Source organism: Stenotrophomonas sp. MMGLT7 (genome assembly GCF_021168555.1).
Taxonomy (GTDB): Bacteria; Pseudomonadota; Gammaproteobacteria; order Xanthomonadales; family Xanthomonadaceae; genus MMGLT7.
This window is the reverse complement of the sequence record NZ_JAJOZS010000006.1, coordinates 1-55,696: the sequence shown is the minus strand read 5'-3', so window position 1 is coordinate 55,696 and position 55,696 is coordinate 1. Positions and strand designations below refer to the sequence as shown.

The window sequence follows — 55,696 nt, the reverse complement described above, 5'->3', positions numbered from 1 at the left end:
TGCGCCTGCAACGCGGCGGCGCGGCGCACTACCGCATCGGTGCGGTAGATGGCTGCGGTCGCGGCCACTTCCAGGCCCTCGTCGCCGACGACAGGCCTGGCCGAGGCGGCCACGGCCACCTGGCGCGGCGCCAGCGTGCCGCGCAGGCCCGCCAGGTCGGTGAAGTCGAAGCCCGGCAGCTGCAGTTCGCCGCCCAGCGCACGCAGCACGCGCCAGCCCTCGCGGGCCTCGCCCGGCAGCTTGCCGGCGGCCCTGGCCGCCTGGTCGCGGCCGTCGAGGTTGGTCAGCGTGGCCTCGATCTCGGGCAGCGCGCCGACCGGCAGGATCACGTCGGCCACGTCGCGGGTGGAGGCACAGGCGAACTGGCTGAACGCCACCACGCGGGCACCGGCCAGCGCCTTGCGCGCGGCGGCGGTGTCGGCGAAGTCCAGGCCCGGCTCGATGCCGTACAGCACGTAGGCCTTGCGCGGGTCGGCCAGCATCGCGGCCGCGTCGCGCGCGCCCGGCAGCACGCCACGGCGTGCCAGGCCCAGCGCGTTGGCGCCCTGCGGGATACGGCACAGCGCGGCCCCGGTGGCGTCGGCGAAGCGGCGCGCGGCGGCGCGCAGCGCGGCGGCCTGCGGGTGGTTCTCGACCAGCGCGCCGACGATCAGCACCGCGCGACCGGCGCCCTTGACCGCCTCCAGCAATGCGGCATCGTCCAGCGCCTCGGCGTAGCGCGACGGCGGCACGATCTGCTTGCCGGCCTGGGCGAACGCGAAGTCGAAATCGACCGGGTTGATCGAATGGATCCTCGCCCCGTTGCGGGTCTGCGCCTTACGCAGCCGCGCATGCAGCAGCGGCAGCTCGTGGCGCAGGTTGCTGCCGAGTACGACGATCACGTCGGCCTGCTCGATCTCGGCCAGCGGCAGCGCGAACGGCTCGGCGACGGCGGCATCGGAGAAGTCGCGGCCGAGGATGCGGTGGTCCAGGTTGCCGCTGTCCAGCCCGGCGGCCAGGCGCGCCAGCAGCTCGCCTTCCTCGTTGGAAGTGGCCGGATGCGCCAGGACGCCGAGGTCGTCGCCGCGGTTGTCGCGCAGGATCTGCGCGGCGGTGGCCAGCGCCTCGGTCCAGGAGACCTCCTGCCACTGCCCGTCCACCTTCTGCAGCGGCTTGACCGCGCGGTCGGCGCTGTACAGGCCCTGGTGCGAGTAGCGGTCGCGGTCGGACAGCCAGCACTCGTTGACCGCCTCGTTGTCGCGCGGCACCGCGCGCAGCACTTCGCCGCGGCGCACGTGCAGGAACAGGTTGCTGCCCATGGCGTCGTGGTAACCCAGCGACTCGCGCGCCTGCAGCTCCCACGGACGGGCGCGGAACTGGAACACCTTGTTGGTCAGCGCGCCGACCGGGCACACGTCGATGACGTTGCCCGACAGTTCGGTGGTCAGCGGCTTGCCGTCGTAGGTGCCGATCTGCAGGTTCTCGCCGCGGTACATGCCGCCCAGCTCGTAGGTGCCGGCCACGTCCGCGGTGAAACGGATGCAGCGCGTGCACTGGATGCAGCGGGTCATCTCGGTGGCGACCAGCGGGCCGATGTCCTCGTCGGGCACCACGCGCTTGCGCTCGTTGAAGCGGCTGACCGAGCGGCCGTAGCCGAGCGAGACGTCCTGCAGTTCGCACTCGCCGCCCTGGTCGCAGATCGGGCAGTCCAGCGGGTGGTTGATCAGCAGGAATTCCATCACCGAGCGCTGGTACTTGAGCGCCTTTTCGTTGCGGGTCTGGATCTTCATGCCGTCCATCACCGGCGTGGCGCAGGCCGGCGACGGCTTGGGCGACTTCTCGACATCGACCAGGCACATGCGGCAGTTGGCCGCGATCGGCAGCTTCTCGTGGTAGCAGAAGCGCGGGATCGGGATGCCGGCCTTGTCGGCTGCCTGGATGATCATCGAGCCCTTGGGCACGACCAGGCTCTGGCCGTCGATCTCGATGGTGACGTGGTCGGGCGGCACGTTGGGGTTCACCGGTTGGGCGCTCATGCGGCCGCTCCCAGTTGCGCGTCGACGATCGAACGACCGTTGACGATGTAGTACTCGAACTCGTCCCAGAACTGGCGCAGGAAGCCCTGGATCGGCCACGACGCCGCCTCGCCGAAGGCGCAGATGGTGTGGCCCTCGATCTGTCCGGCGATGTTCTTCAGCTGGTGCAGGTCCTCCATCGTCGCCTTGCCGGCGACGATGCGCTCGAGCACGCGGTGCATCCAGCCGGTACCCTCGCGGCACGGGGTGCACTGGCCGCACGATTCCTTGTGGAAGAACTGCGAGATGCGGCAGGCGAAGCGCACGCAGCACACGGTGTCGTCCAGCACCACGATCGCGCCCGAGCCCAGGCCGGTGCCGAGCGCGCGCAGGGTGTCGTAGTCCATCTGCAGCCCCTTGAGCTGCTCGGCCTTGAGCACCGGCATCGACACGCCGCCCGGGATCGCCGCCTTCAGCGTGCGGCCCGGACGCAGGCCGCCGGCCATTTCCAGCAGTTCGTCGAAGGTGGTGCCCAGCGGCACCTCGAAGTTGCCCCCCTTCTGTACGCAGCCGGAGACCGAGAAGATCTTCGGGCCGCCGTTGGCGGTCTTGCTCAGGCCCTTGAACCACTCCGGGCCGTTGCGGATGATCGCCGGCACCGATGCGTAGGTCTCGGTGTTGTTGATGGTGCTGGGCTTGCCGTACAGGCCGAAGTTGGCCGGGAACGGCGGCTTGTAGCGCGGCTGGCCCTTCTTGCCTTCCAGCGACTCCATCAGCGCGGTCTCTTCGCCGCAGATGTAGGCGCCGGCGCCCAGCGCGGCGTAGATATCGATGTCCACGCCGCTGCCAAGCACGTCCTTGCCCAGCCAGCCGTTGGCGTAGGCGTCACGCAGCGCCTGCTCGAAGTGCTCGAACGGCTCGTGGTGAAACTCGCCGCGCAGGTAGTTGTAGGCCGTCTTCGAACCGGTGGCATAGCAGGCGATCGCCATGCCCTCGACCACCGCATGCGGGTTGTAGCGCAGGATGTCGCGGTCCTTGCAGGTGCCCGGCTCGGATTCGTCCGAGTTGCACAGGATGTACTTGACCGGCGCGTCCTTGGGCATGAACGACCACTTCAGCCCGGTCGGGAAGCCCGCGCCGCCGCGACCGCGCAGGCCGGACTGCTTGACCATCTCGACCACGTCGGCCGGCGCGATCTTCTCCTCGAGGATCTTGCGCAGCGCGGCGTAGCCGCCGGTCTTGAGATAGTTCTCGTACGACCACGGGGTGTCGTAGTGCAGCGTGGTGTAGACCACCTGGTGCGGCTGCGGTGCCGGCCCGACCGGCCCCTTGGTTTCTTGGTGATGTGCCATGCCGTTACTCCAGCCCGTCCAGCAGCTCGTCGACCTTCTCGACGGTCAGGTGCTCGTGGTAATGGCCGTTGATGACCATCATCGGCGCACCGGCGCAGCCGGCCAGGCACTCTTCCTCGCGCTTGAGGTAGACGCGGCCGTCGGCGGTGGACTGGCCCAGCTTGCAGCCGAGCTTCTTCTCCGCATGCGCGACCAGGCCCTCGGCGCCGTTGAGCCAGCAGCTGATGTTGGTGCAGAAGGCGACGTTGTTGCGCCCCACCCGCTCGGTCTCGAACATCGAGTAGAAGCTGGCGACCTCGTAGGCCCACACCGGCGGCAGGTCCAGGTACTTGGCCACCGCGGCGATCAGCTCGTCGCTGAGCCAGCCCTGGTTCTGTTCCTGCGCCGCATGCAGGCCCTGCAGCACCGCCGAGCGCTTGCGCTCGGGCGGGAACTTGCTGGCCCAGTGGTCGATGTGGGCGCGCGTCTGATCGCTCAGCACCACCATCGGATCGACGTCGCGCGCCGCTTCGAAATTGCCTGTCGCCTTCATCGGTCGACCTCACCGAACACCAGATCATAAGTACCGATCATCGCCACCACGTCGGCCAGCAGGTGCCCGCGCACCGTGACGTCGATCGACGACAGGTGGGCGAAGCCGGGCGCGCGCAGGTGCACGCGGAACGGCTTGTTGGCGCCGTCGGACATCAGGTAGCAGCCGAACTCGCCCTTGGGCGCCTCCACCGCGGCGTAGGTCTCGCCGGCCGGCACGCAGTAGCCCTCGCTGAACAGCTTGAAGTGGTGGATCAGCGCTTCCATGTCGTCCTTCATGTCCTCGCGGCTGGGCGGGGCGACCTTGAAGTTCTTGACCATGACCGGGCCGGGGTTGGCCTTGAGCCACTGCACGCACTGCCGGATGATGCGGTTGGACTCGCGCATCTCGGCGATGCGCACCAGATAGCGGTCGTAGCAGTCGCCTTCGCGGCCGACCGGGATGTCGAAATCGACCGCGTCGTACTTGGCGTAGGGCTGCTTCTTGCGCAGGTCCCACTCGATGCCCGAACCGCGCAGCATGACACCGGTCATGCCCCAGGCCTTGGCCAGCTCCGGGCTGATCACGCCGATGCCGACGGTGCGCTGCTTCCAGATGCGGTTGTCGGTGAGCAGGGTCTCGTACTCGTCCACCCGCCCCGGGAAGGTGTTGGTGAAGTCCTCGAGGAAGTCGAGCATCGAGCCCTCGCGCGCCTGGTTCAGGCGCTTGAGCGCGTTGCCCTTGTGCCAGCGCGACTCCTTGTACCTGGGCATGCGGTCGGGCAGGTCGCGGTAGACGCCGCCGGGACGGTAGTAGGTGGCGTGCATGCGCGCGCCGCTGACCGCCTCGTAGCAGTCCATCAGCTCCTCGCGCTCGCGGAAGGCGTACAGCATCACCGCCATCGCGCCCAGGTCGAGCGCGTTGGAGCCGACCCACATCAGGTGGTTCAGGATGCGGGTGATCTCGTCGAACATGGTGCGGATGTACTGCGCCCGCACCGGCGCCTCGATCCCCATCAGGGTCTCGATCGCGCGCACGTAGGCGTGCTCGTTGCACATCATCGACACGTAGTCCAGGCGGTCCATGTAGCCGATCGACTGGTTGAACGGCTTGGACTCGGCCAGCTTCTCGGTGCCCCGGTGCAGCAGGCCGATGTGCGGGTCGGCGCGGACCACGGTCTCGCCGTCCATCTCCAGGATCAGGCGCAGCACGCCGTGCGCGGCCGGATGCTGGGGGCCGAAGTTCATCGTGTAGTTGCGGATCTCCTGCCGGGCCTCGGCGGGATTGCTCGCAAAGGCCTGCCGGGCCTGGTGGAAATCGTGGGCCTGTTGCGCCTCGCTCACTTGCTGGCCTCCGTCTGTGCCGCTTCGCCGGCCGCGGTCTGGTAGCGCGCGTCGTCGCGGATCACCCGCGGCACGCCCACGCGCGGCTCGACCGAGGTCACCGGCTCGTAGATCACCCGCTTCTTCTCCTCGTCGTAGCGCACCTCGACGTTGCCGATCAGCGGGAAGTCCTTGCGGAACGGATGGCCGACGAAGCCGTAGTCGGTGAGGATGCGGCGCAGGTCCGGATGGCCGGCGAAGACGATGCCGTACAGGTCGAACGCCTCGCGCTCGAACCAGTTCGCGCCCGGCCAGATGCCGGTGACCGAGGCCACCACCGGCAGTTCGTCGTGCGGCGCGTGGCAGCGCACGCGCAGGCGCTGGTTGTGCTGCAGCGACAGCAGCTGCGCGACCACCGCGAAGCGGCGCTGCGGCACCGGTACCGGCTGCGTGCCCTCGGAGGTCTCGCCGCTGGGGAATTCGCCCCAGGCGAAGCGGCCCACCGCCTTGCCCTCGACGCCGCGGCTGAAGCCCTGCGATGACACGTCGGCGGTGTCCCACTCGTCGCTGCCGTAGCCGAGGTAGTCGAGCCCGCACAGGTCGCTGAGCTGCTCGAAGCCGAATTCGTCGCGCAACGCCAGGCAGGTGGCATGCCACTCGTCGGCCGCCACTTCCAGCGTCGCCTCGCCGCGCGGTTCGACCACGAGGACCTGCGCGCTGGCGAAGCGCGTGCGGAGCCGGTCGATGAAGGATGCTTGCTCTGCCATGGGGCTTGGCGTGCTCTGGGGTTGTCGGGGGGTCAGCGCGCGATGGTCTGGGTTCGCCAGATCTTCTTCTGCAGCTGCAGGATGCCGTAGACCAGCGCCTCGGCCGTCGGCGGGCAGCCGGGGACGTAGACGTCGACCGGCACCACGCGGTCGCAGCCGCGCACCACCGAGTAGGAATAGTGGTAGTAGCCGCCGCCGTTGGCGCAGCTGCCCATCGAGATCACCCACTTCGGGTCGGGCATCTGGTCGTAGACCTTGCGCAGCGCCGGGGCCATCTTGTTGACCAGGGTGCCGGCCACGATCATCACGTCCGACTGGCGCGGCGACGGGCGGAACACCACGCCGTAGCGGTCCAGGTCCAGGCGCGAGGCGCCGGCGTGCATCATCTCGACCGCGCAGCAGGCCAGGCCGAAGGTCATCGGCCACATCGAGCCGGTGCTGGCCCAGTTCAGCAGCGCATCCACGCTGGTGGTGACGTAGCCCTTCTCCAGCAGCGGGTTCTCGCCCTGCGGACGCAGGATATCGTCCACCCGCCCTTCCGGGATCGGGTTGGTCATCAGGCGATCCAGGGTCTGAATCACTCCCATTCCAGCGCTCCCTTCTTCCAGACGTAGATGAATCCGAGGAACAGCATGCCGACGAACAGGCCCATCGTGACCAGCGAACGCGGGCCGATCTCCATGAACACCTGGGTCCACGGCACGATGAAGATGATTTCCAGGTCGAAGACGATGAACTGGATGGCGATCAGGTAGTAGCGCACGTCGAACTTCATGCGCGCATCTTCGAATGCCTCGAAGCCGCACTCGTAGGGCGAGAGCTTTGCCGAATCGGGGCGGTGCGGGCCGAGGAAACGCCCGATCACCATGAGCGCGATACCGATGCCGGTGGCGACGATCAGGAACAACAGAGTCGGCAGATATTCGGCCAGCACAGCGTTTCTCTCTTGCCTTTGCCCACTGGCACGAGTGCAGTCGGCATGGGGGTGAGGCGAATCCCGCGCATCGGCGATGCACTGCACGGGTTCCGCAGCCTAGCAATGGTGCCCAAGAGGGGACTCGAACCCCTACGACCTAAGTCGCTACCACCTCAAGGTAGTGCGTCTACCAATTCCGCCACCTGGGCTTGCGTCGCGCACCGGCATTCCAGTGCGCGGCGTATTGTAACCGCCTTCAGTCTTTCTGCGATGCCTCGGGAGACTTTTCTTGCGGCGGTGCGGCCTGCGCGGGCGCACTGGGAATCTGCGAAGCGTCCGCGGCCGGAGCCTGCGGCAGCTCGCCGGCCGGCGCGGCCGGGACCGGCGCGGCGGGCAGCGACATCACGCCGAGGTCGGCCTGCGTCGTGGGACGGGCGCTGTGGGTGGCGTACCAGGCCATGAACAGGCTGATGCCGAAGAACACCACCGCCAGCCACTTGGTGGACTTGGAGAGGAAGTTCGAAGCGCCGCGGGAGCCGAACACGGTGCCGGAGGCACCGGCGCCGAAGCCGGAACCGGCGGCCGCGCCGGCGCCGCGCTGCATCAGGATCAACGCGATCATCGCGATGGCGACGAGCACATAGATCACATTGAGGATGGTCATCAACATTGCTTATCCGTCCCCGGACATTAACTGTTTGGGTTAGCGGCTGGCCGCCGCACGCGCGATGGCCAGGAAATCGGCGGCCACCAGCGAGGCGCCGCCCACCAGCCCTCCATCGACATCCGGCTGCGAGAACAGTTCCGCGGCGTTGTCGGGCTTGACGCTTCCGCCATAAAGGATCGGCAGCGAATCGGCGATTCTAGCATCGCGTGCGCGCACTTCGCCACGGATGAATGCATGGACCGCCTGCGCCTGGGCCGGCGCGGCCGTCAGCCCGGTGCCGATGGCCCATACCGGCTCGTAGGCCACCACGGCCTCTTCCCACTCGCCGGGGCCGACCAGGTCCAGCACCGGCTTCAGTTGCCCGGCGATCACGCTCTGCGTCTGCCCGGCCTCGCGCTGCTGCAGCGTCTCACCCACGCAGAGAATCGGCCGCAAACCGGCATGCACCGCCGCGGCGAACTTGCGGGCGACCAGTTCGCTGCTTTCCTGGTGGTACTCGCGGCGCTCGGAGTGGCCGACCAGGGCGTAGCGGGCGCCGACGTCGGCCACCATCGTCGCCGACACCTCGCCGGTGTAGGCGCCCTTCTCGTTGCTGCTGATGTCCTGGCTGCCGAAGGCGATCGGCACGCCCTCGAAATCCTCGACCAGATCGCCCAGGTAGGGCATCGGCGGCAGCACCACCACCTCCACGCCCGCCAGCGGCAGCCCGTCGGCCACCTGCCTGACCAGCGCGGTGGCGAAATCACGGCTGCCGTGCAGCTTCCAGTTGCCGGCGACGATTCTGCGACGCATGGACACCCCTCCAGGACAAAGGTTGCAAGGATAACCGATCGATTGCGCACGCCGTTCCCGGCCGCGGGACGACCTCGCCGGAGCACGCGGCGACTGGCGGCTACTTCAGCTTGATCTCGCGCAGGCGCTGTTCCAGGTAGCCGTGCGCGGTGATCGGCTCGGGATAGCGGCTGGGGTTGTCCGCGCTCACGCACGAAGGCAGCACGTCGATCAGGAAGTCCGGGTTCGGGTGCAGGAAGAACGGCACCGAGTAGCGCGGCTGGCGCGCCTGCTCCCCCGGAGGGTTGACCACGCGATGGGTGGTCGAGGGATACACGTGGTTGGTCAGGCGCTGCAGCATGTCGCCGATGTTGACCACGATGGTGTCGGCGTCGGCGGTGAACGGCACCCACTCGCCCTCGTGCGAGCGCACTTCCAGGCCGGCTGCGCTGGCGCCGACCAGCAGGGTGATCAGGTTGATGTCCTCGTGCGCGCCGGCGCGCACGTTGGGGATGTCGTCGGCGGTGATCGGCGGGTAGTGGATCGGGCGCAGGATCGAGTTGCCGCTGTCGGTCTTGTCGGCGAACCAGTGCTCCGGCAGGCCGATGTGCAGGGCCAGCGCCGCCAGCACGCTGGAGCCGAGCTGGTCCAGCGCCTGGTACAGGCCGTAGCCGTGCTCGCGGAACGCCGGCACTTCCTCCGGCCACAGGTTCGGCGGCATCACCCCGCGGTACTCACTGTCGTCGGCGATCTCGCGGCCGATGTGCCAGAACTCCTTGAGATCGAAGTGCTTGGAGTCCTTGGCGGTCTCCACGCCGAAGGCGGTGTAGCCGCGCGCGCCGCCGCCGCCGGGGACGTGGTACTTGCGCTTGACCTCCTCCGGCAGTGCGAAGAAGGCCTTGAACGCGTCGTAGGCGGCGTCGATGCGCGCCTGCGGGATGCCGTGGTTGCGGATGCCGGCGAAGCCCCATTCGCGGTAGGCCGCCCCGAGTTCGGCGACGAAGGCGTCGCGATCGCTGTCACTGGCCGGATCGATGAAGCGGGCGATATCGAGGGTGGGGATGCGGCTCACCGGCAAGCTCCTGCGGGAAACGGTAGGGACGAGGGCGCGCATTCTCCCACAGGCGCCTGCGACCCGACGAGACGCAGTGCGCCACGGCGGGCGGGCCGCAACCGCCCCGCCCGCCGGAAGCCGTTCACGCCTTGCCGTAGCAGCGACTTCAGTCGCGATGGGGCCTTGCCGGCAAGGCCCCATCGCGACTGAAGTCGCTCCTGCGGGGCCTCGCCCATCGGCAGCCCGGCGGATGGCGGCCGGCCCTCAGGCGACGGCGCGCACGGCTCCGGCCAGGGCATCGAGGGTGGATTGCAGCAGCGCCTCGTCGTCGGCCTCCACCGTCACCCGCACCACCGGCTCGGTGCCGGAGGGACGCAGGAACGCGCGGCCGCGGCCGGCGACCGCCGCCTGCGCCTGCTGCAGCGCCCGCTGCACGCCGGCGTCCTCCAGCACCGCCCTGGCGTTCCTGTCCAGGCGCAGGTTCAGGGTCTTCTGCGGCACCTTGGCCAGGCCGGCCAGGGCCTGCCGCAGGGTCCTGCCCTCATGCCTGAGCGCCTCCAGCACCTGCAGCGCGCTGACGATGGCATCGCCGGTGGTGGCGCGGTCCAGGCACAGGATGTGCCCGGAGGTCTCGCCGCCGAGCACGCCCCGGCCTTCGACCAGCGCCTGGTGCACGTAGCGGTCGCCCACCTTGACGCGCAGGAACGGGATCTCCAGCGCCGCCAGGGCCTGCTCCAGGCCGTAGTTGGTCATCAGCGTGCCGACCACCGCGCCCTGCAGCCGCCCGCGGGCCTTCCAGTCGCGCGCCAGCACGTACAGCAGGTCGTCGCCGTCCACCGGCGCGCCCTGGTCGTCGGCCATCAGCACGCGGTCGCCGTCGCCGTCGAAGGCGATGCCCAGGTCGGCCCCGGCCTGGCGCACCTTGGCGGCGAGGTTGTCGATGTGCATCGAGCCGACGCCATCGTTGATGTTGAGCCCGTCCGGGGCGGCGCCGATGGCGACCACCTCGGCCCCCAGCTCGCGGAACAGCAGCGGCGCGATGTGGTAGGTGGCGCCATGCGCGCAGTCGAGCACCACCTTCAGCCCGCGCAGGTCGAAGCCGCGCGGCACGCTGGCCTTGCAGAACTCGATGTAGCGGCCGACCGCGTCGCGGGCACGCACGGCCTTGCCGAGCCGCTCCGATTCGACCGTGGCGAACGGCTCGTCGATGGCGGCCTCGATGGCGGCCTCGGTGGCGTCGTCGAGCTTCTCGCCGTGGGCGGAGAAGAACTTGATGCCGTTGTCGTAGTGCGGGTTGTGCGAGGCGCTGATGACGATGCCGGCATCGGCGCCCAGCGTGCGGGTCAGGAACGCCACCGCGGGCGTGGGCATCGGCCCCAGCAGTTGCACGTCGGCGCCGGCGGCGACCAGGCCGGCCTCCAGCGCGGACTCGAACATGTAGCCGGAGATGCGCGTGTCCTTGCCGATCACCACCACCGGGCGGTGGCCGCCGCGGGCCAGGGTCCGCCCCAGCGCGTTGCCGAGCTTGAGCACGAAGTCGGCCGATATCACCCCCTGCCCGACGCGGCCACGGATGCCGTCGGTGCCGAAGTACCTGCGCTCGCTCATGCCGCGTCGGCCGCGGCGGCGGTCGCGGCCGGTTTCGCCTGGCGCATCATCATCGCCAGCAGGTCGGCCAGGCGGTCGCGCAGCTCGCGACGGTCGCAGATCTGGTCGATGGCGCCGTGCTCGAGCAGGAACTCCGAGCGCTGGAACCCTTCCGGCAGCTTCTCGCGCACGGTCTGCTCGATCACCCGCGGGCCGGCGAAGCCGATCAGCGCGTGCGGCTCGGCGATGTTGATGTCGCCGAGCATGGCGAAGCTGGCCGACACGCCGCCGGTGGTCGGATGGGTCAGCACCGAGATGTACGGCAGCCCGGCCTCGCGCATGCGCCCGAGCGCGGCCGAGGTCTTGGCCATCTGCATCAGCGAGAACAGCCCTTCCTGCATGCGCGCGCCGCCGCTGGAGGAGAAGCACACGAACGGGCTGCCGATCTCCAGCGCCAGCTCGGCCGCGCGGGCGAAGCGCTCGCCCACCACCGAGCCCATCGAGCCGCCCATGAAGGCGAAGTCGAACGAGGCGGCGACCAGCGGCTGGCCCTTGAGCAGCCCGCGCATGGCCACCAGCGCGTCGTACTCGCCGGTGGCCTTCTGGCTGGCCTTGATGCGGTCGCCGTACTTCTTCTGGTCCTTGAACTTGAGCACGTCCACCGGACCGAGGTTGGCGGCGATCTCGGAGGTGCTGCCGGGATCGAACAGCGCCGCCAGCCGGGCGCGGGCGCGGATGGCCATGTGGTGGCCGCACTTGGGGCACACCTCCAGGTTCTCCTCCAGCTCGGGGCGGTACAGCGCGGCACCACAGTTGCTGCACTTCTCCCACAGCCCCTCGGGGACGTTGCGCTTGCGGGTAGGGGTATGGTCGGTGCGAATGCCCGACGGCATCAATTTGCTGAGCCAGCTCATGCGGGATGCAGTTCCGTTCGCGCGGCCCGGGGGCCGCAAAGGCAAGCATTCTAGCGAAACCGCGATAGTGCATCGCGGCGCGGCGGGTCGCCGCAGCCCCGGCCAGCGGCGGCGGGGCCGTTCCGGCCGCGTCGGCCGGCCCCATGCGGCCGACGCGCGGAGTCCGAGGCATGGTTCCGAACTGCGGCGGGGCGCAACGGCGCTGCCCGGCGTCACCCAGCCCCGCCTGCCCCGGCCAGCGGCTTGCGCAGCACGTGTTGCGGGCCGGCCGGGCCGCCCAGGTAGAGTTCGCCGGCATCGGCGAAGCCCGCGGCCAGGTAGCAGCGATAGGCGCCGGGGTTGCGGCGGTTCACGGTCAGGCACAGCCCGCGCCAGCCCTCCTCCAGCAATGGCCCGGGCAGGGCACGCGCGGCGGCCACGCCAAGGCCGCGGCGCTGCCGGGCCGCGTCGATCAGCAGGCCGCGCACGCCCAATTCGCCGGGCGCGGCGAAGGAATGGGACAGGTGGTAGCTCCGGTCGAGCACGAGGAACCCCACCACCTCGTCCCCGTGTTCGACCAGGCAGGGCACCAGGCCGGCCCCTGCCCCGCGCCACCGCGACGGCGCCGCGGTGAACTCCCGCTGTGCGTCGGGCAGGCGCAATGCCTCGGCAAGATCCCAGTCCCGCCTGCTCGCCAGCGCGCGCAGGCGGACCCAGGGAGCCGGCTCAGGCGGCATCCAGGGCCGTGCGCAGCGGCGCCAGGAACGCCTTCGCACGCTCGCGGACGGCGCGGGTGTCGTCGGCCCCCGCCAGCGCGGCGACCAGCGCGCTGCCGACCACCACGCCATCGGCATCGACGGCCATGGCGGCGGCACTGGCGGCGTCCTTGATGCCGAAGCCGGCCACCACCGGCACCTTCGACTGCCGCCGCAGCTGGCGCAGGCGCTCGCCGGCGGCGCCGGTGTCGAGGCGGTCGGCGCCGGTGACGCCGGCGAAGCTGACGTAGTACAGGTAGCCGCGGGCGTCGTCGCACAGCAGCGGCAGGCGCGCGTCGGTGGTGGTCGGCGCGGCCAGCACGATCAGTGCCAGCCCGGCGCGATCGAAGATGGCGCGGGTCTCGCCGGCCTCTTCCGGCGGCAGGTCGACCAGCAGCACGCCATCGACGCCGGCGGCCACCGCCTGCTCGGCGAAACGGGCCACGCCGTGGATCTCGATCGGGTTGAGATAGCCCATCAGCACCACCGGGGTGGCGGCGTCGTCGCGACGGAACTCGTGCACTGCCTCCAGCACGTAGGCCAGCCCCGCGCCGCGGGCCAGCGCGCGCTCGGAACTGCGCTGGATGGTCGGGCCGTCGGCCATCGGGTCGGAGAACGGCACGCCCAGCTCGATGATGTCGGCACCGGCCTCGACCAGCGCGTGCATCGCCGGCACGGTGGCCTCCAGCGAGGGATCGCCGGCGGTGATGAAGGGGATCAGCGCCTTGCGCGAGGAAGCCCGCAGGCGGTGGAAGGTGTCGTCGATACGGCCCATGGCATGGAATCCGGCAGTGGAAATCGAATGGCCGGCACGCGCCGGCCGGCTGCGAGCGTGCGGCTCAGACCTGCACGCCCTCGCGCGCGGCGATCGTATGCACGTCCTTGTCGCCGCGGCCGGACAGGTTGCACAGCACCAGCTTGTCCTTCGGCAGCTCGCGCGCCAGCTTGATCGCCTGCGCCACCGCGTGGCTGGACTCGAGCGCGGCAAGGATGCCCTCGGTCTGCGCCAGCACGTGGAAGGCGGCCAGCGCCTCGTCGTCGGTGATGCCCACGTAGGTGGCGCGGCCGGCATCGGCCAGGAACGCATGCTCGGGGCCGACGCCGGGATAGTCCAGGCCGGCCGAGACCGAGTGGGTCTCGGTGATCTGGCCGTCGTCGTCGCAGATCACGTAGGTGCGGTTGCCGTGCAGCACGCCCGGACGGCCGGCGGCGATCGAGGCGGCATGGCGCCCGGTGGCGATGCCGTCGCCGGCGGCCTCGGCGCCGTAGATCGCCACACCGGGATCGTTGAGGAAGGCGTGGAACAGGCCGATGGCGTTGCTGCCGCCGCCGACGCAGGCGGTGAGGGCGTCGGGCAGGCGGCCGTAGTCCTCCAGCATCTGCACCCGCGCCTCGCGGCCGACGATGGCGTTGAAGTCGCGCACCATGCGCGGATACGGGTCGGGGCCGGCGACGGTGCCGATGATGTAGAAGGTGTCGGCGACATTGGTCACCCAGTCGCGCATGGCCTCGTTGAGCGCGTCCTTCAGCGTGGCCGAGCCGCTGGTCACCGGCACCACCCGGGCGCCGAGCAGCTTCATCCGGTAGACGTTGATCTTCTGCCGCTCGATGTCGGTGGCGCCCATGTAGACCACGCATTCCAAGCCCAGCCGCGCGGCCACGGTGGCCGAGGCCACGCCGTGCTGGCCGGCGCCGGTCTCGGCGATGATGCGGGTCTTGCCCATGCGGCTGGCCAGCAGCGCCTGGCCGATGGTGTTGTTGATCTTGTGCGCGCCGGTGTGGTTGAGGTCCTCGCGCTTGAGCAGGATCTGCGCCCCGCCCACTTCCCGGCTCAGCCGCTCGGCGTGGTAGATCGGGCTGGGCCGGCCGACGTAGTGCTTGAGGTCCTTGTCGTAGGCGGCGATGAAGGCGGGATCGGCGCGCGCCGTGTCGTAGGCGGCGGCCAGTTCCTGCAACGGGCCGATCAGCGTCTCGGCGACGAAGCGGCCGCCGTAGCGGCCGAAGTGGCCGGAGGCGTCCGGATAGGCATAAAAGTCACTGATCTTGGGGGCGTTCATGGCCTGGGCTTCCATCGGGTTCGCCGGTAGCGGCGAAATGGCGACATTTTAACGCACCCGCAGGCGGTGCATAATCGACAATCGTTCGCCGACACGTGACTTAATCTCACACATGGCCGCCCTGCCCCCGCTCAACGCCCTGCGCGCCTTCGAGGCCGTCGCCCGGCTCGGCAGTCTCACCCGCGCCGCGGCCGAGCTGCACGTCACCCACGGCGCCATCAGCCGCCATCTGCGCACGCTGGAACAGTCGCTGGGCCGGGCGCTGCTGCTGCGGCAGGGGCGCGGCGTGGCGCTGACCGACGCCGGCGAACGCCTGCGCCATGTCGCCGGCGACGCCTTCGCCCAGCTGCGCGAAGGCTGGCAGGCGCTGCAGCGCGAGGGCACCGGGGCACCGCTGGTGCTGGGCTGCTCGGGCAGCGTGCTGGCGCGCTGGATGATCCCGCGGATGGCGGACCTGGAACGCCAGCTGCCGGGACTGCAACTGCACCTGGCCGCGCAGGAGGGCATGCCCGACGCGGCGCTGGCCGGGCTCGACGCCGCGCTGCTGCTGGCCGCCCCGCCCTGGCCCGGGGCATGGCGCGTGCACGAACTGGCCGGCGAGCGCATCGGCCCGGTGCTGGCGGCGGGTCATCCGCTGGCGGCGGGCCTGGCCGGCACCGCCCCGCAGGCATTGCTGGAGCTGCCGCTGCTGCAGGTGGCGTCGCGGCCGCAGGCGTGGCCGCAATGGTCGCAGCGCATGGGCGTGGACCTGGCGACGGCCGACGTCGCGGCCAGCTTCGACCACCTGTACTACCTGCTGGAAGCGGCCAACGCCGGCCTCGGCGTCGCCATCGCCCCGCAGCAGCTGGTGGCCGGCGACCTGGCCGCCGGGCGGCTGGTGGCGCCATGGGGCTTCATCGACACCGGCGGCCACTGGATCCTGGCAACGCCCGCGCGGGTTGCCGATCCCAGGACGGAACGGCTGGCCGCCTGGCTGCGCAGCGAGCTGCAGGCGGCCCCATCTGGAGCGCTGTAGGAGCGACTTCAGTCGCGATGGGGCTCTGCCGGGAAAGCCCCATCGCGACTGAAGTCGCTCCTACGGGTCCTGGCTACGGCATGCGCGTGACCCTAGGAAAGTTCGTGGCAATCGGCGCGCCGCACTTCCTCGACGAAGCGGCGCATCTTGTTGCCGTCCTTGATGCCCGGCTCGGCCTCGATGCCGCTGGACACGTCCACGCCCCACGGCAGGGTGGCGATGATCGCGTCGAACACGTTCTCGGCCTTGATCCCGCCGGCCAGCAGGAACGGCCGGTGCAGGCCGGTCGGCAGGCGCGACCAGTCGAAGGCCTGGCCGGTGCCGCCGCCCTCGCCCGGCGCGTGGCTGTCGAACAGGAAGCCGGCGGCGTTGGGATACTGCAGTTGCAGCGTGCGCGCGTTGATCTCCTCGCGCCCGCCCATCGGCACCGCCTTCAGGTACGGCAGGTTGAAGCTGCGGCAGAAGGCATCTTCCTCCTCGCCGTGGAACTGCAGCAGGGTCGGGCGCACCGCGCGCAGCACCTCGCGCACCTCCTCGCGGGAGTTGTCGCGGAACAGCGCCACCACGTCCACCATCGGCGCGATCGCCTGGCGCATCGCCCGCGCCTCGGCCGGGGCCAGCCGCCGCGGGCTGCCGGCGGCGAACACGAAGCCGACCGCATCCACGCCCAGTTCGCCGGCCAGCCGCACGTCGCCGGCGCGGGTCATGCCACAGAACTTGATGCGGGTGCGGTAGAGCGTACGGTTCATAGCGTGACCTCGGCAGGCAGCTGCCAGTTGGGTGGATACAGCGGACCGACGAACACCAGCCCCTGCGGCGGCGCGGTCGGTCCGGCCACGGTACGGTCCCGGCCGGCAAGCAGTTCCGCGATCCACGCGTGCGGCCGTTCGCCGGTGCCGACCATGATCAGCGAGCCAACGATATTGCGCACCATGTGATGGAGGAATGCATTGGCCTGCACCGCCACCTCCACCACCTCGCCCTCGCGCCGCACCGAGATCGACTGCAGCTCGCGGCGGGCGTGCAGCGCCTGGCACTGTACGCTGCGGAACGCGCTGAAGTCGTTCTCGCCCAGCAGCGCCTGCGCGGCCCGATGCATCGTCTCGGCATCGAGCGGGCGCCGTTCCCAGCTCAGCGTGTGCCGCTCCAGCGCCGGCCGCACCAGGCGATTGAGCAGGCGGTAGCGGTAGCGGCGCGCGCGCGCGCTGAAGCGCGCATGGAAGTCGTCGGCCACCGGCACGCACCAGCGCACGCACACCGATGGCGGCAGGCGCGCGGTGGTGCCCAGCACCCAGCCGCGCGGCGTGCGCGCCGCCTCGCTGTCGAAATGCACCACCTGGCACTGCCCGTGCACGCCGGCGTCGGTACGGCCGGCGCAGACCACGCTCACCGGCGCATCGGCCACCGACGACAGCGCCTGCTGCAGCGCCGCCTGCACGCTGGGGCCGCCGCTCTCGCCCAGTTGCTGCCAGCCCTGGAACGGGCTGCCGTCGTATTCCACGCCCAGCGCGTAGCGCATGCTTGTTCCCGATCCTGTGAAGCGGCGCGGCCGCATCGTGTCTGCCGGCGCGCGCGTCGCGGCGTCGCGCCGGCGTTGCGGCTCAGCCGAGCCGGTTGAGCAGTTCGATCGCCTCGACCCGTGCCTGCGGGTCGCCGCTGGCGGCCACCTCCTGCAGCAGGCTGCGCGCGGTCTCGTTGTCGCCCAGGTCCATGTAGGCCACCGCCAGCTCCAGCCGCTCGCGGCCCGCGGGTGCCGGATTCAGCGGTGCGATCGAAGCGCCCGCGTCGGCCGGAGCCGGCTGTGGGTTCCAGTCCGGGCCGGTCGCATTTCCATCGGCGACCGCGGTGGTATCTGCGGCATGGCCGGCGGTATCGACGGAGGGCTCGTCCCGCGCCATCCACGCCGGCGCCGGCTCCGCCGCGATGTCCTCGTCGGCCGCCGCCTGCTCCTCGCGCTCGTCCAGCGCGGGCAGTTCGGGCGCATCCACGGCACGATCCATCGCCGGGACCGCGGCGGCCAACGCGGAGGCATCGTACTCGCGCGGCAGCGGCGGCAACGGCGAAGGCTTGCGCCGCCGCGCCAGCAGCCAGGCGGCGATCCCGGCGACCACCAGCACCACGCCGCCCCACAGCCACGCCGGCGTCGCCGATGCGTCGGAGGTCTCGGCCAGCCGCTTCTGCGCCGCGGCCAGCTCGCTGTCCTTCATCGCCACCAGCGCCTGCTGCTGTTGCTGCAGCTTTTCCAGCTCGCCGACGCGCGCGCGCAGCTCCTGCAGCTCCGCGTCGCGGGTGGCCAGGTCTTCGCGCGCCTGGCGCAGTTCTTCGTTTGCCGCCATGTCTCCCTCGCCTCCGGCTGCGGTGCCGGACGTGGTTGCTGCATTGTCGCCATCGGCCGCCACGGCGGGTGCGATCTCCAGCCGCGCATCGGCCGGCGTGTTGGCCGCGTTGCCTGCGGCGGCCGGCGCGGATGCGACACCCGCCTCGGCCGGTTGCGGGATGGCGGCACGCGCCTGGCGCCACTGCGCGGTCTGCTCGCGCACCATCGCGGTGGCTTCGGCCGCTCCCACGCGGGCCAGTTCGTCCTGTGCCGGCGTGCGCAGGATCGCACCGGCGCGCAGGCGATTGACGTTGCCGCCGATGAAGGCTTCCGGGTTGGCCCGCAGCAACGCCAGCATCGTCTGGTTGAGGCTGTAGCTGCTGTCGCGCGACATCCGGGCGGCGATGTGCGACAGCGTCTCGCCGGCACGCACCGGTGCGAGGGCGTCGCCGGACTGCGGCCGCTCCGTCTGCAGCGCCGCGGCCGCGACGGGCCCAGGCGCCGACGCCGCCGGCGACGAGGACGGCGCGGGCGTCGCCTCGGGTGCCGCCTCGGCAAGCGGCCGCGGGCGCCCGATCGCGTCGGCGGGGACGGGCCGCGGCGACTGTAGCTGCGGAGCGGCCGCGGCCACCGCGGCGTTGGGCGCATCCACCAGCGCCGAATACTCGCGCACCAGCCGTCCCTGGCCCCAGTCGACCTCGATCAGGAAGCTCAGCGAAGGCGCGTCCACCGGAACCGTGCTGGTGACGCGGATCACCGCGCGTCCCTGGCTGTCCTGGCCCAGCGCGAAATGCAGGTCGTCGACCAGCCCCTGCGGACGCTCCAGGCCCACCCGCGCGAACGTTTCCGCGCTGGCCAGGGCGACGCGGACATCGTCCAGTTCGCCCGGTTCGTTGGAGATGACCGGGATCTCGGCGAGCAACGGCTGCCCGGGCCTGGACAGCACCCGGATGTCGCCCAGCCCCAGCGCCGATGCCACGCCGCTGGCCAGGACCAGCCCGAGCAGCGCGATGGCTTTGAACGGGCGTGCCATGCCCCTGTAGCGTGATTTCATGGCGGCAATATAGCCGGGGTTGCCGCTTTCGAATACCGCGGCACCGGCGCGACGACGCCGGCTGCCGGACTGGCTGCAGGCCGCCGGCATCCTTGCGCATCGCTCCGGGCTGGCGGCCGGGCGCAAGGGCCAGGCCCTGTCCGCACCTGATACCGGCGCGCCGGATTGCCGGCGCGAATACATGGTCCGGACGCCGAAGTCGCGGGGGTCCCCGCTCGCGCGAGGACGAAGGGGGCAGGCCCCACCGGCAAGGAGTGCGCCCCCGAGCGCGCGAGGAAGCGATGGCCGCCCGGGATCGCGCCCGCCTCAGCCCTCCTGCGCCACCAGCTCGGCCAGTTGCACCGCGTTGAGCGCGGCGCCCTTGCGGATGTTGTCCGAGACGATCCACAGGTTGAGGCCGTGCGGATGCGAGAAGTCCTCGCGGATGCGGCCGACGTACACCGCGTCGTTGCCCGAGGCATGGGTCACCGGCGTGGGATAGCCGCCGGCCTCGTGCGCATCCACCACCACCACGCCGGGCGCGCTCTCCAGCAGTTCGCGTGCCTGCGCCGGGGTGACCTTCTTCTTTGTCTCGATGTTCACCGCCTCGGAATGGCCGTAGAACACCGGCACCCGCACCGCGGTGGGGTTCACCTGGATGGCGTCGTCGCCGAGGATCTTGCGGGTCTCCCACACCAGCTTCATTTCCTCCTTGGTGTAGCCGTTGTCGAGGAACTCGTCGATGTGCGGGATCAGGTTGAAGGCGATCTGCACCGGGAAGCGCTGCGGCTCGATCTCCTGGAAGTTGAGCAGCTGGCCGGTCTGGCGGCCCAGTTCCTCCATCGCCGAACGGCCGCCGCCGGAGACCGATTGGTAGGTGGCGACGTTGATGCGCTCGATGCCGTAGGCGCGATGCAGCGGCGCCAGCGCCACCAGCATCTGCATGGTCGAGCAGTTGGGGTTGGCGATGATGCCGCGCGGACGGTTGGCCACCTGCTCCGGGTTGACCTCGGACACCACCAGCGGCACGTCGTCGTCGTAGCGGAACGCCGAGGAGTTGTCGATCACCACCGCACCGGCGGCGGCGAACTTCGGCGCGTACTCCTTGGAGACGCCGCCGCCGGCCGAGAACAGCGCGATGTCCACGCCGGCCGGGTCGAAGGTGGCCAGGTCCTGCACCTGGACCTGCTGGTCCTTGAATGCGACTTCGCCACCGGCCGAGCGCTCGGAAGCGAGCGCATGGAGGGTTGCGACCGGGAAGTCGCGCTCGGCCAGGATGCTGAGCATGGTCTCGCCGACGGCGCCGGTGGCACCGACGACGGCGACGTTGAAACGACGGTTCTGGGTGTTCATGTGGGTCTGGCTCTAGAGGGGAACGAGGGTAGGCAAACGGCGGGCCGGGTCCGGGGAACCTCCCCGTGACGCACGCGGAGGCTCCCTATCGTTTGTCGGCGATGATTTTCTTGCCGCCCACGGCGAAACCGGCGGCTTTGAGCGCCTCGGCATTGAGCGCGGACGGCGGCTCGCCGGCATGCGGGCCGGCGCCGAGCGCGGCGGTCAGGTTGTCCACCGCCAGCGCCACCATCGCCCGCCGCGTGGTCAGGCTGGCGCTGCCGATGTGCGGGGTCAGCACCACGTTGCGCAAGGCCAGCAGTTCCGGGCGCACCTGCGGCTCGCCCTCGAACACGTCCAGCCCGGCCGCGGCCAGGCGCCCGTGCGCCAGCGCATCGGCCAGCGCCAGTTCGTCGACGATGCCGCCGCGGGCGATGTTCACCAGCGTGGCGGTGGGCTTCATCTTCGCCAGCGCCTGCGCGTCGATCAGATGGTGCACGTCCGGCGAGTACGGCAGCATCAGCACCAGGTGGTCGGCCTGCTGCAGCAATGCATCGAACCCGACGTAGCGTGCGCCGAGGTCCCGCTCCACGTCCTGCGGCAGCCGGCTGCGGTTGTGGTAGACCACCTTCATGCCGAAGCCGTGCGCACCGCGGCGGGCGATGCCCTGGCCGATGCGGCCCATGCCGAGGATGCCCAGGGTGCTGCCGTGCACGTCCATGCCGAGCATGGTCTCGAACGACCATGGCCCCCAATGCCCTTCGCGCAGCCAGCGCTCGGCCTCGGTGACGCGCCGCGCGGCCGCCATCAGCAGCGCGAAGCCGAGGTCGGCGGTGGTCTCGGTGAGCACGTCCGGGGTGTTGGTGGCGACGATGCCGGCGCGGCTCAGCGCATCGACGTCCAGGTTGTTGTAGCCCACGCCGAGGTTGCAGACCGCGCGCAGCCGCGGCACGCCGGCGATCTCGGCGGCGCCGACCTTCTCGTTGAGCGAGACCAGGGCACCGTCCACCTGTGCCAGATGGTGTGCCACCTGCTCGGGCGTGTACTGCGTGATGTCGCTGGCGGCGACCACGTCGAAATGCTCGCCCAGCCGCGCGACGAGGTCGTCGAACAGCGGCTGGCTGACCCACACCCGTGGCCGCGGCTCAGTCATCGGCCTGTCCCGGGATGCGCGGGGCGACGTCGCCGACGTCGCCGCACTGGGCGCGATGGCGCAGCGCCTGGTCCATCAGCACCAGCGCCACCATCGCCTCGGCGATCGGGGTGGCGCGGATGCCGACGCAGGGATCGTGGCGGCCGGTGGTGACCACTTCCACCGCGTTGCCGTCCACGTCCACGCTGGCGCCCGGCAGGCGCAGGCTGGAGGTGGGCTTGAGCACGATGGACGCGGCGACCCGCTGGCCGGTGGAGATGCCGCCGAGGATGCCGCCGGCGTGGTTGGACAGAAATCCGTGCGGCGTCATCAGGTCGCGGTGCTCGGTGCCCTTCTGCGCCGCGGCGGCGAAGCCGTCGCCGATCTCCACCCCGCGCACGGCGTTGATGCTCATCAGCGCGGCCGCCAGTTCGCCGTCGAGCTTGCCGTAGATCGGCTCGCCCCAGCCCGGCGGCACGCCGTCGGCGACCACTTCCACGCGCGCGCCGACCGAGTCGCCGGACTTGCGCAACGCGTCCATGTAGGCCTCCAGCTCCGCCACCTGCGCCGCATGCGGCCAGAAGAACGGGTTGGTCTCCACCACGTCCCAGTCGAAGCCGGCCGGGCGGATCTCGCCAAGCTGCGACAGGTAGCCGCGCACGCTGACGCCGAAGCGCTGCGCCAGCCACTTCTTGGCGATCACGCCGGCGGCCACGCGCATGGTCGTCTCGCGCGCCGAGGAGCGGCCGCCGCCGCGCGGGTCGCGGATGCCGTACTTCTGCCAGTAGCTGTAGTCGGCATGGCCCGGCCGGAACTGGCGGGCGATGTCGCTGTAGTCCTTGCTGCGCTGGTCGGTGTTGCGGATCAGCAGCGCGATCGGGGTCCCGGTGGTGACGCCCTCGTAGACGCCGGAGAGGATCTCCACCGCATCGGCCTCGCGCCGGGCCGAGGTGTGGCGGCTCCTGCCGGTGGCGCGGCGGGCCAGGTCGTGGGCGAATTCCTCCGGCGCGATCTCCAGCCCGGGCGGGCAGCCGTCGAGCACGCAGCCGATGGCCGGGCCGTGGCTCTCGCCGAAGGTGGTGACCGACAGCAGCTTGCCGAAGGTATTCGAACTCACGATGCCTCCCCGCTGGCGGCGACGCCGTTCATGGGCGCAGGGCCGCCAGTTCGGCGATGCGCGCGTGGTGGGCGCGCAGCTCGGCCGCCTCGACCGCGAAGATGCCCATCTGCCCGACCTTGAACTCGACCCAGGCGAAATCCACCTGCGGCAGCAGCCTCACCAGGTGCCGCTCGGACTCGCCGACCTCGCAGATCAGCAGGCCGTCCTCGCTCAGGTGCGCCGGCGCGTCGCGCAGGATCTTCAGCACCAGGTCCAGGCCGTCGTCGCCGGCACGCAGGCCCAGCTCGGGCTCGTGGGAGTACTCCTGCGGCAGCGCGTCGGTCTCGTCGTTGGTGACGTACGGCGGGTTGGTGACGATCAGTTCGTAGCTGCGCCCGGCCAGGCCGGCGAACAGGTCGGACTTGACCAGCTCTACGTTGTGCGCGAACAGCCGCTCGAGGTTCTCGGCCGCCAGCGCCAGGGCGTCGTCGCTGATGTCCACCGCGTCGACCTGCCATTCCGGGTTGTAGTGCGCGGTGGCGATGGCGATGCAGCCCGAGCCGGTGCACAAGTCCAGCGCGCGCTGCACCGGGCGCCCGGCCAGCCACGGCTCGAAGCCGGCCTCGATCAGCTCGGCGATCGGCGAGCGCGGCACCAGCGCGCGCGCGTCGCTCTTGAAGCACAGCCCGGCGAACCAGGCCTCGCCGGTCAGGTAGGCGGCCGGGATGCGCTCGTCGATGCGGCGCTGGAACAGGGCCAGCACCTGCTCGCGCTCGTCCGCCAGCAGGCGGGCGTGGCCGTAGGCCGGGCCGAGGTCGTGCGGCAGGTGCAGCGCGTGCAGCACCAGCTGGGTGGCCTCGTCCAGCGCGTTGTCGTAGCTGTGGCCGAAGGTCAGCCCGGCGTGGTTGAAACGGCTGGCGCCGTAGCGGATCAGGTCGATGATCGTGTGGAGTTCGGCGGCCGCGGCGGCAGTCATGGCGCAAGCTTGGGGAAATCGGCCCCCGATTATAGGAGGTCGGCCGCTATCATGAGCGGCCGTTGCAACGGAAACCGAGGACTGTCCTTGTTCAACCGCAACACCATCATCGTGCTGGTCGTCGCCTTCGCCGCGGCGCTGGGCCTGTATGCGGGCAGCAAGCTGCTGGCCCCGGGCCACGACGCCCGCACGCCCGAACTGGCGGCCGTGTCGCTGTTCCCGCAGCCGCGCGCCCTGCCCGACTTCGACCTGCGCCAGTCCGACGGCACCCAGCTGGTGCCGGGCGAGCTCAAGGGCCACTGGACGCTGGTGTTCCTGGGCTTCGTCTCGTGCCCGGACGTGTGCCCGACCACGCTGACCGAGCTGGCGCAGGCGCAGCAGCAGTGGCAGTCGATCCCCGAATCGCTGCGGCCGCGGGTGCTGTTCGTCTCGGTCGATCCGGACCGCGACACCCCGGCGCGCACCGGCGAGTACGCCCGCGCCTTCCACCGCGACACCCTGGCCGCCACCGCCGACGTGCCGGCGCTGGAGCGTTTCGCCACCGCCCTGGGCTTCGTGTTCCAGAAGGTGCCCGGCCGGCAATTCGAACAGAACCCGAACGACTACAGCGTCGACCACTCGGCCGCCATCGCCGTGCTCGACCCCGAAGGCCGCCAGGCCGGCCTGATCCGCCCGCCGCTGCAACCGGCCGCGATCGCCCACGACCTGCAACTGCTGACCGAGACCACTGCTCCATGAGCCTGGCCACCACGCTGACCTACGCCCTGCCGCACCGCCTGCTGTCCTCCCTCGCCCGCAGGCTGGCCTACTCCGAGCGCCCCTGGCTCAGGCAATGGCTGATCGACACCGTCGTGCGCCGCTTCGGCGTGGACCTGGACGAGGCCGCCCAGCCCGATCCGCGCGCCTACCCGAGCTTCAATGCGTTCTTCACCCGCGCGCTCAGGGACGGCGCGCGCGCACCCGACCCGGACCCGATGACGCTGCTGATGCCGGCCGACGGCCGCATCAGCCAGCTCGGCCGGATCGAGCACGGGCGCATCTTCCAGGCCAAGGGCCAGGGGTTCACCGTCGCCGAGCTGCTCGGCGACGCCGCCGACGCGGTTCCCTTCGCCGACGGCCTGTTCGCCACCGTGTACCTGTCGCCGAAGGACTACCACCGCGTGCACATGCCCTGGACCGGCACCCTGCGCGAGACCGTGCACGTGCCCGGGCGGCTGTTCAGCGTCGGCCCCGGCGCGGTGCGCCACGTGCCGCGGCTGTTCGCGCGCAACGAGCGGCTGGCCTGCCATTTCGACACCGACTTCGGGCCGATGGTCTCGGTCATGGTCGGGGCGATGCTGGTGTCCGGGGTCGAGACGGTATGGAGCGGCGTGGAGATCCCGCGCTATGCCGACGCCATCACCCGCAAGGACTGGCGCGGCAAGGGCATCGTGCTGGAGCGGTTCGCCGAGATGGCGAGGTTCAACTACGGCTCCACCGTGATCGTGCTGCTGCCGCCGGGCGTGGCCGAACTGGCCGCAGGCCTGGGACCGGAAAGCCCGGTCAGACTGGGACAGGCGCTGGCCCGGCGGAGCTGAGGGGGGCGGGATTGGGGATTCGCAAAAGCGTTGCTCCGGCTTCTACGAATCCCCAATCCCGAATCCCCAATCCCCGCTACTTGCCGCAGCCCGCCAGCTTGAGCGCCTGCCCGGGCCGCAGGGCGTAGCCCGGGGCCTTGAGGCCATTGGCGCGCGCCAGCTGCCTGAGGTCGCACTGGTACCGCTGCGCGATGCGGCCGAGCGTATCGCCCTTGGCGACCTTGTAGCTGCGCACCTGTTCGGCCTTGGGCCTGGCCGGCGCCGGGCGCCCGGTGGCCACGGTGGTGGGCACGCCCATCGGCGCGGCGTCGCCGACCGAGACGCTGCCGGTGTAGACCGGATCGGGCGCGCGTACCAGCGCCGAATTCAGGTCGGCGGTGATCAGCGCGCGCGCCAGGTCGGCACGCGGCCCGTTGACGCAGTAGCGGTTGTACAGGCCGACGATGCGGGTGGTGGCGTTGATGGTGGTGCCCGCCGGGATCCAGCCGTCGGCCTCGTAGCGCGGGTTGAGGTTGCGCAGCACGCGCATGTAGCCGTCGCGGGTGCCGGCGCTGCCCAGGCAGATGGTCAGCTCGTAGATGGTGGTGGACTTGGCCAGCCTGAGCGTGGCCGGCTGCGCGCTGACCTTGGGGAACTCCACGCCGTACTGCTGCGGGTGCAGGAAGATCCAGGCCGCGGCGATCACCATGGGCACGTAGTCCTTGGTCTCGCCCGGGAACTGGCTGTAAACGCTCTCGTCCCAGAAGCCGCGCCCGCCGGACTGCGCGAACACGCGCCCGGCACGGCCCTCGCCGCCGTTGTAGGCGGCCAGCGACAGCTCGATGCTGCGGTTGAGCTGGCCCATGCGCTCGTTGAGGTAGGTGGCGCTGGCCTCGGCGGCGCTGCGCGCGTCGTAGCGGGTATCGAAGCCGGTGCCGTCCGGGCCCAGGCCGAAGCGGCGTGCGGTGGCCGGCATGAACTGCATCAGTCCGGCGGCGCCGGCGCGCGAAGTGGCGTGGACGCGGCCGTTGGATTCCTTGGCCATGATGCCGAACAGCAGCGCCTCGGGCAGCCCGCGCTTCTGCCACTCCGGCCACATGATCGCGCGCAGGTTCTGGTAGTTCTCGTAGCTGGTCAGCAACGCCGGGCGCATGTCGGTCAGCCAGCGGCGGATGCCGGCCTGCACCGCCGGGTTGTACTCGACCATGCGGTCGAAGTCGTGGCGGTTGTCGTTGAGCAGGCCGGCCGCGCGGGCGGCCTCGGGCACGTCGGCGGCCAGCGGCGCGGCGTGGTCGGGGTCGGCCTCGAGCAGGCCGTCGCCGGCATCGCCCTCGTCCTCGGCCTGGGCGTCGGCATTGGCCTTGAGCAGGCGCTTGTAGCCGGCCAGCATGGTGCTCACCTGGCAGCCGCGCTGCTTGATGCAGGCGTCGATGACGTCCTCCATGTCCTCCAGCGCGGCATCGCCCTCGGATGCGCCCTTGGGATCGCGGTTGGCCACCAGCAGCAGCGAGTCGGTGTAGCGCTTCTCGGCGGCGGCCATGCGCTGGTCGAGCGCCTCGATCTTCTCGCGGTCGCGCGCGGACACGCGCTGCGCCTGGGCCTGGGGGACAGCCAACAACAGCGCCGGGAGGGCCAGCAGGGGCCAGGCGCGGAACACGCGGGACGGGGACGGCATCGGGATCGGTTCGGGGGCTACAACGAAGGCAGGCAGGGTAGCCGCCGGAGCGATGGCCGGGCAAGAAGCCGTCCGCGGCGGGACAGGTGGCCGTTAGAATCCCCCCGTCCCCACCTAGGCGAATCAAGTCTGTCCATGGATCCGATCCTGCTCGGCAAAGGCGTCACCGACGACATCGCCGTCGTCCTCAACCCCCGCTTCGGCAACCGCCACGGGCTGGTGGCCGGCGCCACCGGCACCGGCAAGACGGTGACCCTGATGACCCTGGCCGAAGGCTTCTCGCGCATCGGCGTACCGGTGTTCATGGCCGACGTGAAGGGCGACGTGGCCGGGCTGGCGGTCGCCGGCGACGGCAAGGCCGCGCAGCGCGCCGCCGACATCGGCGTGGCCGACTACGCCCCGGCCGCCAGCCCGGTGGTGTTCTGGGACCTGTACGGCCAGCTCGGCCACCCGGTGCGCACCACCGTCAGCGAGATGGGCCCGACCCTGCTGGCGCGCATCCTGGAACTCAACGACACCCAGGCCGGCGTGCTCGACATCGTGTTCAAGCTGGCCGACGACCGCGGCCTGCTGCTGCTCGACCTGGACGACCTGCGCGCGCTGCTGGGCCTGGTGGCCGCCGAGCGCAAGGACGTCTCCACCCAGTACGGCCTGGTCAGCGCGCAGTCGGTGGCGGCGATCCAGCGCGCGCTGCTGCGGCTGTCGCAGGACGGCGGCGAAGGCTTCTTCGGCGAGCCTGCGCTGGAACTGGACGACATCATGCGGGTCAACCACGACGGCCGCGGCGTGATCGGCATCCTCGCCGCCGCGCAGCTGGTGCTCAAGCCGCGGCTGTACTCGACCTTCCTGCTGTGGCTGCTGTCGGAGCTGTTCGAGCGGCTGCCGGAAGTGGGCGACCTGGACAAGCCCAGGCTGGTGTTCGTGTTCGACGAGGCGCACCTGCTGTTCGACGACGCCCCGCCGGCGCTGGTGCAGCGCATCGAGCAGGTGGTGCGGCTGATCCGCTCCAAGGGCGTGGGCGTGTACTTCTGCTCGCAGTTCCCCGACGACGTGCCGTCCAACATCCTCGGCCAGCTCGGCAACCGCGTGCAGCACGCGCTGCGCGCCTACACCCCGCGCGACCAGAAGGCGGTCAGGACCGCGGCCGAGACCTTCGTCGCCAACCCCAGGCTCGACGTGGCCAAGGCGATCTCCAGCCTCGGCACCGGCGAGGCGCTGGTGTCCACGCTGCAGGACAAGGGCGTGCCGATGCCGGTGCAGCAGACCCTGATCGCCCCGCCGCGCTGCCGCATGGGCGCCATCACCGATGCCGAGCGCGCGCAGGTGCGCGCCGGCAGCCCGGTCGGCGGCAAGTACGACACCGCGGTCAACCGCGAGTCGGCGGCCGAACGCCTCGCCCAGCGCGCCACCGAGCAGGCCGGCCAGGTCGACGCGCCCAAGGCCCGCACCCGCGAGCAGGACGAGAGCGAGGGCAACGGCTTCGGCCAGGCGGTGAAGGACGCGATCTTCGGCACCGGGCGCCGCCAGGGCATGCTGGAGACGATGGCCAAGCAGACCTCGCGCACCGTCGGCAACAAGATCGGCCAGCAGATCGTGCGCGGCATCCTCGGCGGGCTGTTCGGCGGCAAGCGCTGAACGGCGCGTTCGCCGCCATCGTCACACCTGCGCGCATGCAACCCGCCACAGCCCGCAAGCACTGAACCGGAGGTACCATGAAAAGAATCGTCTATCAAATCGACGCATTCACGGCACACCGCTTCAGCGGCAACCCGGCAGGCGTGGTCATCAATGCCGAAGGCATGACCGAAGCGCAGATGCAGCATCTGGCGCGGGAACTCAACAACTCGGAAACCGCGTTCATCCACACCACGCCGGATGACGCCGCCGATGCCACCATCCGCTACTTCACCCCGACCTCGGAAGTGCCTGTCTGTGGACATGCGACCATCGCCAGCGGCTATGCCATCTGGAAGGAAGGAATCGGCTACCGCAATCCGATCAGGATAAGGACCGGCGCGGGCATCCTGGCGGTCAGCATCCTCCCCGGCACTGGCGGCTGCAGGATCAGCATGGAACAAGGGGAGATTTCACTCAGCCCTGCGCTCGATGCCGGCGTGACGCACAGACTGCTGCAAGCGCTCGGCCTGAAGCAAGACGACATCGACCCCAGATGCCCCGTCCAGATTGCATCGACGGGCCACTCGAAGGTGATGATCGGAATCGGGAGCAAGCAAACCGTCGATTCCCTGCGCCCCGACATGGCTGCGCTGAAGCAGATAAGCAGCGAGATAGCCTGCAACGGCTTCCATGCGTTCTCGTTCGACTCCGGGGAAAAGGACAGCCTCGTCACCGGCAGGATGTTCGCTCCCGCAATCGGCATCGACGAGGATCCCGTCACCGGCAATGCGAATGGCCCGCTCGGCGCCTACCTCGTGGCCAATGGGTTGGCCGAATACACCGAGGACAGGCAGTTCCGCTTCAAGGCCAAGCAAGGCGAAGCGATCGGCCGGACCGGCCATGTCGATGTCAAGGTCGACATTTCGCCGGAGGGCGTCCCCACCCATGTCACGATAAGTGGCGAGGCGATCGACGTTTTCAGAACCGAGATCGACATCTGATTGCGCTTCAATCCCGCCGCCATCGCTCCAGCGCATGCGAAGGCGCTAAAGTCGCGACTTCCTGAAAGCTCTACCTCGCTTGCATCCCATGTCCCGCTGGCGCCCTCCCGCAGAAAAAAGCACCGCGCTGATCACCCCCGAGGGCCACGCGCGGCTCAAGGCCGAGCTGACCGAACTGTGGCACGTGCGCCGCCCGGAGGTGGTCAAGGCCCTCGCCGATGCCGCCGCCGAAGGCGACCGCTCGGAGAACGCCGAGTACACCTACCGCAAGAAGCAGCTGGGCGAGATCGACCGCCGCGTGCGCTACCTGAGCAAGCGCCTGGAGGCGCTGCGGGTGGTCGACGGCGCCCCCACCGATCCCGATGCGGTGTTCTTCGGCGCCACGGTCGAGCTGGAACACGCCGACAGCGGCGAGATCTCGCGCTATCGCATCGTCGGCCCGGACGAGACCGACGCCACCCACGGCTGGATCAGCATCGACTCGCCGCTGGCGCGGGCGCTGCTGAAGAAGCGCGTGGACGACGAGGTCGAGGCCCAGCTTCCCGGCGGCCGGCAAACATTCGTGGTGGTTTCCGTCAGCTACGCGATGCGTTGAAGCGCGCACGGCGTCATCCTTCGTTACCGCGATCGCAGCCACAATGGCCGTCCGCCCCGACACAGGAGTCAAGCCAATGGGTCAGTGGATCACCCTCGACACCGCGCACGGCCCGGTCGCCGCGTGGGAAGCGATGCCGCCAGGCGCGCCCCGCGCCGGACTGGTGGTCGTCCAGGAAATCTTCGGCGTCAACGCCCATATCCGCGACGTGGCCGACCGCTATGCCGCGCAGGGCTACGCGGTGCTGGCGCCGGCGTTCTTCGACCCGGTCGAGAAGAACGTGGAACTGGCCTACGACCAGGCCGACTTCGCCCGCGGCCGGGAACTGGTCGGCAAGCTCGGGCTGGACGCGGCCGTGGACATCGTCCAGGCCGCCGCGCAGCGGCTCAAGGCCGATGCCGGCGTCGCCCGGGTCGGCAGCGTCGGCTACTGCTGGGGCGGCACGGTGGCGCTGCTGGCGGCGCAGCGGCTGGGCCTGCCCTCGGCCAGCTACTACGGCGCGCGCAACGTCCCGTTCCTGGACCTGCCGTTCAAGGCGCCGGTGATCTTCCACTTCGGCGAGCTCGACACCTCCATCCCGCCGGAGATGGTGCAGCAGCACCGCGACAAGCTGCCGCAGATGGCGGTCCACACCTATCCCGCCGGCCACGCCTTCAACCGCGACGTCGACCCCAAGGCCTACGACGCCGCCAGCGCCGCGCTGGCGCTGGAACGCACGCTGGAGTTCTTCGCCCGGGAACTGGCATGAACGACTTCGTGCTCGACCGGCGGCTGGAGGCCGACAGCCTGTTCGTCGCCGACGGCCCGCTGTCGCAGGTGCGGCTGCTGGACGATGCCCGCTATCCGTGGCTGCTGCTCGTCCCGCGCGTGGCCGGCCTGCGCGAGTGGATCGACCTGGACGGCAACCAGCAGCGCCTGCTGCTGGCCGAGATCAACCAGGTCTCGCGCCTGCTGCAACGCGAGCCGGGCGTGCAGAAGCTCAACATCGGCGCGCTCGGCAACATCGTGCAGCAACTGCACATCCACCTGATCGGCCGCCGCGAGGGCGATGCCGCCTGGCCGGGACCGGCATGGGGCCAGGGCAGCGCGCAGCGGTTGCAGGCCGATGCCGCGGCCGAACGTACCGCCTACTGGCGGCAGCGGCTACGATAGGCGCCCTTCCCCGCCACTCCACGACCGATCGATGCGTTCAAATCTCGTCGCCGCCATCATCCTGATCCTGGTCGGCCTGTTCTTCCTGGCCAGCAACCTGGGCTGGACCGACCTCAACATCGGCCGCCTCATCGCCACCTGGTGGCCGGCGATCCTGATCGCCGTCGGCGTCGGCATGCTGTTCGGCCGCAAGTGAGGCCGCGAATGGGGAATAGGGAATGGTGAAAGCGGGCGTCCCGCTCCGCCGATTCCCCATTCCCGTTTCCCGATTCCCGGCCCTCAGGTGCGCGGCAGCGTCACTCCGGTCTGCCCCTGGTACTTGCCGCCGCGATCCTTGTAACTGGTCTCGCAGACCTCGTCGGACTCGAAGAACAGCATCTGCGCCACGCCCTCGTTGGCGTAGATGCGCGCCGGCAGCGGCGTGGTGTTGGAGAACTCCAGGGTCACGTGACCTTCCCACTCCGGCTCCAGCGGCGTCACGTTGACGATGATGCCGCAGCGCGCATACGTGCTCTTGCCCAGGCACACCACCAGCGTGCTGCGCGGGATGCGGAAGTACTCCACCGTTCGCGCCAGCGCGAAGCTGTTGGGCGGGATGATGCACTCGTCGCCTTCCACGTCCACGAAGCTCTTCGGATCGAAGTGCTTGGGATCGACGATGGTCGAGTTGATGTTGGTGAACACCTTGAACTCGCGCGAGCAGCGCACGTCGTAGCCGTAGCTCGAGGTGCCGTAGCTGACGATGCGCTGGCCGTCGACCTGCTTCACCTGCCCGGCTTCGTAGGGTTCGATCATGCCGTGCTGCTCGGACATGCGGCGGATCCAGCGGTCGCTCTTGATGCTCATGCGTCATTCCTGAAGGCCGTGGGGGGCCGATGCGGATATTGTAAGGGCCGGCCTCGCTCCGCCACCACGCCTGCGCGGACCTGCCCGGACACGACGCCATGTGGCCGATCGTCGCGCGCCCTCGCCGCGCCCGCGATTCCCCCCCTGCCCCGCAGGAACGGCCGACCGTAGGAGCGTCTTGTAGGAGCGACTTCAGTCGCGATGGGCTTCACCGAGAAAGCCCCATCGCGACTGAAGTCGCTCCTACAAATAAGGCACTCATACCCAGGCATGGCCCAGACAGCACGCCCGGGATTCCGGAGCTGCCAGGTCAGGTCGAGCGAAGCCGGGGCCGAGCCGGGGACGCCTCCTAGACCAGCGACGACGAGATCGGGATCGACGCCCGCGGCCGCTTGCCCAGCTCCTCCGCCAGCCTCCGCGCCGTGGCGGCATAGGCCTGCGCGGCCGGCGAATCCGGTGCCGACACCATCACCGGCCGGCCGGCATCGCCCTGCTCACGGATGGCGATGTCCAGCGGCAGCGATCCCAGCAGCGGCACGCCATACTGCTGCGCCATGCGCCCGCCGCCGCCCTGCCCGAACAGGTGCTCGGCGTGGCCGCAGTTGCTGCAGACATGCACCGCCATGTTCTCGACGATGCCGAGCACCGCGATCTCGACCTTCTCGAACATCTTCAGCGCCTTGCGCGCATCCAGCGTGGCGATGTCCTGCGGCGTGGTGACGATCACCGCACCGGCCACCGGGATCTTCTGCGCCAGCGTCAGCTGGATGTCGCCGGTGCCCGGCGGCAGGTCAACCAGCAGGTAGTCCAGGTCGCCCCACAGGGTGTCGTTGAACAGCTGGGTCAGCGCCGAGGTCGCCATCGGCCCGCGCCAGATCATCGGCGTATCCGGGTCGATCAGCAGCCCGATCGACATCGCCTCGATCCCGAACGCCCGCATCGGCTCGATCGACTTGTTGTCCGGGCTCTCCGGCTTGCCCGACAGCCCCAGCATCGCCGGCACGCTCGGCCCGTAGATGTCCGCATCCAGCACCCCGACTCGCGCCCCCTGCGCGTTCAGCGCCAGCGCCAGGTTCACCGCGGTGGTGGACTTCCCCACCCCGCCCTTGCCGGAGCCTACGGCGATGACGTTGCGGATGCGGGGGTGGGGGGAGAGGCCGGGCTGGACGGCATAGGCGGAAACGCGGGGCACGGTGCGGACACTCCTGGCAAGACTGAGGACATCTTCGAATCGGGAGGAAGCGCCGACCCAAGCATTCATCATCCCGGCTGCGCGTGCAGGTGTCCATTGTCCAGGGCACCGCCACTTTCGTGTCAACAAAGACACATGTCGCATCTATTGACACAGATTTAACTGGTTGTTAAAACATTGTTACAGCGAAATCAAATTCAGCACCGACTCATATTTCGCATCAACTTCGTTCATGTTCCCAGGGGAAATCGATATGTCGAATCGCAACGGCGCAAGGCACCGCTATACGCGTCTAAGCACCGCATTGATGGCTGTAATGTTCGCGCCCATGGCCAGCCAGGCACTGGCGCAGGAAGGTGGCGTGGCATCCGACGCTACGGACCTGGACAGGATCACTGTCACCGGCTCGCGTATCGCACGCACCGGTTTCGTGACTCCCTCGCCAGTCACCGCGATTACCGCCGAAGAAATCCGTGCTACAGGCGCGACCAACATCAGCGACCTGATGTCCCGTCTGCCGGCGCTGTCGCCCACCTACACCCTCGCCAACTCGACCCGCTTCATCGGTACCGCCGGCCTGGGAATGCTGGACCTTCGCGGCATGGGGCCTTCGCGCACCCTGGTCCTGGTCAATGGCCGCCGCCATGTGGGCTCTTCCCCGGGCTCGACCGCGGTGGACGTCAACACGATCCCCGTGGAATGGATCGAACGCGTGGAAGTCATTACCGGTGGCGCTTCTGCCGTCTACGGTGCCGACGCTGTCGCCGGCGTCGTCAACTTCATCATGAAGAAATCCTTCGATGGATACGAAGCCCGCGCACAGACCGGTCTGGCCGACGAAGGCAACTTCAACCGCTCGTTCTTCAGCTTCTCCGGTGGCGGCACCTTTGCGGAAGGCCGTGGCAACGCCGCGATCGCCGTTGAGTACAGCAAGCAGGACCGTTTTGGCCGCGGAAATCGCGCGATCGGCCGCGAGTACCTGGTCAGCGTCCCCAACCCGAGTTACGACCCCAGCCAGCCTCCAAGCCAGAGCAACCCGCAGACTGTGATCAGCGGTCCCGGTGGCAATCACTCGACGTCTTACGGCGGCACGTTCAACATCGGCTCCTTTGATTTCCGAGTTCCGTCCAGCTACGGCAACCGATACATCTTCAACCCGGACGGCAGCTTCCGCCCCAACCGTTACGACGGCACGGTGGTGAGTAACACTTCTTGCGTGGATTGCGACTTCACCGACCTCAACGCGGTGGCGGATCTGCAGCCGGGATTCGACCGCAAGAGCGTCAACACGCTGCTCAGCTTCGACATCAATAACGACCATCGCGTCTTCTTCGAAGGCAAGTACACCGAGACCGAATCCGACTTCTTCGGCCAGCCGGCTTTCGATACGTCGCTGCGCATCCTCCGCAACAATGCATACGTCAGTCCCGAACTCGGCGCGCTCATGGATGCCAATGGCCTCAGCCAGTTGCAGATGAATCGCTTCAATGTCGATGCGGGCCGACGCGGCGAACACGTCGAGCGCAAGACCTATCGGGCCGTACTGGGCGCCGAAGGCAACCTGAGCGAAAACTGGACCTACGAGGTGTCCGGCAACTACGGCGAAACCAAGATCGACCGGCTCAATCTCAACAACCGCATCAACGAGCGCTGGCAGGCCGGCCTGGACGCGGTGGTCGATGGCAGCGGCAACATCGTCTGCCGTACTTCGCTGGATGCTGGCGCGGTGAATCCGCATACCGGCCGGGTCTACTCCGAATTCGCCCGTCAGGGCTGCGTCCCGTTCAGCGTTTTCGGCGACGGCGCCGTCAGCCGCGAGGCGGCTGACTGGTTCAATGTCAGTTCGCCCAACCGCGCCAAGCTGAAGCAGACCGTGTTCAGTGCGTCGGTTGCGAACAGTCAACTGTTGTCGCTGCCAGCCGGTGACATCGGCTTCGCCGGTGGCTTCGAGTACCGCAAGGAGCAGAGCGAGGAAATTACCGACCCATTGTCCGCGCAGGGACTCACGTTCCTCAATGCGATTCCAAACGAAGCCGGCGAGTACAACGTCAAGGAGGCCTTCGTCGAGACCACGGTCCCACTGCTGTCCGGAATCACTGGCATCAACAACCTGGTTCTGGACTTGGCCGGACGCTACTCCGACTACAGCAGCATCGGCTCCACCAAGACCTGGAACATCGGCCTGGACTGGACCATCATCCCTTCGTTGCGTCTGCGCGGCACATTGGCCCAGGCAGTTCGTGCGCCCAATATCGGTGAACTGTACGGGCCACAAAGCGAGAACTTCTCCTCAATCGACGATCCCTGCAACTATCTGCCCACCAATACGAATCGTCCCGCCACTGCCCAGGACGTGGCCTTGCGCCAGGCCAACTGCTCCGCACTGGGCGTGCCGGTCGGCTGGATCGATACCTATAGCGCCAACCGTCCCGGCGTGAGCGGTGGCAACCCTGACCTGAAGCCAGAACGTGCACGCAGCCTGTCTTACGGCTTTGTATGGCAGCCGGAGTTCTTCGAAGGCTTCGGCATGTCGGTGGACTATTGGCGGATCGACCTGCGTGACGCCATTGGCTCGGTCACCGCACAGACCAACGCCACCCGTTGCGTCGACAACCCCGGCGGCATCAACAACCAGTTCTGCAACGCCATCGAGCGTGCTCCGCTGGGTGGTTTCACCGACGACCAGGGACGCATCTACCCTGAGCACAGCATCATCAGCTGGACAGCGTTGTCGGAAAACCTGGCTCGCAGTCGCCGGGTCGGTGTCGACCTGGAGATGGACTACCGTTTCAACTTGGCGGGAGGCGATACCGTCCTGCGCCTGGTCGGAACGCGCCTGATCGAATCGCGCGAGTGGGTGTTCCAGGATTTCCCGAACGAGTACGACGAGTACGTCACCTACGTCACCGACCCGCGTTGGCGTGCCTCACTCCAGGCGAAGTACCGATTGGGTGACTGGCGTGCCTCTTGGGACCTCAACTATGTCGATGGCAACCTGCGCGTGACCCCGGAGAGCTACAACAGCAATCCCGGCTCGGCCAGCCCCATCAAGAATGGGTCCTATGTCTACAACAACCTCCAGTTCGGCTACACGTTCCCGGGATCGGACATCGATGTTTACTTGGGAATCGACAACGCCTTCGACAAGGATCCGCCGCGCAACTACTTCGGCTCGGATCTGACCTCGGCGCTGTACGACAACATTGGTCGATACTTCTACATGGGCATGACTGTCAAGTTCAATTGATAACCCCAATCGACTAGCGCTTGCACGAAAGCCCGGGCTTGCCCGGGCTTTCGCTTTTTTCACAGCAAGTGAGGCCATGACCTTCGACACCCATGACCATAAGCGCCGGTAGGTTTAGAGTGCCGACCACGGTCCCGGCGACGGGACTCCTACTGATCGTCCGCTCCTGGAGTTCGACACGTGATCTTCCGCAAACCCCAAATCCTGCTGCTTTCCCTGGCCGTCATGGCAGCCCTGTCCGCCTGCAAGAAGCCCGAGGAGACGCCCGCGCCACAGGCCGCGCAGGCTGGCCAGCCCGCTCCGCAGGAGCTGAAGATCGATGAAAGCAAGCTGCCTGCCTACAACGCCTTCTCGCCCGACGACCTGGATCCGTCCAAGAACGCCTGCACCGATTTCAATGGCTATGTAAACGGCAAGTGGCTGGCCGCCAACGAGATTCCGGGCGACCGTACCAGTTGGGGCGCGTTCTCGATCCTGGACGAGCGCTCGGTGGCGGTGCAGCACCAGTTGGCCGAGCAGGCCGCCGCCGATCCGCAGGCCACCGGCGTGGAGAAGATCGTCGGCGACTTCTGGGCCACCGGCATGGACGAGGCCAAGATCGATGCGCAGGGCATCGACCCGCTCAAGCCGCAGCTGGCCGCCATCGACGGGCTGAAGGACGGCCCGGCCATCGCCGGCTACCTGCGCCAGAGCGCGGCCAAGGGCGAGAACTTCCTGTTCGGCTTTGGCGCCGAGGCCGATTTCAAGGACTCGGCGATGAACATCGCCTATGCCACGCAGGGCGGGCTCGGCCTGCCCGACAGGAGCTACTACTTCGACAAGGACAAGGCCGACAAGCTGGCGGCCTACCAGGCGCACGTGGCCAAGGTGCTGGAGCTGTCCGGCGTGGCGGCCGACGATGCGCAGAACCAGGCCAGGGACGTGGTCGCCTTCGAGACCCGCCTGGCCAAGGTGTCCAAGTCCAGCGAGGAGATGTCGCGCGACGTGTCGCTGTTCTACCACCCGGTCACGCTGGCCGAAGCCGACAAGCTCACCCCGAACTTCCCCTGGAGCGAATTCTTCCAGTCCCAGGGCGTGGCCGCACCGGAGAAGTTCTCGCTGGCCATCCCCGCCTTCCACGAGGAAGTCAGCAAGGCGCTGGCGGACACCGATCCGGCGGTGTGGCGCGCCTACCTGCGCTTCCACACCGTGGACGAGGCCGCGCCGTACCTGAGCAATGCCTTCGTGCAGGAGAGCTACGACTTCTACGGCAAGACCCTCAACGGGCAGAAGGAGATCAAGCCACGCTGGAAGCGCGTGCTCGATACCATCAACGACGATGCCGGCGAAGCGCTGGGCCAGATGTACGTGAAGGTGGCCTTCTCGCCCGACGCCAAGACCCGGATGGAGGAACTGGTCGGCAACCTGCGCACCGCGCTCAGGGCGCGCATCGAGAAGCTTAGCTGGATGAGCGACGACACCAAGGCCAAGGCCATCGCCAAGTGGGAGACCTTCACCCCGAAGATCGGCTATCCGGACAAGTGGCGCGACTGGGCCGGCCTGCAGACCGACCGCGACAGCTACCTGGCCAACGTCGAGGCGGCCAAGGAATTCAACTACAAGTGGAACCTGTCCAAGATCGGCAAGCCGGTGGACAAGACCGAGTGGGGCATGACCCCGCAGACGGTCAACGCCTACTACAACCCGCTGCAGAACGAGATCGTGTTCCCGGCCGCCATCCTGCAGCCGCCGTTCTTCGACCTCAAGGCAGATGACGCCTTCAACTACGGTGGCATCGGCGCGGTGATCGGCCACGAGATGACCCACGGCTACGACGACCAGGGGGCGCGCTTCGGGCCCACCGGCAACTTCGAGGACTGGTGGACCGCGGCCGACGCCAAGGGCTTCAAGGCGCTGACCGGCAAGCTGGTCAACCAGTTCAACGGCTACGAGGTCGACGGCCAGAAGGTCAACGGCAACCTGACCCTGGGCGAGAACATCGCCGACCTGGGCGGCATCGCCACCGCCTACGACGCGATGAAGAAGGCCACCGAAGGCCAGCCCGACCCGAAGGTCGGCGGGCTGACCCGCGACCAGAACTTCTTCATCAACTGGGCCACGGTGTGGCGCACCAAGTACACCCCGGAGAACGCCAAGGTGCGCCTGACCACCGATCCGCATGCCCCGGCGCAGTTCCGCGCCATGGGTGCACCGTCGAACATGCCGACGTTCGCCGCCGCCTTCGAGTGCAAGGCCGGCGATCCGATGGTGCGCGGCGGCGACCAGCAGGTGGTGATCTGGTAATCCCGGCGCCCTGCTGACCCAATGCAAAAGGCCCGGTTCGTCCGGGCCTTTTGCCGAGTTCTTCGCAGATCTCCGTAACAGCAGCACCTGTAGGAGCGACTTCAGTCGCGATGGGGCATTACCGGGAAGTCCCCATCGCGACTGAAGTCGCTCCTACAGGAGGACCTGAACCGGCTCCCTCTGCGAGGCGACGCGGAACTGCCTATCGCTTGTCGGCCGCCTGCTCGCCGAACACCGTGCGGCAATCGACCCGGATCTGCTCGCCGCTCCGGCGCCACTTGAACGTGCGGCAGTGCCGGCTGCCCTGCTGGCTCTCCTCCACCACCACCGCATAGAAGGCCTGCGCCAGTTCGGTGCGGCTGACGGTGCCGTCGCCGTCCCAGTCCATGTCGCGCATTTCCACGCCGCGGGTGATCGCCATGCCGGCGAACCACGCGTAGGCCAGCCAGGCCAGCACGAGCAACAGGATCACCAGCAATACCCGGCGCCGGCCGCTGAGCGGGCCGCGCAGGATCATGCGGTCCTCCGGATCGATGCCCCCAGCGCCCCCAGCTTCTGCTCGATGTTCTCGTAGCCGCGGTCCAGGTGGTAGATGCGATCGATGCTGGTCTCGCCCTCGGCGACCAGGCCGGCCAGGATCAGCGAGGCCGAGGCGCGCAGGTCGGTGGCCATCACCGGCGCCCCGCTCAGCCGCTGCACCCCGCGCACCACCGCCGTGTGGCCTTCGATCTGGATGTCCGCACCTAGCCGCAGCAGCTCGTTGACGTGCATGAAGCGGTTCTCGAAGATCGTCTCGTTGATCACGCCCACGCCCTCGGCGACGCAGTTGAGCGCCATGAACTGCGCCTGCATGTCGGTGGGGAACGCCGGATACGGAGCGGTGGTCAGGCTGACCGCGCGCGGGCGCTTGCCCTGCATGTCCAGGGTGATGCTGTTCTCGTCCTGCTCGATCACGGCGCCGGCCTCGACCAGCTTGTCCAGCACGGCGTCCAGCGTATGCGCGCGGGTGCCCTGCGCGGTGATCCGCCCGCCGGTCATCGCCGCGGCGACCAGGAAGGTGCCGGTCTCGATGCGATCCGGCAGCACCTCGTGGTGGCCGCCGTTCAGGCGCTCCACGCCCTGCACGACGATGCGCGGCGTCCCCGCCCCCTCGATGCGTGCGCCCAGCGCGATCAGGCAGTCGGCCAAATCCACCACCTCGGGCTCCATCGCCGCGTTCTCCAGCACGGTGGTGCCTTCGGCCAGGGCGGCGGCCATCAGCACGTTCTCGGTGCCGGTGACGCTGACCATGTCGAACACGTAGCGCGCGCCCTTCAGCCGCGAGGCGCTGGCCTTGATGTAGCCGTTCTCGACACTGATCTCCGCTCCCAGCGCCTGCAGGCCCTTGATGTGCTGGTCCACCGGCCGCGAACCGATCGCGCAGCCGCCCGGCAGCGATACTTCCGCCGCGCCATGGCGTGCCAGCAGCGGCCCCAGCACCAGGATCGAGGCGCGCATGGTCTTGACCAGGTCGTACGGCGCCACGTGCTGGTCGACAGTGCGCGGATCCACCGTCACCGAGCTGCCGTGCACCAGCGGGTCCTGTTCCACCGTGAGGCCGGCGCCCAGCTCGCCCAGCAGCTTGATGGTGGTCATCACGTCGTGCAGCCGCGGCACGTTGGTGATCCGCACCGGCGCATCGGCCAGCAGCGTGGCGCAGAGGATGGGAAGCACGGCATTCTTGGCGCCGGAGATGGCGACTTCGCCCCGCAACGGGGTGCCGCCGGTGACAACGATCTTGGACATGGAAGGTATTCGGAAGAAGTGGGAAGGGCAGTGCCAGGGGGCCGCGGCGATGCGGCTCAGGCCTGGTCGGGAGTCAGGGTCTTCAGCGCCAGCGCATGGATCGCCCCGCCCATCAGTTCGCCCAGCGTGGCATAGACCATGCGGTGGCGCGCCAGCGGCAGCTTGCCGCGGAAGGCCTCGCTGACCACCGTGGCCTCGAAATGCACGCCGTCCTCGCCACGCACGTCGGCGCGGGCGCCGGGAAGGCCGGTTTCGATGAGTTCACGGATGGTTTCGGCGTCCAACGGGCGTTTCCTCATAAAATAGGCGGTCATTCTATATCCGAGCGCCATCCGCATGGCCCTGCCCATCTCTTCCCCCGGCGACATCAGCGACGCCAGCCTGGTCGCCAGCGCCCACCACGTGCTCGAGATCGAGCGCGACGCGCTGGCCGCCGTGGGCGAACGCATCGGCGACGCGTTCGCCACCGCCTGCCGCGTGATCCTGCGATCGCGCGGGCGCGTGGTCGCCACCGGCATGGGCAAGTCCGGCCATGTCGCGCGCAAGATCGCCGCCACGCTGGCCTCGACCGGCACCCCGGCATTCTTCGTCCACCCCGGCGAGGCCGGCCACGGCGACCTGGGCATGATCACCGCCGACGACGTGGTGCTGGCGCTGTCCTACTCGGGCGAGTCGGAGGAAGTGCTGATGCTGCTGCCGGCACTCAAGCGCCAGGGCAACAAGGTGATCGCCATGACCGGGCATCCGCGCTCGACGCTGGCGCGCGAGGCCGACGTGCACCTGGACGTCAGCGTCCCCGCCGAGGCCTGCCCGCTGGCGCTGGCGCCGACCTCCAGCACCACCGCCTCGCTGGCGATGGGCGACGCGCTGGCGGTGGCACTGCTGGACGCGCGCGGCTTCACCGCCGACGACTTCGCCCGTTCGCACCCGGCCGGCAGCCTCGGCCGCCGCCTGCTGCTGCACATCACCGACGTCATGCACAGCGGCGACGAACTGCCCAGCGTGCGCGAGGATGCCAGCCTGAGCGACGCGCTGATGGAGATGAGCCGCAAGCGGCTGGGCATGACCGCGGTGGTCGACGCCGGCGGCACGCTGCAGGGCGTGTTCACCGACGGCGACCTGCGCCGCGCCCTGGACAGCGACATCGACGTGCGCCACACCCGCATCGCCGAGATCATGACCCGCAACCCGCGCACCATCGGCGCCGGGCAGATGGCCGCCGAGGCGGCGCGGCTGATGGAGACGATGAAGATCACCGGCCTGATCGTCGTCGACGCCGAAGGGCATGCCGTCGGCGCCCTGAACATTCACGACCTGTTGCAGGCCAAGGTGGTTTAAGGGCCCTCTGCCCTGCCGCTGCCGCCGAGACCTTCATCAAGCGCCCGACGATGCCCTATTCCCCGCTGGACACCTTTCCCGCCGAACTGCTCGCCCGCGCCCGGCGCATCCGCCTGGCCTGCTTCGACGTGGACGGCACGCTCACCGAAGGCCGCCTGCACTACGACCGCGACGGCAACGAGAGCAAGTCGTTCAACGTGCGCGACGGGCTGGGGCTGGTGCTGCTGCAGCAGTCCGGGATCGAGGTGGCGCTGATCACCAAGCGCCGCAGCCTGGCGGCGGAGAAGCGCGGCCAGGAGCTGGGGCTGAGGGTGCAGATCGGCGTGGACGACAAGCGCCAGGGCGTCCAGGCCCTGTGCGACGAACTCGGCATCGGCCTGGACCAGGTGGCCTTCATGGGCGACGACCTGCCCGACCTGCCCGCGCTGGGCTGCGTCGGCTTCGCCGTGGCGCCGGCCGACGCCCATCCGTGGATCGCCGAGCGCGTGCACTGGCGGACCGGCGCCGGCGGCGGCCGCGGCGCCGCGCGCGAGCTGGCCGACGTGCTGCTGGCGGCGCAGGAAAAGGTGGCCGGCGTGCTGGAGCGGTACGCGTGAGCTGGCGCGGCACGCTCGGCATCGCCCTGCTGCTGGTGGCGATCATCAGCGGCTGGTCGGCCTGGCGCCAGCGCGAAGTACCGGTGGCCGCGGCAGCCGACGACGCGCGCTCGGACTACGTGCTGCGCAACTTCGAACTGACCGCGCTGGACCAGCAGACCGGCAAGGAATCGATGACCCTGCGCGCGCCGGAGATGCACCGCAACCGCGGCGACCAGACCATGGACATCACCACCCCGCTGTTCCTGCTGCCCGATGCCGGCGGCCAGTACTGGCATATGCGCGCACAGACCGGCTGGATCAGCGCCAAGGGCGACGAGCTGCGGCTGCGCGGCGACGTCGCCGGGGACAGCCCGCAGGGCAGCGCCACGCCGCCCACCACCTTCCGCACCGGCCGGCTGGACGTGTTCCCGCAGACCCACCTGGCGCGCACCGACGACAAGGTCACCATGACCCGGCCCGGTATCATGCAGACCGGTGTCGGCTTCGAGGCAAACCTCAAGACCGAGCAGTACAAACTCCTATCCCAGGTCAAGACCCGTTATGAACCCAACGCCCGCTAGTGCCGCGACAACGTCCCAATGCCGGTCGTGCACACCGCCACCGGCCTGCAGCGCACCGCGCGGACCGCGGCCGGGACTGGCCGTCCTGGCAAGGTCCGCAACGCCGCGATGCGAGTCGAGGGCGAGTGCGGGGCCGGGCCGCGGCAATCTTGTCGCCACGCTGGCGGTGCTTTCCGCCCTGCTGCTGCCGACGGCGGCGCTGGCCAAGTCGTCGGACCGGAGCCAGCCGATGACCATCGACGCGGCCCGCAACGAATGCAGCATGGTCGGCGACGACGGCAAGTGCCACTTCGCCGGCGACGTGGTCATCGTCCAGGGCACGCTGGAGATCCAGGCCGATACCGCCGACGTGTTCCAGAAGAACGGCGAGATCGACCGCGTCGTGCTTACCGGCAAGCAGGCCACGCTCAAGCAGGAGATGGACGACGGCTCGCCGATGCATGCGCAGGCCGACAACATGGACTACAAGGTCGGCACCGACACCATCGTGCTCACCGGCAACTACAAGGTGCAGTCCCAGCGCGGCACCAACGCCGGCCAGCGCATGGTCTACAACACCCGCACCGGCGACATGCAGAGCGGCGGCGACGGCACCCGCGTGCGCACCGTGATCCAGCCCAAGAGCACGGCCCCGGCGGCCAAGCCGGCCGCCGCACAGCCGAAGCAGGGAGGCAACTGATGCTGGTCGCCGAAGGACTGCGCAAGCGCTACAAGCAGCGCGAGGTCGTGCGCGAGTTCGGCCTCACCCTGGACGCGGGCGAGGTGGTGGGCCTGCTCGGCCCCAACGGCGCCGGCAAGACCACCTGCTTCTACATGATCGTCGGCCTGGTGGAGGCCGACGCCGGGCGCATCGTGCTCGACGGGCGCGACATCACCGCCGAACCCATGTACGCGCGCGCCCGCCTGGGCGTGGGCTACCTGCCGCAGGAACCGTCGGTGTTCCGCAAGCTCACCGTGGCCGACAACATCCGCCTGGTGCTGGAACTGCGCGAGGACCTGGACGCGGCCGGGCGCGAGAAGGAACTGGCCTCGCTGCTGGACGAGCTGCAGATCCCGCACGTGGCCGACCAGCTCGGCGCCAGCCTGTCCGGCGGCGAGCGGCGCCGCTGCGAGATTGCCCGTGCGCTGGCGGCCAAGCCGCGGCTGATGCTGCTCGACGAGCCCTTCGCCGGCGTCGACCCGATCTCGGTCGGCGAGATCCAGCGCATCGTCACCCATCTCAAGCAGCGCGGGATCGGCGTGTTGATCACCGATCACAACGTGCGCGAGACCTTGGGAATCTGCGACCGCGCGTATATCCTCGCCGAAGGGAGCGTCCTGGCGCAGGGAGCGCCGGACGAATTGCTGTCCAACTCGGACGTGCGCCGCGTCTACCTCGGAGAGGCCTTCAAGCTCTGAAGGCGGCCGCCCGCGCACGCCGCCCACGTTCGACGAGAGCATGAAAGCCAGGCTTCAGACATCGTTGGGCCAGCAGCTGGTGATGACGCCGCAACTGCGTCAGGCGCTCAAGCTGTTGCAGATGTCGAGCATCGAACTGGAGGCGGAAATCGCCGAGGCGGTGGAGACCAACCCGCTGCTGGAATGGAGCGAGGAAGCGCAACGGGCGGAAGCACCGGCCGCGGAGCCGGACAGCGGCAGCGGCCCCGCCGAGGAACCTCCCCACGCCGACGAAGGCAGCGCCGACGAGTGGCTGCCCGACGAATCCTGGTCGCCCTCGCGCGGCGGTTCGTTCGACGACGACAACGAGCTGGGCAGCGCCGCCGAACGGGTGGCCGAGCCGGAGACCCTCGCCAGCCACCTGCTGTGGCAGCTGCACCTGTCGCACCTGTCCGAACGCGACCGCTCCATCGGCGCGACCCTGATCGACGCGCTCGACGAGGACGGCTACCTGCGCGAGCCGCTGGCGGCCATCGCCGCCGCGCTGCGCCCGGAGATCGAGGCCGGCGAGGACGAGATCCGTGCGGTGCTGCACCAGATCCAGCGGATGGACCCGGTCGGCGTGGGCGCCGGCTCGCTGGGCGAATGCCTGCAACTGCAGCTGCAGCTGCTGGCCGAGGACACGCCGGGGCGGGCGCTGGCCCTGCAGATCGCCGACGGCCCGATCGAGCGCCTGCCCCGCAGCGGCATCGCCGGCATCGCCCGCGAGCTGAAGCAGCCGGCGGACCGGGTGGAGCAGGCGGTACAGCTGCTGCGCAGCCTCGATCCGCGTCCCGGCAAGCAGGTCGGCGAGGTTTCCGGCAGCGACTACGTGGTGCCCGATTGCGTGATCTGGCGCCAGCGCGGGACATGGCGCGCGGCGCTGTCGGCGCATTCGCGCTCGCGCATCACCATCCACACCGGCTACGAGCAGCTGATCCGCACCTGCGGCGAGGCCGATGCCAGCTACCTGCGCGGCCAGCTGCAGGAAGCGCGCTGGCTGCTCAAGGGGCTGGAGGCGCGCGGCGAGACCCTGCTGCGCGTGGTGCAGTGTCTGATCCGCCAGCAGGCCGGTTTCCTCGAATTCGGCGAGCAGGCGCTGCGGCCGCTCACCCTGCGCGAGATCGCCGGCGAACTCGGCCTGCACGAATCCACCGTTTCCCGCGCGATATCGCGCAAGTACGTGCGCACCCCGCGCGGCACCATGCCGCTGCGCGCGTTCTTCGCCTCCGGCATCGATACCGACGGCGGCGGCGAGGCCTCCAGCACCGCCATCCAGTCGATGATCAGGAATCTCATCGACTCTGAGAACCCGCGCAAGCCGCTATCTGACGCCAAGCTGGCCGAGATGCTGAAAACATCCGGCGTACCAGTGGCGCGGCGCACCGTTGCGAAGTATCGTGAAGCCATGAACATTTCCGCCTCCCACGAAAGAGTCCGTATCGCCTGACATCGGACTGATTGGACCGGCCCTCGGCAGAAGGGCGCGCGGGAGCTGGCGGTGTTCATAGACAACCCGACCAAAGGAGGTACCCGATGCGCATTGAGACGTATGGCCAGCAACTCGAGGTCACGCCCGCCCTGCGGGACTACGTGGAGACGAAGCTGCAACGCGTAGGACGCCACTTCGACCAGCATTGCGAGGTCCGCACCCAGCTCGCGCTGCGCAAGCCCGACCACCACGTGGTCGCCACGGTCAACCTCCCGGGCCGCACCCTGCACGCCAATGCCAAGGCGCCCAGCATGTACGCCGCCATCGACCTGCTCGCCGACAAGCTCGACCGGCTGGTACTCAAGCACAAGAGCAAGAAAACCAGCTTCGACGCGCGCGAGGTACGCGAGGTACGCGACAATGGCGCCTGATCCAGCGCGTCCATTGCCCACATGCCACTGAGTGACCTAATGGCGGCCGTGCACACCCAGGTGTTGCCGGCCGCCGACCAAGAGACAACCCTGCGTGCGGCCGCCGACCTTCTGGGCTGCGCGCAGGTCGGAGCCGACGAGCTGTACGCCAGCCTGTGCGAACGCGAGGCGCTGGGCTCGACCGCCATCGGCCACGGCATCGCCATTCCGCACGGGCGCTGCCACGGGCTTTCCGAGCCCCACGGCGCGCTGCTGCGGCTGCGCCAGCCGGTGACGTTCGGCCACGAGGCGGTCGACCTGGTGTTCGCCATCGCCGTTCCCGCCCACTACACCCACCAGCACCTGATGCTGCTGTCCGAGCTGGCGGAACGGTTTTCCCTGCCCGGCTTCCGCGAGGCGCTGCGCCAGGCGCCCGATGCCCAGGCGCTGCATGAGCTGCTGCTGTCCGAGCCGGTGTCCAGCGCCGCATGAATACCAGCATCACCGCCAAGGAACTGTTCGACCAGCAGCACGAGAAGCTCGCCCTGCGCTGGGTCGCCGGGCAGAAGGGCGAGAACCGCGAACTGGAGGCCGGCAACGCGGTATCGCGGCGGCCGTCGCTGGCCGGCTACCTCAACGCCATCTATCCCAACAAGGTGCAGATCCTGGGCACCGAGGAACTGGCCTGGCTGGATTCGCTCGATGCCCGCCAGCGCTGGGAGACGATCGAGAAGATCATGCAGTTCCACCCGCTGGCGCTGGTGATCACCAAGAACCAGCCCTGCCCGGAGGACCTGCGCGCGGCGGCCGACGAGTCCGACACGCCGCTGTGGATCTCGCCCAGGCGCGGCCACGAGCTGCTCAACCACCTGTCCTACCATCTCGCCCGCACCCTGGCCCCGCGCGTCATCCTGCACGGGGTGTTCATGGAGATCTACTCCATCGGCGTGCTGATCACCGGCGAGGCCGGCTCGGGCAAGAGCGAACTTGCGCTGGAACTGCTCACCCGCGGTCATCGTCTTGTCGCCGACGACGCGCCAGAATTCACCCAGATCGCCCCGGACGTGCTCGACGGCACCTGCCCGGAACTGCTGCAGGACCTGCTGGAGGTCCGTGGGCTGGGCGTGCTCAACGTGCGCGAGATGTTCGGCGACACCGCGGTAAAGAAGAACAAGTACCTGCGCCTGATCGTGCACCTGACCAAGCCGATGACCGAACCCACCCCGCACGGCTACGAACGCCTCACCGGCGACTCCGGCACCCGCCACGTGCTCGACCTGGACGTGCCGCTGATCACCCTGCCGGTGATGCCCGGCCGCAACCTGTCCGTGCTCACCGAGGCCGCCACTCGCCTGCACATCCTGCGCACCAAGGGCATCGACCCGGCGGCGATGTTCATCGCCCGCCACAGCAGCCTGCTGCAGAAGCGCAGCCAATGAGCCCGATCCCGGCCAACTCCACCCTGGTGATCGTCAGCGGCCTGTCCGGCTCCGGCAAGTCGGTGGCGCTGAAGACGTTCGAGGACCTGGACTACTACTGCTCGGACAACCTGCCGTTCGAGCTGCTGCCGGGCTTCGTCCGCGCCCTGCTCGGCGACAGCGGCAACATCGCCCCCGAGCGCCTGGCGGTGGGCATCGACGTGCGCAGCCGCAGCGACCTTTCGCAGCTGGCGCACTGGCGCGGCGCCGCCCAGCAGTACGGCATCGAAGCGCAGCTGCTGTTCTTCGAGGCCAGCGACGAGGCCCTGCTCAAGCGCTATGCCGACACCCGCCGGCGCCATCCGCTGAGCCAGCGCGGGCTGTCGCTGCCCGAGGCCATCGCGCAGGAGCGGCTGATGACCGCGCCGCTGCGCGCCGAGGCCGATGCGGTGATCGACACCACCGCCCTGAACGTGCACCAGTTGCGGCGCAAGGTGGTCACCGAGTTCGCGCTGCGGCAGGAGAACACCCTGTCGCTGCTGTTCGAGTCGTTCGCCTACAAGCGCGGCGTCCCGGCCGAGGCCGATTTCGTCTTCGATGCGCGGGTGCTGCCCAATCCGCACTGGGACCCGGAGCTGCGGCCGCTGAGCGGACGCGACGGCGGCGTGCGCGACTACCTCGACGCGCAGCCGGAGGTGAAGCGCTACGTCGGCCAGCTGGTCGATTTCCTCGACACCTGGCTGCCGAAGCTGCGCAACGACACCCGCAGCTACGTCACCATCGCCTTCGGCTGCACCGGCGGCAAGCACCGCTCGGTGTACCTGGCCGAGCGGCTGGCCCGGCATGCGCGCGAGCAGGGCTGGCGCGAAGTGGCGACCTTCCATCGCGAACTGGACTGAGCGGCGCTGCACGCGCGCGATACGCGCGGAAGGCGGCGGCCCCGGCGCCGCGGAACAGTCCGTCCCGCCCGGCGCCCGCTGCCCGGAACCGCTGGCGGATGCGTCCGGAATCGACCGCAATCCCCGAACCGGTCAGTAACGGGCAAGCGTATGACCTATCGTCGCAGGCGCTGAACTGTTAACGTTTCGCAATGGCCTGCGGCATCCTCCTGATCACTCATCCCGGCATCGGTTCTGCGATGCTGGACGTTGCGACCGGGCTGTTGCGGCAACTGCCCCTGAAGGCGGAAGCCTTCGACGTCGCGCTGGATGCGGACCTGGACGCCCTGCTGCCGCAGGCGTCGGCGGCCCTGCGCCGGGTGGACGCTGGACACGGCGTGCTGGTGATGACCGACCTGTACGGCGCCAGCCCCAGCAACCTGGCACGCCGGCTCGCGCAGCTCGGGACACCGGTGCGACGGGTGTCGGCGCTGAGCCTGCCCATGTTGATGCGCGTCATGAACTATCCCGAACGGGATCTACAGGAACTGCCGGCCATCGCCGCGGCCGGCACTCGCAACGGAGCGATCATCGACGATGCTTGAACGTACCCTCATCGTGGCCAACAGCCTCGGACTGCATGCGCGGGCCACCGCAAAGCTGGTGCAGACGCTGTCCTCGTTCCGCTGCAACGCCACGCTCTCGGCCAAGGGCCGCGAAGTCAATGCCAAGAGCATCATGGGCGTGATGCTGCTCGCCGCCGGCCGCGGCACGCCGGTCACCATCCGCATCGATGGCGAAGACGAGCAGGCGGCGATGGAGGCGGTTGCGGCATTGTTCGAACGGCGTTTCGACGAGGACAACTGAGCCATGCCGGAACCCGCTTCCCGCACCGGCGACCGGGTTCTGCCATGACCCTGCGGCTCAAGGGAGCCGCTGCATCGCGCGGCAATGCGCTGGGCCGCGCACGGGTGCGGTTCCCGCATGCGCTCGAGGTCGACGAGCGGCGCATCCCCGCCGCGAACGTCGAAGCGGAGCTGCAGCGCCTGCACCTGGCCGTGGACGCCGCGCGCGAGGAGATGCACCACCTGCGCGAACGGCTGCAGGGCGCGCTGACCAAGGAAGTGGGCGAGTTCCTCGACCTGCATGCGCTGCTGCTGGACGATCCGGAACTGCTCCATGGCCTGGACGAACTGATCCGCACCAGCCGCTACGGCGCCGAGTACGCGCTGCGGCTGCAGCGCGACCGCCTGGCCGCGGTGTTCGACGGCATGGAGGACGCCTACCTCAAGAGCCGCATGGACGACCTGGACCACGTCATCGGCCGCATCCACGCCTTCCTGCAGAAACGCCAGCCCGAGCCGAAGGGACTGGCCGGCGAGATCCTGGTCTGCGCCGCCATCGCCCCTTCGGAGCTGGCGCAGCTGCAGGCCCAGGGCGTGGTCGCCATCGTCGCCACCACCGGCAGCGCGCTCTCGCACAGCGCCATCCTGGCCCGCAGCCTGCACCTGCCGCTGGTGACCGGCGTGGCCGATGCGCTGGCGCGGATCAAGGACGGCGACGTGCTGATCGTCAACGGCGCCAGCGGCGAGATCATCCTCGACCCGTCCCCAGCGGACCTGCGCGAACACCAGGCGCTGCGGCGCGAGCTGGCCAGGGAACAGCGCCAGCTGGGCAAGCTGCGCAGCAAGCCGACGCGCACCCGCGACAACGTCGACATCGTGCTGCTGGCCAATGCCGAATCGCGCGAGGACATCGCCCGTGCGCACGCGCTGGGGGCCGGCGGCCTGGGCCTGTACCGCACCGAGTTCCTGTTCATGCAGCGCCAGCGGCCGCCGGACGAGGAGGAGCAGTTCCACACCTACCGCGACGCGGTGCTGGGCATGAGCGGGCGCCCGGTGACCATCCGCACCCTCGACCTGGGCGCGGACAAGGCCGACCACTCGGGGCTGACCCTGGCCGACGAGGAGAACCCGGCGCTGGGGCTGCGCGGAGTGCGCCTGTCCCTTGCGCGTCCGGCGGTGTGCGACACCCAGCTGCGCGCGATCCTGCGCGCCTCCGGCTATGGCCCGGTGCGGGTGCTGATCCCGATGGTCAGCGGCCGCGAGGAGATCATGGCCATCCGCCGCCGCCTCAAGCGCGTGGCCGCGCAGCTGCGCGCACAGGGCCACGCCCTCGCCGAACGGATACCGGTGGGGGCGATGATCGAGGTACCCTCGGCCGCGATCGCGCTGGACGGCTTCATCGACGACGTCGATTTCCTGTCCATCGGCACCAACGACCTGGTGCAGTACCTGCTGGCCGCCGACCGCAACAACCAGGCGCTGGGCGAGCTGTATTCGCCGCTGCATCCGGCGGTGCTGCGGCTGCTTTCGCAGGTCATCGCCACCGGCCAGGCGGCCGCCAAGCCGGTGGCCGTGTGCGGCGAGATCGCCGGTGACGCCGCCCTGGCGCCGATACTGCTGGCGCTGGGCCTGACCGAGTTCAGCCTGCACCCGTCGACCCTGCTGGAGATGCGCCGCGCCATCCGCGACATCGACCTGGGGGCGTTGCAGGCAACCCGCGCCAAGCTGCTGCAGGCGCGCGACCGCAAGGGCATCGAGCGCTGGCTGCAGCGCATGGGCGGCACGCCGCTGTCATGAGTCGCCAGGCACAATGCAACCCTGGCGTTGCGTGTGCAAGGAACGTTGGAGTCTCCCGGCTCGCGCCTTCCAGCCCCACCACCGTAGGCCATCCGCATTCCCCTGCCCCGCGCTTGCGGCGATAATGGCGCGATGACCACCTGATCCGCCGCATCCGTCATCGGATCGCGGCCTTTTGTTTTCCGGAGACGCACGCGCATGGCCGAAGCCGTCCGCCACGACAAGACCGCGCGCCAGCTGCGCATGCTGTCCGATGCGCTGGACAGCGGCCGCCTGGGCCCGGTGCGGCGGCTGGTCAACACGCTCTCGCCGGCCGAGATCGGCAACCTGCTCGAATCGCTGCCCCCGGGCAAGCGCGAGATCGTCTGGGGCCTGGTCGATGCCGAGGACGACGGCGAGGTGCTGCTGCACGTCGGCGACGAGGTGCGCGAGAGCCTGCTGGCGGACATGGACCCGGACGAGATCGTCGCGGCGGTCGAGGACCTGGACATCGACGACCTCGCCGACCTGGTCGAGGACCTGCCGGACACGGTCATCGACGAGGTCCTCAAGTCGATGGACCGGGAGAACCGCGAGCGCCTGGAACAGGTGCTGTCCTACCCGGAAGACACCGCCGGCCGCCTGATGAACCCGGACGTGGTCACCGTGCGCGCCGACGTCAACGTCGACGTGGTGCTGCGCTACCTGCGCCTGCGCGGCGAACTGCCCGACCACACCGACCACCTGTTCGTGGTCAGCCGCCGCCACCAGTACCTGGGCCGCGTCTCGCTGGCGGCGCTGGTCACCCACGAGGACTCCACCCCGGTCAACCGCCTGATCGACGACGAGCAGCCGGCCATCGACGTCGGCGACAGCGCCGAGGAAGTGGCGCGGCGCTTCTCCGACCACGACTGGGTTTCGGCGCCGGTGGTGGACGACAACAACATCCTGCTCGGCCGCATCACCATCGATGACGTGGTCGACATCATCCGCGAGCAGGCCGAGCACCAGGCGCTGAGCGCGGCTGGCCTGGACGAGGACGAGGACCTGTTCTCGCCGGTCAAGCGCGCCGTGCGCGGCCGCGTGGTGTGGCTGGGGATCAACCTGTTCACCGCGTTCCTGGCCGCCAGCGTGATCGGGCAGTTCGAGGTGACGCTGGAGAAGATCGTCGCCCTGGCGGTGCTGATGCCGATCGTCGCCGGCATCGGCGGCAATGCCGCGGTGCAGGTGCTGACGCTGATGGTGCGCGGCCTGGCGCTGGGCCAGGTTGGCTCCAGCAACGCCGGCATCCTGCTGTGGAAGGAGATCCGCGTGGCGCTGATCAACGGCGTGCTGATCGGCGGCGTCGTCGGCCTGATCGCGCTGGCGTGGTTCAGGAGCCCGCTGCTGTCGCTGGTCATCGCCATGGCGCTGGTGATCAATTTCTGCGCCGCGGCCAGCGCCGGCGTCATCCTGCCGCTGCTGCTCAAGCGCCTGAACATCGACCCGGCCGTGGCCGGCACCGTGGTGGTGACCGCGGTCACCGACGTGATGGGCTTCTTCTGCTTCCTCGGCCTGGCCACGCTGATCCTGATGCACTGACCGCGCAGGCGCGGTCGTCCCTGGGGGTCGGCGCTGGCGGGTTTCGCCGGCCCCTACCCTTCGCGGCCGATGCGCGGTCCCGGCCGCGTGTTCTACATTCGGGGGATCCCCCCCCCACGCCGGAACACGCGCCCACCATGACCCGACCCGATCCTCGCCTCGCCCACCTGGCGCTGTGCTGCGCCCTGTCCCCGCTGCTGTTCGGCTGCTCCCGCGAGCAGCCGGCCGCGGACGCCTCCGGCCCCGAACCGGCCGCCGCCGTTGCGGCGGAGAAGGAGCCCGCGCGCCCGATCGACCCGCTCGCGGTGGTCAAGCCCGGCGGCGACGCCGCGCCGACCTCGCCCGGCCAGTACCAGCAGCTCGCGCGCGAACTTCTGGCGGAACTGGTCGCCATCGACACCACCCGCGAGCACGGCGACACCACGCTGGCCGCCAACGCGCTCGCCCGCCGCTTCCTCGCCGCCGGCTTCGCGCCGGCGGACGTGCACGTCGTCGTTCCCGATGACGATCCCAAGCGCGGCAACCTGGTCGTGCGCCTGCCGGGCAGCGATCCTTCGCTGAAGCCGCTGCTGCTGCTCGCCCACCTGGACGTGGTCGCGGCCGATCCAGAGGACTGGACGCTGCCGCCGTTCGAACTGACCGAGAAGGACGGCGCCTTCTTCGGACGCGGCGTCGCCGACGACAAGGACGACGCGGCGATCTACGCCGCCAACCTCATCCGCATGAAGCAGGAGGGCTATGCGCCGCGGCGCGGGATCGTGCTGGCACTGACCGCCGACGAGGAAGGCGGCCGCTCCAACGGCGTGGACCTGTTGCTGCAGCGGCATCGCGAGCTGGTGGACGCGGCGTTCGTGTTCAACGAGGGCGGCGGCGGCGTGCTGGACGAGTCCGGCCGGCGCGTGAGCAATGCCGTGCAGGCGGCGGAGAAGCGCTTCCAGAGCTACGTGTTCGAGGCGACCAATCCCGGCGGCCACAGTTCCAGGCCGCGCGACGACAATGCCATCGTCGAGCTGGGCAAGGCGCTGACCGGGATCCACACCCGCCTGCTGCCGGTGCGCCTGAACGAGGTGACCCGCGAGTACCTGCAGCAGTCCGCCGCCGTCGCCGGCGACGACAAGGGCCGCTACATGACCGCGCTGGCCCGCGACCCGGAAGACCGCGTGGCGGCGGACGTCCTGTCCGCCGATCCGGTGCTCAACGCGACGATCAGGACCACCTGCACGCCGACCCTGATCGAAGGCGGGCATGCCGAGAACGCCCTGCCGCAGCGCGCGCAGGCGACCGTCAACTGCCGCCTGGTCCCCGGCGACGAGCCGGGCTACGTGCGCGAGCGGCTGCAGGCCGCGGCCGGCGACGCCAAGGTCAGCGTGCGCCTCAAGGCAGACGAGGAGACGCCCAGCCCGGTCTCGCCGGTCGGCGGCGAAGTGCTCGCGGCCGTGTCCAGGATCACCGGGCAGATGTGGCCGGGCGTCCCGGTCGTGCCCACCATGAGCACCGGCGCCACCGACAGCCGTTACTTCCGCATCGCCGGCATCCCCGCCTACGGCGTATCCGGGCTGTTCTATGCCGAGACCGGCGCCCACGGCATGAACGAACGCGTGCCGGTGCAGTCGTTCTACGAGGGCCAGGAATTCCTTTACCGGCTGGCGCGGGAGGTCAGCGCCGAGTGAGTGCCCGGCGGGATCGTGGTACCTGATTGCCCATCTGTCGCATCCAGTTCCCTGGAGCCCGTTCACTATCCCGGGATGGATGCGGCAGATGCCGATCGGCCGCCCTGGCTCGGGAATGAAAGGAAGCGCCAGCCACCCGTAGGAGCGAGTTCAGTCGCGATGGGGCTCTACCGGTAAAGCCCCATCGCGACTGAAGTCGCTCCTACGGGAGATCTTGGACAGGTTCTTAGTTCGCATGTTGGCTCGCATTCGGCGCAGCACCCACCGGCTACGCTGGCAAGTTGGGGAGCGGGCCGTTGCTGTGCAGTCATGGACGCGGCTACCGGGCAATCAAGTCGAGGCATGACCGCCGGCCCCGGCTGGCGGCATACTGGTCTTTCCCGCCACGACCCGCCGGCCCATGATCCGTGCCCTGCTGTCGCTTCTCCTGCTGTGCTGCCTGCTGGCGGCCTGCGCCATGACCCCGTCCCGCACCGCCGAAGGGCGTTTCGTCCAGCGCCAGCTGCAGATCGAGGGGCGCAGCTACCGCTACCAGGTATTCGTGCCGGCCCACCTGCAGGCGGCCGGCACGCCGGTGGTGCTGTTCCTGCACGGTTCGGGCGAGCGCGGCAGCGACGGCGCCAGGCAGACCCAGGCCGGGCTCGGCCCGTACCTGCGCCGCCATGCCGCCGACTTCCCTGCGATCGTGGTGCTGCCGCAGGCGCCCGAGGGCGAGGAATGGGCCGGCATCAACGCGCGCATGGCGCTGGCCGCGCTCGATGCCGCCGGTGCCGAGTTGGGCGGCGACCGCGCCCGCACCTACCTCACCGGCATGTCGATGGGCGGCTACGGCACCTGGAACGCGGCGCTGCTGGCGCCCGGCCGCTTCGCCGCGCTGGTGCCGGTCTGCGGCGGCGTGCGCGTGCCGCACGCCGACCGCCCCACCCTGCATGTCGACGAGGTGTCCGCGCTGCCCGATCCGCATGCCGCGCTGGCCGCCCGCATCGGCGCCACGCCGGTGTGGATGTTCCATGGCGCGCTGGACGACGTGGTGCCGCCCGAGGACGACCGCCGCCTGTACCGCGCCTTCCGGGCCGCCGGCGCCCGCGCGGTGCGCTACACCGAGTATCCCGATGGCAACCACAACGCCTGGGACGCGACCTATGCCGACCCGGCGATGTGGGCGTGGCTGTTCTCCCGGCGCCTGCCGTAGCCCGAGGCAGGGATCCATGGCACCTGTGGGAGCGACGTAGGAGCGACTTCAGTCGCGATGAGGCTTTGCCGGCAAAGCCTCA

General features: G+C 69.4%; 55 protein-coding genes and 1 tRNA gene (1 of these 56 cut by a window edge). 27 read left to right on the top strand and 29 right to left on the bottom strand.

Going from position 1 to position 55,696, the window contains the following annotated elements; all coding sequences use genetic code 11:
- The 16 genes from nuoG to trpB form a co-directional block, all read right to left on the bottom strand.
- Positions 1-2,015, bottom strand: the 5' portion of a protein-coding gene (gene nuoG, locus LRX76_RS09660) for an NADH-quinone oxidoreductase subunit NuoG (protein ID WP_231804539.1). 220 nt of this gene lie to the left of the window's left edge; the window shows 2,015 of its 2,235 coding nt (coding positions 1-2,015); its start codon is at positions 2,013-2,015; its stop codon lies beyond the left edge, outside the window.
- Complete coding sequence (gene nuoF / locus LRX76_RS09655) at positions 2,012-3,346, bottom strand: NADH-quinone oxidoreductase subunit NuoF (RefSeq protein WP_231804537.1); 1,335 nt, start codon at positions 3,344-3,346, stop codon at positions 2,012-2,014. The genes nuoG and nuoF overlap by 4 nt, the downstream gene beginning before the upstream one ends.
- A 4-nt stretch (positions 3,347-3,350) precedes the next feature.
- Positions 3,351-3,878, bottom strand: a complete 528-nt coding sequence (gene nuoE / locus LRX76_RS09650) for an NADH-quinone oxidoreductase subunit NuoE (protein WP_231804535.1) — start codon at positions 3,876-3,878, stop codon at positions 3,351-3,353.
- A complete protein-coding gene (locus LRX76_RS09645; RefSeq protein ID WP_231804802.1) occupies positions 3,875-5,104 on the bottom strand; it encodes an NADH-quinone oxidoreductase subunit D in 1,230 nt (409 codons plus the stop codon). Before LRX76_RS09645 ends, nuoE begins: the two co-directional genes overlap by 4 nt.
- Positions 5,105-5,196: 92 nt before the next feature.
- Positions 5,197-5,946, bottom strand: coding sequence for an NADH-quinone oxidoreductase subunit C (locus LRX76_RS09640; protein WP_231804533.1), 750 nt, complete (start codon positions 5,944-5,946; stop codon positions 5,197-5,199).
- Between the two features lie 32 nt (positions 5,947-5,978).
- Entirely contained in the window at positions 5,979-6,533 is a 555-nt protein-coding gene (locus LRX76_RS09635; RefSeq protein WP_231804531.1) for an NADH-quinone oxidoreductase subunit B, read from the bottom strand.
- Positions 6,524-6,880, bottom strand: coding sequence for an NADH-quinone oxidoreductase subunit A (locus LRX76_RS09630; RefSeq protein ID WP_231804529.1), 357 nt, complete (start codon positions 6,878-6,880; stop codon positions 6,524-6,526). The genes LRX76_RS09635 and LRX76_RS09630 overlap by 10 nt, the downstream gene beginning before the upstream one ends.
- Positions 6,881-6,986: 106 nt before the next feature.
- Positions 6,987-7,071: transfer RNA gene (locus LRX76_RS09625), tRNA-Leu, on the bottom strand.
- Between the two features lie 47 nt (positions 7,072-7,118).
- Complete coding sequence (secG, locus tag LRX76_RS09620; protein WP_231804527.1) at positions 7,119-7,532, bottom strand: preprotein translocase subunit SecG; 414 nt, start codon at positions 7,530-7,532, stop codon at positions 7,119-7,121.
- Positions 7,533-7,565: 33 nt separating this feature from the next.
- Complete coding sequence (gene tpiA, locus LRX76_RS09615; protein WP_231804525.1) at positions 7,566-8,321, bottom strand: triose-phosphate isomerase; 756 nt, start codon at positions 8,319-8,321, stop codon at positions 7,566-7,568.
- Positions 8,322-8,421: 100 nt separating this feature from the next.
- Positions 8,422-9,414, bottom strand: coding sequence for a 2-oxoglutarate and iron-dependent oxygenase domain-containing protein (locus LRX76_RS09610; protein WP_231804523.1), 993 nt, complete (start codon positions 9,412-9,414; stop codon positions 8,422-8,424).
- A gap of 204 nt (positions 9,415-9,618) precedes the next feature.
- On the bottom strand, positions 9,619-10,962 hold the full coding sequence (glmM, locus tag LRX76_RS09605; protein WP_231804521.1) for a phosphoglucosamine mutase: 1,344 nt from the start codon (positions 10,960-10,962) through the stop codon (positions 9,619-9,621).
- A complete protein-coding gene (accD, locus tag LRX76_RS09600; protein ID WP_231804519.1) occupies positions 10,959-11,855 on the bottom strand; it encodes an acetyl-CoA carboxylase, carboxyltransferase subunit beta in 897 nt (298 codons plus the stop codon). Before accD ends, glmM begins: the two co-directional genes overlap by 4 nt.
- A 212-nt stretch (positions 11,856-12,067) precedes the next feature.
- Positions 12,068-12,571 carry a GNAT family N-acetyltransferase gene (locus LRX76_RS09595; RefSeq protein ID WP_269450810.1) on the bottom strand — a complete coding sequence of 168 codons (504 nt, stop codon included), beginning with the start codon at positions 12,569-12,571 and terminating at the stop codon, positions 12,068-12,070.
- The gene (gene trpA, locus LRX76_RS09590) at positions 12,561-13,364 is read right to left on the bottom strand and encodes a tryptophan synthase subunit alpha (protein ID WP_231804515.1); all 804 of its coding nucleotides are present in this window, start codon (positions 13,362-13,364) and stop codon (positions 12,561-12,563) included. The genes LRX76_RS09595 and trpA overlap by 11 nt, the downstream gene beginning before the upstream one ends.
- Before the next feature lie 64 nt (positions 13,365-13,428).
- Positions 13,429-14,646, bottom strand: coding sequence for a tryptophan synthase subunit beta (gene trpB, locus LRX76_RS09585; protein WP_231804513.1), 1,218 nt, complete (start codon positions 14,644-14,646; stop codon positions 13,429-13,431).
- 112 nt (positions 14,647-14,758) lie between these two features.
- On the opposite strand from trpB, the gene LRX76_RS09580 reads away from it, so the two are divergent.
- Entirely contained in the window at positions 14,759-15,661 is a 903-nt protein-coding gene (locus LRX76_RS09580) for a LysR family transcriptional regulator (protein WP_231804511.1), read from the top strand.
- A gap of 92 nt (positions 15,662-15,753) precedes the next feature.
- Here the strand turns inward: LRX76_RS09580 and LRX76_RS09575 are convergent, their stop codons facing one another.
- From LRX76_RS09575 to prmB, 7 genes are all read right to left on the bottom strand, one after another.
- The gene (locus LRX76_RS09575; RefSeq protein WP_231804509.1) at positions 15,754-16,410 is read right to left on the bottom strand and encodes a phosphoribosylanthranilate isomerase; all 657 of its coding nucleotides are present in this window, start codon (positions 16,408-16,410) and stop codon (positions 15,754-15,756) included.
- Complete coding sequence (gene truA / locus LRX76_RS09570; protein WP_231804507.1) at positions 16,407-17,180, bottom strand: tRNA pseudouridine(38-40) synthase TruA; 774 nt, start codon at positions 17,178-17,180, stop codon at positions 16,407-16,409. Before truA ends, LRX76_RS09575 begins: the two co-directional genes overlap by 4 nt.
- A gap of 82 nt (positions 17,181-17,262) precedes the next feature.
- Positions 17,263-19,032 carry a FimV/HubP family polar landmark protein gene (locus LRX76_RS09565; protein ID WP_231804504.1) on the bottom strand — a complete coding sequence of 590 codons (1,770 nt, stop codon included), beginning with the start codon at positions 19,030-19,032 and terminating at the stop codon, positions 17,263-17,265.
- Positions 19,033-19,338: 306 nt separating this feature from the next.
- Complete coding sequence (locus LRX76_RS09560; protein ID WP_231804502.1) at positions 19,339-20,364, bottom strand: aspartate-semialdehyde dehydrogenase; 1,026 nt, start codon at positions 20,362-20,364, stop codon at positions 19,339-19,341.
- An 85-nt stretch (positions 20,365-20,449) separates the two neighbouring features.
- The gene (locus LRX76_RS09555; protein ID WP_231804487.1) at positions 20,450-21,496 is read right to left on the bottom strand and encodes a D-glycerate dehydrogenase; all 1,047 of its coding nucleotides are present in this window, start codon (positions 21,494-21,496) and stop codon (positions 20,450-20,452) included.
- The gene (gene aroC / locus LRX76_RS09550) at positions 21,489-22,592 is read right to left on the bottom strand and encodes a chorismate synthase (RefSeq protein WP_231804485.1); all 1,104 of its coding nucleotides are present in this window, start codon (positions 22,590-22,592) and stop codon (positions 21,489-21,491) included. Before aroC ends, LRX76_RS09555 begins: the two co-directional genes overlap by 8 nt.
- A gap of 28 nt (positions 22,593-22,620) precedes the next feature.
- Entirely contained in the window at positions 22,621-23,550 is a 930-nt protein-coding gene (gene prmB / locus LRX76_RS09545; protein ID WP_231804483.1) for a 50S ribosomal protein L3 N(5)-glutamine methyltransferase, read from the bottom strand.
- Between the two features lie 87 nt (positions 23,551-23,637).
- On the opposite strand from prmB, the gene LRX76_RS09540 reads away from it, so the two are divergent.
- On the top strand, positions 23,638-24,288 hold the full coding sequence (locus tag LRX76_RS09540; RefSeq protein WP_231804481.1) for an SCO family protein: 651 nt from the start codon (positions 23,638-23,640) through the stop codon (positions 24,286-24,288).
- Positions 24,285-25,127, top strand: coding sequence for an archaetidylserine decarboxylase (gene asd / locus LRX76_RS09535; RefSeq protein WP_231804479.1), 843 nt, complete (start codon positions 24,285-24,287; stop codon positions 25,125-25,127). Before LRX76_RS09540 ends, asd begins: the two co-directional genes overlap by 4 nt.
- Positions 25,128-25,203: 76 nt before the next feature.
- Here the strand turns inward: asd and LRX76_RS09530 are convergent, their stop codons facing one another.
- Complete coding sequence (locus tag LRX76_RS09530) at positions 25,204-26,781, bottom strand: transglycosylase SLT domain-containing protein (RefSeq protein WP_231804477.1); 1,578 nt, start codon at positions 26,779-26,781, stop codon at positions 25,204-25,206.
- A gap of 135 nt (positions 26,782-26,916) precedes the next feature.
- Here LRX76_RS09530 and LRX76_RS09525 point away from each other — a divergent pair, with 135 nt between their 5' ends.
- The 6 genes from LRX76_RS09525 to LRX76_RS09500 all read left to right on the top strand — a co-directional run bounded on the left by LRX76_RS09525 (position 26,917) and on the right by LRX76_RS09500 (position 31,342).
- The gene (locus LRX76_RS09525; RefSeq protein ID WP_231804475.1) at positions 26,917-28,416 is read left to right on the top strand and encodes a helicase HerA-like domain-containing protein; all 1,500 of its coding nucleotides are present in this window, start codon (positions 26,917-26,919) and stop codon (positions 28,414-28,416) included.
- Between the two features lie 77 nt (positions 28,417-28,493).
- Positions 28,494-29,399, top strand: coding sequence for a PhzF family isomerase (locus tag LRX76_RS09520; protein WP_231804473.1), 906 nt, complete (start codon positions 28,494-28,496; stop codon positions 29,397-29,399).
- 88 nt (positions 29,400-29,487) lie between these two features.
- On the top strand, positions 29,488-29,994 hold the full coding sequence (greB, locus tag LRX76_RS09515; RefSeq protein WP_231804471.1) for a transcription elongation factor GreB: 507 nt from the start codon (positions 29,488-29,490) through the stop codon (positions 29,992-29,994).
- A 76-nt stretch (positions 29,995-30,070) separates the two neighbouring features.
- On the top strand, positions 30,071-30,742 hold the full coding sequence (locus LRX76_RS09510; protein WP_231804469.1) for a dienelactone hydrolase family protein: 672 nt from the start codon (positions 30,071-30,073) through the stop codon (positions 30,740-30,742).
- A complete protein-coding gene (locus LRX76_RS09505) occupies positions 30,739-31,146 on the top strand; it encodes an HIT family protein (protein WP_231804467.1) in 408 nt (135 codons plus the stop codon). Before LRX76_RS09510 ends, LRX76_RS09505 begins: the two co-directional genes overlap by 4 nt.
- A 31-nt stretch (positions 31,147-31,177) precedes the next feature.
- Positions 31,178-31,342 (top strand): DUF5668 domain-containing protein, encoded by a 165-nt coding sequence (locus LRX76_RS09500; RefSeq protein WP_231804465.1) that lies wholly within the window; start codon positions 31,178-31,180, stop codon positions 31,340-31,342.
- Between the two features lie 83 nt (positions 31,343-31,425).
- Here the strand turns inward: LRX76_RS09500 and dcd are convergent, their stop codons facing one another.
- Together dcd and apbC are read right to left on the bottom strand one after the other, a co-directional pair.
- On the bottom strand, positions 31,426-31,992 hold the full coding sequence (gene dcd / locus LRX76_RS09495) for a dCTP deaminase (protein WP_231804464.1): 567 nt from the start codon (positions 31,990-31,992) through the stop codon (positions 31,426-31,428).
- Positions 31,993-32,341: 349 nt separating this feature from the next.
- Positions 32,342-33,253 carry an iron-sulfur cluster carrier protein ApbC gene (gene apbC / locus LRX76_RS09490; protein ID WP_231804462.1) on the bottom strand — a complete coding sequence of 304 codons (912 nt, stop codon included), beginning with the start codon at positions 33,251-33,253 and terminating at the stop codon, positions 32,342-32,344.
- 184 nt (positions 33,254-33,437) lie between these two features.
- Between apbC and LRX76_RS09485 the strand changes: the two genes are divergently transcribed.
- Together LRX76_RS09485 and LRX76_RS09480 are read left to right on the top strand one after the other, a co-directional pair.
- Positions 33,438-36,431: a TonB-dependent receptor gene (locus LRX76_RS09485; protein WP_231804460.1), complete on the top strand. Its 2,994-nt coding sequence runs from the start codon at positions 33,438-33,440 to the stop codon at positions 36,429-36,431.
- 183 nt (positions 36,432-36,614) lie between these two features.
- The gene (locus LRX76_RS09480; RefSeq protein WP_231804800.1) at positions 36,615-38,714 is read left to right on the top strand and encodes a M13-type metalloendopeptidase; all 2,100 of its coding nucleotides are present in this window, start codon (positions 36,615-36,617) and stop codon (positions 38,712-38,714) included.
- A gap of 202 nt (positions 38,715-38,916) precedes the next feature.
- Here the strand turns inward: LRX76_RS09480 and LRX76_RS09475 are convergent, their stop codons facing one another.
- Genes LRX76_RS09475 through LRX76_RS09465 form a run of 3 tightly spaced genes read right to left on the bottom strand, consistent with a single transcriptional unit; the run spans position 38,917 to position 40,783 of the window.
- A complete protein-coding gene (locus tag LRX76_RS09475; protein WP_231804458.1) occupies positions 38,917-39,231 on the bottom strand; it encodes an EF-hand domain-containing protein in 315 nt (104 codons plus the stop codon).
- Positions 39,228-40,499: a UDP-N-acetylglucosamine 1-carboxyvinyltransferase gene (murA, locus tag LRX76_RS09470; RefSeq protein WP_231804456.1), complete on the bottom strand. Its 1,272-nt coding sequence runs from the start codon at positions 40,497-40,499 to the stop codon at positions 39,228-39,230. Before murA ends, LRX76_RS09475 begins: the two co-directional genes overlap by 4 nt.
- A gap of 56 nt (positions 40,500-40,555) precedes the next feature.
- A complete protein-coding gene (locus tag LRX76_RS09465; protein WP_231804454.1) occupies positions 40,556-40,783 on the bottom strand; it encodes a BolA/IbaG family iron-sulfur metabolism protein in 228 nt (75 codons plus the stop codon).
- A gap of 52 nt (positions 40,784-40,835) precedes the next feature.
- Between LRX76_RS09465 and LRX76_RS09460 the strand changes: the two genes are divergently transcribed.
- The 16 genes from LRX76_RS09460 (at position 40,836) to LRX76_RS09385 (ending at position 55,614) form a co-directional block, all read left to right on the top strand.
- Positions 40,836-41,837 carry a KpsF/GutQ family sugar-phosphate isomerase gene (locus LRX76_RS09460; RefSeq protein WP_231804452.1) on the top strand — a complete coding sequence of 334 codons (1,002 nt, stop codon included), beginning with the start codon at positions 40,836-40,838 and terminating at the stop codon, positions 41,835-41,837.
- 50 nt (positions 41,838-41,887) lie between these two features.
- Entirely contained in the window at positions 41,888-42,433 is a 546-nt protein-coding gene (locus tag LRX76_RS09455; protein WP_231804450.1) for an HAD family hydrolase, read from the top strand.
- Complete coding sequence (lptC, locus tag LRX76_RS09450; protein ID WP_231804448.1) at positions 42,430-42,996, top strand: LPS export ABC transporter periplasmic protein LptC; 567 nt, start codon at positions 42,430-42,432, stop codon at positions 42,994-42,996. Before LRX76_RS09455 ends, lptC begins: the two co-directional genes overlap by 4 nt.
- 160 nt (positions 42,997-43,156) lie before the next feature.
- Positions 43,157-43,675, top strand: a complete 519-nt coding sequence (gene lptA / locus LRX76_RS09445; protein ID WP_231804798.1) for a lipopolysaccharide transport periplasmic protein LptA — start codon at positions 43,157-43,159, stop codon at positions 43,673-43,675.
- Positions 43,675-44,394 (top strand): LPS export ABC transporter ATP-binding protein, encoded by a 720-nt coding sequence (gene lptB / locus LRX76_RS09440; RefSeq protein WP_231804446.1) that lies wholly within the window; start codon positions 43,675-43,677, stop codon positions 44,392-44,394. Before lptA ends, lptB begins: the two co-directional genes overlap by 1 nt.
- Positions 44,395-44,434: 40 nt before the next feature.
- Positions 44,435-45,862 (top strand): RNA polymerase factor sigma-54, encoded by a 1,428-nt coding sequence (locus LRX76_RS09435; protein WP_231804443.1) that lies wholly within the window; start codon positions 44,435-44,437, stop codon positions 45,860-45,862.
- Between the two features lie 86 nt (positions 45,863-45,948).
- Entirely contained in the window at positions 45,949-46,275 is a 327-nt protein-coding gene (gene raiA, locus LRX76_RS09430) for a ribosome-associated translation inhibitor RaiA (RefSeq protein WP_231804441.1), read from the top strand.
- 21 nt (positions 46,276-46,296) lie between these two features.
- Positions 46,297-46,746, top strand: a complete 450-nt coding sequence (locus LRX76_RS09425) for a PTS sugar transporter subunit IIA (protein WP_231804439.1) — start codon at positions 46,297-46,299, stop codon at positions 46,744-46,746.
- The gene (hprK, locus tag LRX76_RS09420) at positions 46,743-47,693 is read left to right on the top strand and encodes an HPr(Ser) kinase/phosphatase (protein ID WP_231804437.1); all 951 of its coding nucleotides are present in this window, start codon (positions 46,743-46,745) and stop codon (positions 47,691-47,693) included. The genes LRX76_RS09425 and hprK overlap by 4 nt, the downstream gene beginning before the upstream one ends.
- On the top strand, positions 47,690-48,571 hold the full coding sequence (gene rapZ / locus LRX76_RS09415) for an RNase adapter RapZ (protein WP_231804435.1): 882 nt from the start codon (positions 47,690-47,692) through the stop codon (positions 48,569-48,571). Before hprK ends, rapZ begins: the two co-directional genes overlap by 4 nt.
- A 191-nt stretch (positions 48,572-48,762) precedes the next feature.
- The gene (locus LRX76_RS09410; RefSeq protein WP_231804433.1) at positions 48,763-49,155 is read left to right on the top strand and encodes a PTS fructose IIA subunit family protein; all 393 of its coding nucleotides are present in this window, start codon (positions 48,763-48,765) and stop codon (positions 49,153-49,155) included.
- Positions 49,148-49,417 (top strand): HPr family phosphocarrier protein, encoded by a 270-nt coding sequence (locus LRX76_RS09405; protein ID WP_231804431.1) that lies wholly within the window; start codon positions 49,148-49,150, stop codon positions 49,415-49,417. Before LRX76_RS09410 ends, LRX76_RS09405 begins: the two co-directional genes overlap by 8 nt.
- A 44-nt stretch (positions 49,418-49,461) precedes the next feature.
- Entirely contained in the window at positions 49,462-51,192 is a 1,731-nt protein-coding gene (ptsP, locus tag LRX76_RS09400) for a phosphoenolpyruvate--protein phosphotransferase (RefSeq protein ID WP_231804429.1), read from the top strand.
- Positions 51,193-51,390: 198 nt separating this feature from the next.
- Complete coding sequence (mgtE, locus tag LRX76_RS09395; protein ID WP_231804427.1) at positions 51,391-52,752, top strand: magnesium transporter; 1,362 nt, start codon at positions 51,391-51,393, stop codon at positions 52,750-52,752.
- 137 nt (positions 52,753-52,889) lie between these two features.
- On the top strand, positions 52,890-54,422 hold the full coding sequence (locus tag LRX76_RS09390) for a M20/M25/M40 family metallo-hydrolase (RefSeq protein WP_231804425.1): 1,533 nt from the start codon (positions 52,890-52,892) through the stop codon (positions 54,420-54,422).
- A gap of 400 nt (positions 54,423-54,822) precedes the next feature.
- On the top strand, positions 54,823-55,614 hold the full coding sequence (locus LRX76_RS09385; protein ID WP_231804423.1) for a prolyl oligopeptidase family serine peptidase: 792 nt from the start codon (positions 54,823-54,825) through the stop codon (positions 55,612-55,614).
- Positions 55,615-55,696 lie beyond the last annotated feature (82 nt).

Bases quoted from the DNA above. Each gene is read 5' to 3' on its own strand.
- nuoF (WP_231804537.1), bottom strand. From the start codon at position 3,346: ATGGCACATCACCAAGAAACCAAGGGGCCGGTCGGGCCGGCACCGCAG.
- nuoE (WP_231804535.1), bottom strand. From the start codon at position 3,878: ATGAAGGCGACAGGCAATTTCGAAGCGGCGCGCGACGTCGATCCGATG.
- LRX76_RS09645 (WP_231804802.1), bottom strand. From the start codon at position 5,104: ATGAACTTCGGCCCCCAGCATCCGGCCGCGCACGGCGTGCTGCGCCTG.
- LRX76_RS09640 (WP_231804533.1), bottom strand. From the start codon at position 5,946: ATGGCAGAGCAAGCATCCTTCATCGACCGGCTCCGCACGCGCTTCGCC.
- LRX76_RS09635 (WP_231804531.1), bottom strand. From the start codon at position 6,533: ATGGGAGTGATTCAGACCCTGGATCGCCTGATGACCAACCCGATCCCG.
- secG (WP_231804527.1), bottom strand. From the start codon at position 7,532: ATGTTGATGACCATCCTCAATGTGATCTATGTGCTCGTCGCCATCGCG.
- tpiA (WP_231804525.1), bottom strand. From the start codon at position 8,321: ATGCGTCGCAGAATCGTCGCCGGCAACTGGAAGCTGCACGGCAGCCGT.
- LRX76_RS09610 (WP_231804523.1), bottom strand. From the start codon at position 9,414: ATGCGCGCCCTCGTCCCTACCGTTTCCCGCAGGAGCTTGCCGGTGAGC.
- glmM (WP_231804521.1), bottom strand. From the start codon at position 10,962: ATGAGCGAGCGCAGGTACTTCGGCACCGACGGCATCCGTGGCCGCGTC.
- accD (WP_231804519.1), bottom strand. From the start codon at position 11,855: ATGAGCTGGCTCAGCAAATTGATGCCGTCGGGCATTCGCACCGACCAT.
- LRX76_RS09595 (WP_269450810.1), bottom strand. From the start codon at position 12,571: ATGCCGCCTGAGCCGGCTCCCTGGGTCCGCCTGCGCGCGCTGGCGAGC.
- trpA (WP_231804515.1), bottom strand. From the start codon at position 13,364: ATGGGCCGTATCGACGACACCTTCCACCGCCTGCGGGCTTCCTCGCGC.
- trpB (WP_231804513.1), bottom strand. From the start codon at position 14,646: ATGAACGCCCCCAAGATCAGTGACTTTTATGCCTATCCGGACGCCTCC.
- LRX76_RS09580 (WP_231804511.1), top strand. From the start codon at position 14,759: ATGGCCGCCCTGCCCCCGCTCAACGCCCTGCGCGCCTTCGAGGCCGTC.
- LRX76_RS09575 (WP_231804509.1), bottom strand. From the start codon at position 16,410: ATGAACCGTACGCTCTACCGCACCCGCATCAAGTTCTGTGGCATGACC.
- truA (WP_231804507.1), bottom strand. From the start codon at position 17,180: ATGCGCTACGCGCTGGGCGTGGAATACGACGGCAGCCCGTTCCAGGGC.
- LRX76_RS09565 (WP_231804504.1), bottom strand. From the start codon at position 19,032: ATGAAATCACGCTACAGGGGCATGGCACGCCCGTTCAAAGCCATCGCG.
- LRX76_RS09560 (WP_231804502.1), bottom strand. From the start codon at position 20,364: ATGAACACCCAGAACCGTCGTTTCAACGTCGCCGTCGTCGGTGCCACC.
- LRX76_RS09555 (WP_231804487.1), bottom strand. From the start codon at position 21,496: ATGACTGAGCCGCGGCCACGGGTGTGGGTCAGCCAGCCGCTGTTCGAC.
- prmB (WP_231804483.1), bottom strand. From the start codon at position 23,550: ATGACTGCCGCCGCGGCCGCCGAACTCCACACGATCATCGACCTGATC.
- asd (WP_231804479.1), top strand. From the start codon at position 24,285: ATGAGCCTGGCCACCACGCTGACCTACGCCCTGCCGCACCGCCTGCTG.
- LRX76_RS09530 (WP_231804477.1), bottom strand. From the start codon at position 26,781: ATGCCGTCCCCGTCCCGCGTGTTCCGCGCCTGGCCCCTGCTGGCCCTC.
- LRX76_RS09525 (WP_231804475.1), top strand. From the start codon at position 26,917: ATGGATCCGATCCTGCTCGGCAAAGGCGTCACCGACGACATCGCCGTC.
- LRX76_RS09520 (WP_231804473.1), top strand. From the start codon at position 28,494: ATGAAAAGAATCGTCTATCAAATCGACGCATTCACGGCACACCGCTTC.
- greB (WP_231804471.1), top strand. From the start codon at position 29,488: ATGTCCCGCTGGCGCCCTCCCGCAGAAAAAAGCACCGCGCTGATCACC.
- LRX76_RS09510 (WP_231804469.1), top strand. From the start codon at position 30,071: ATGGGTCAGTGGATCACCCTCGACACCGCGCACGGCCCGGTCGCCGCG.
- LRX76_RS09505 (WP_231804467.1), top strand. From the start codon at position 30,739: ATGAACGACTTCGTGCTCGACCGGCGGCTGGAGGCCGACAGCCTGTTC.
- LRX76_RS09500 (WP_231804465.1), top strand. From the start codon at position 31,178: ATGCGTTCAAATCTCGTCGCCGCCATCATCCTGATCCTGGTCGGCCTG.
- dcd (WP_231804464.1), bottom strand. From the start codon at position 31,992: ATGAGCATCAAGAGCGACCGCTGGATCCGCCGCATGTCCGAGCAGCAC.
- apbC (WP_231804462.1), bottom strand. From the start codon at position 33,253: ATGAATGCTTGGGTCGGCGCTTCCTCCCGATTCGAAGATGTCCTCAGT.
- LRX76_RS09485 (WP_231804460.1), top strand. From the start codon at position 33,438: ATGTCGAATCGCAACGGCGCAAGGCACCGCTATACGCGTCTAAGCACC.
- LRX76_RS09475 (WP_231804458.1), bottom strand. From the start codon at position 39,231: ATGATCCTGCGCGGCCCGCTCAGCGGCCGGCGCCGGGTATTGCTGGTG.
- murA (WP_231804456.1), bottom strand. From the start codon at position 40,499: ATGTCCAAGATCGTTGTCACCGGCGGCACCCCGTTGCGGGGCGAAGTC.
- LRX76_RS09460 (WP_231804452.1), top strand. From the start codon at position 40,836: ATGGCCCTGCCCATCTCTTCCCCCGGCGACATCAGCGACGCCAGCCTG.
- LRX76_RS09455 (WP_231804450.1), top strand. From the start codon at position 41,888: ATGCCCTATTCCCCGCTGGACACCTTTCCCGCCGAACTGCTCGCCCGC.
- lptB (WP_231804446.1), top strand. From the start codon at position 43,675: ATGCTGGTCGCCGAAGGACTGCGCAAGCGCTACAAGCAGCGCGAGGTC.
- LRX76_RS09435 (WP_231804443.1), top strand. From the start codon at position 44,435: ATGAAAGCCAGGCTTCAGACATCGTTGGGCCAGCAGCTGGTGATGACG.
- raiA (WP_231804441.1), top strand. From the start codon at position 45,949: ATGCGCATTGAGACGTATGGCCAGCAACTCGAGGTCACGCCCGCCCTG.
- LRX76_RS09425 (WP_231804439.1), top strand. From the start codon at position 46,297: ATGCCACTGAGTGACCTAATGGCGGCCGTGCACACCCAGGTGTTGCCG.
- hprK (WP_231804437.1), top strand. From the start codon at position 46,743: ATGAATACCAGCATCACCGCCAAGGAACTGTTCGACCAGCAGCACGAG.
- rapZ (WP_231804435.1), top strand. From the start codon at position 47,690: ATGAGCCCGATCCCGGCCAACTCCACCCTGGTGATCGTCAGCGGCCTG.
- LRX76_RS09410 (WP_231804433.1), top strand. From the start codon at position 48,763: ATGGCCTGCGGCATCCTCCTGATCACTCATCCCGGCATCGGTTCTGCG.
- LRX76_RS09405 (WP_231804431.1), top strand. From the start codon at position 49,148: ATGCTTGAACGTACCCTCATCGTGGCCAACAGCCTCGGACTGCATGCG.
- ptsP (WP_231804429.1), top strand. From the start codon at position 49,462: ATGACCCTGCGGCTCAAGGGAGCCGCTGCATCGCGCGGCAATGCGCTG.
- mgtE (WP_231804427.1), top strand. From the start codon at position 51,391: ATGGCCGAAGCCGTCCGCCACGACAAGACCGCGCGCCAGCTGCGCATG.
- LRX76_RS09390 (WP_231804425.1), top strand. From the start codon at position 52,890: ATGACCCGACCCGATCCTCGCCTCGCCCACCTGGCGCTGTGCTGCGCC.
- LRX76_RS09385 (WP_231804423.1), top strand. From the start codon at position 54,823: ATGATCCGTGCCCTGCTGTCGCTTCTCCTGCTGTGCTGCCTGCTGGCG.